The organism is Anabaenopsis tanganyikae CS-531 (genome assembly GCF_029891675.1).
GTDB classification, from domain to species: Bacteria; Cyanobacteriota; Cyanobacteriia; order Cyanobacteriales; family Nostocaceae; genus Anabaenopsis; species Anabaenopsis arnoldii.
Window position 1 is genome coordinate 1 of sequence record NZ_JANQDF010000105.1, and the last position, 53,760, is coordinate 53,760.

44 protein-coding genes and 1 tRNA gene are annotated in these 53,760 nt (G+C 41.8%); 22 read left to right on the forward strand and 23 right to left on the reverse strand.

Annotated features, from left to right (window positions below):
• Nucleotide 1 precedes the first annotated feature (1 nt).
• Nucleotides 2-1,510 carry an ATP-binding protein gene (locus tag NWP22_RS10730; RefSeq protein WP_280801863.1) on the forward strand — a complete coding sequence of 503 codons (1,509 nt, stop codon included), beginning with the start codon at nucleotides 2-4 and terminating at the stop codon, nucleotides 1,508-1,510.
• Here the strand turns inward: NWP22_RS10730 and NWP22_RS18365 are convergent.
• Both NWP22_RS18365 and NWP22_RS18370 read right to left on the reverse strand, forming a co-directional pair.
• A complete protein-coding gene (locus tag NWP22_RS18365; RefSeq protein WP_280801864.1) occupies nucleotides 1,497-3,662 on the reverse strand; it encodes a WD40 domain-containing protein in 2,166 nt (721 codons plus the stop codon). The genes NWP22_RS10730 and NWP22_RS18365 overlap by 14 nt on opposite strands.
• On the reverse strand, nucleotides 3,577-4,299 hold the full coding sequence (locus tag NWP22_RS18370; protein WP_280801865.1) for a protein kinase domain-containing protein: 723 nt from the start codon (nucleotides 4,297-4,299) through the stop codon (nucleotides 3,577-3,579). The genes NWP22_RS18365 and NWP22_RS18370 overlap by 86 nt, the downstream gene beginning before the upstream one ends.
• A gap of 375 nt (nucleotides 4,300-4,674) precedes the next feature.
• Here NWP22_RS18370 and NWP22_RS10745 point away from each other — a divergent pair, with 375 nt between their 5' ends.
• Both NWP22_RS10745 and NWP22_RS10750 read left to right on the forward strand, forming a co-directional pair.
• A complete protein-coding gene (locus tag NWP22_RS10745; RefSeq protein WP_271730694.1) occupies nucleotides 4,675-5,943 on the forward strand; it encodes an urease accessory protein UreH domain-containing protein in 1,269 nt (422 codons plus the stop codon).
• Nucleotides 5,921-6,541, forward strand: coding sequence for a hypothetical protein (locus NWP22_RS10750; protein WP_271730695.1), 621 nt, complete (start codon nucleotides 5,921-5,923; stop codon nucleotides 6,539-6,541). Before NWP22_RS10745 ends, NWP22_RS10750 begins: the two co-directional genes overlap by 23 nt.
• A 52-nt stretch (nucleotides 6,542-6,593) precedes the next feature.
• On the opposite strand, the gene galE is transcribed toward NWP22_RS10750, so the two are convergent.
• A complete protein-coding gene (gene galE, locus NWP22_RS10755) occupies nucleotides 6,594-7,598 on the reverse strand; it encodes a UDP-glucose 4-epimerase GalE (protein WP_271730696.1) in 1,005 nt (334 codons plus the stop codon).
• Nucleotides 7,599-7,892: 294 nt separating this feature from the next.
• Between galE and fraI the strand changes: the two genes are divergently transcribed.
• Together fraI and NWP22_RS10765 are read left to right on the forward strand one after the other, a co-directional pair.
• Nucleotides 7,893-8,633, forward strand: coding sequence for a septal nanopore formation protein FraI (fraI, locus tag NWP22_RS10760; RefSeq protein ID WP_271730697.1), 741 nt, complete (start codon nucleotides 7,893-7,895; stop codon nucleotides 8,631-8,633).
• 221 nt (nucleotides 8,634-8,854) lie between these two features.
• Nucleotides 8,855-10,606, forward strand: a complete 1,752-nt coding sequence (locus tag NWP22_RS10765; RefSeq protein ID WP_271730698.1) for an ABC transporter ATP-binding protein — start codon at nucleotides 8,855-8,857, stop codon at nucleotides 10,604-10,606.
• Between the two features lie 56 nt (nucleotides 10,607-10,662).
• Here NWP22_RS10765 and NWP22_RS10770 read toward each other — a convergent pair whose 3' ends face one another.
• Entirely contained in the window at nucleotides 10,663-11,397 is a 735-nt protein-coding gene (locus tag NWP22_RS10770; protein WP_271730699.1) for a DUF1995 family protein, read from the reverse strand.
• A 304-nt stretch (nucleotides 11,398-11,701) separates the two neighbouring features.
• On the opposite strand from NWP22_RS10770, the gene NWP22_RS10775 reads away from it, so the two are divergent.
• Nucleotides 11,702-12,916 (forward strand): succinate--CoA ligase subunit beta, encoded by a 1,215-nt coding sequence (locus NWP22_RS10775; RefSeq protein ID WP_271730700.1) that lies wholly within the window; start codon nucleotides 11,702-11,704, stop codon nucleotides 12,914-12,916.
• Between the two features lie 121 nt (nucleotides 12,917-13,037).
• On the forward strand, nucleotides 13,038-13,922 hold the full coding sequence (locus tag NWP22_RS10780) for a succinate--CoA ligase subunit alpha (protein ID WP_280801866.1): 885 nt from the start codon (nucleotides 13,038-13,040) through the stop codon (nucleotides 13,920-13,922).
• Between the two features lie 11 nt (nucleotides 13,923-13,933).
• Here the strand turns inward: NWP22_RS10780 and NWP22_RS10785 are convergent, their stop codons facing one another.
• A complete protein-coding gene (locus NWP22_RS10785; protein ID WP_280801867.1) occupies nucleotides 13,934-15,775 on the reverse strand; it encodes a tetratricopeptide repeat protein in 1,842 nt (613 codons plus the stop codon).
• Nucleotides 15,776-15,820: 45 nt separating this feature from the next.
• Nucleotides 15,821-16,606: an ABC transporter permease gene (locus NWP22_RS10790; protein WP_271730703.1), complete on the reverse strand. Its 786-nt coding sequence runs from the start codon at nucleotides 16,604-16,606 to the stop codon at nucleotides 15,821-15,823.
• A gap of 189 nt (nucleotides 16,607-16,795) precedes the next feature.
• On the opposite strand from NWP22_RS10790, the gene NWP22_RS10795 reads away from it, so the two are divergent.
• Complete coding sequence (locus tag NWP22_RS10795; RefSeq protein ID WP_280801868.1) at nucleotides 16,796-17,941, forward strand: DegT/DnrJ/EryC1/StrS family aminotransferase; 1,146 nt, start codon at nucleotides 16,796-16,798, stop codon at nucleotides 17,939-17,941.
• A gap of 174 nt (nucleotides 17,942-18,115) precedes the next feature.
• On the opposite strand, the gene NWP22_RS10800 is transcribed toward NWP22_RS10795, so the two are convergent.
• Genes NWP22_RS10800 through NWP22_RS10810 form a run of 3 tightly spaced genes read right to left on the reverse strand, consistent with a single transcriptional unit; the run spans nucleotide 18,116 to nucleotide 19,823 of the window.
• Nucleotides 18,116-18,517, reverse strand: a complete 402-nt coding sequence (locus tag NWP22_RS10800; protein WP_271730706.1) for a hypothetical protein — start codon at nucleotides 18,515-18,517, stop codon at nucleotides 18,116-18,118.
• Nucleotides 18,518-18,552: 35 nt separating this feature from the next.
• Nucleotides 18,553-18,960, reverse strand: coding sequence for a hypothetical protein (locus tag NWP22_RS10805; RefSeq protein ID WP_280801869.1), 408 nt, complete (start codon nucleotides 18,958-18,960; stop codon nucleotides 18,553-18,555).
• Complete coding sequence (locus tag NWP22_RS10810; RefSeq protein WP_271730708.1) at nucleotides 18,960-19,823, reverse strand: ATP-binding protein; 864 nt, start codon at nucleotides 19,821-19,823, stop codon at nucleotides 18,960-18,962. Before NWP22_RS10810 ends, NWP22_RS10805 begins: the two co-directional genes overlap by 1 nt.
• A gap of 185 nt (nucleotides 19,824-20,008) precedes the next feature.
• Here NWP22_RS10810 and NWP22_RS10815 point away from each other — a divergent pair, with 185 nt between their 5' ends.
• Nucleotides 20,009-21,397, forward strand: a complete 1,389-nt coding sequence (locus NWP22_RS10815; protein WP_271730710.1) for a helix-turn-helix domain-containing protein — start codon at nucleotides 20,009-20,011, stop codon at nucleotides 21,395-21,397.
• On the opposite strand, the gene NWP22_RS10820 is transcribed toward NWP22_RS10815, so the two are convergent.
• Complete coding sequence (locus NWP22_RS10820; RefSeq protein WP_271730711.1) at nucleotides 21,394-21,552, reverse strand: element excision factor XisI family protein; 159 nt, start codon at nucleotides 21,550-21,552, stop codon at nucleotides 21,394-21,396. The genes NWP22_RS10815 and NWP22_RS10820 overlap by 4 nt on opposite strands.
• Nucleotides 21,553-21,678: 126 nt before the next feature.
• Nucleotides 21,679-22,431: a DUF561 domain-containing protein gene (locus NWP22_RS10825; protein WP_271730739.1), complete on the reverse strand. Its 753-nt coding sequence runs from the start codon at nucleotides 22,429-22,431 to the stop codon at nucleotides 21,679-21,681.
• A gap of 125 nt (nucleotides 22,432-22,556) precedes the next feature.
• On the opposite strand from NWP22_RS10825, the gene NWP22_RS10830 reads away from it, so the two are divergent.
• The 6 genes from NWP22_RS10830 to NWP22_RS10855 all read left to right on the forward strand — a co-directional run bounded on the left by NWP22_RS10830 (nucleotide 22,557) and on the right by NWP22_RS10855 (nucleotide 29,556).
• Nucleotides 22,557-22,688: a hypothetical protein gene (locus NWP22_RS10830; RefSeq protein WP_271730712.1), complete on the forward strand. Its 132-nt coding sequence runs from the start codon at nucleotides 22,557-22,559 to the stop codon at nucleotides 22,686-22,688.
• 91 nt (nucleotides 22,689-22,779) lie between these two features.
• Nucleotides 22,780-23,643 carry a Tab2/Atab2 family RNA-binding protein gene (locus NWP22_RS10835; protein ID WP_271730713.1) on the forward strand — a complete coding sequence of 288 codons (864 nt, stop codon included), beginning with the start codon at nucleotides 22,780-22,782 and terminating at the stop codon, nucleotides 23,641-23,643.
• Nucleotides 23,644-23,842: 199 nt separating this feature from the next.
• Nucleotides 23,843-25,156, forward strand: a complete 1,314-nt coding sequence (locus NWP22_RS10840) for a TldD/PmbA family protein (protein WP_271730714.1) — start codon at nucleotides 23,843-23,845, stop codon at nucleotides 25,154-25,156.
• 192 nt (nucleotides 25,157-25,348) lie between these two features.
• Nucleotides 25,349-28,033: a chloride channel protein gene (locus NWP22_RS10845; protein WP_280801870.1), complete on the forward strand. Its 2,685-nt coding sequence runs from the start codon at nucleotides 25,349-25,351 to the stop codon at nucleotides 28,031-28,033.
• Nucleotides 28,034-28,922: 889 nt separating this feature from the next.
• Nucleotides 28,923-29,153, forward strand: coding sequence for a hypothetical protein (locus NWP22_RS10850; RefSeq protein WP_280801871.1), 231 nt, complete (start codon nucleotides 28,923-28,925; stop codon nucleotides 29,151-29,153).
• 193 nt (nucleotides 29,154-29,346) lie between these two features.
• A complete protein-coding gene (locus NWP22_RS10855) occupies nucleotides 29,347-29,556 on the forward strand; it encodes a hypothetical protein (RefSeq protein ID WP_280801872.1) in 210 nt (69 codons plus the stop codon).
• A gap of 145 nt (nucleotides 29,557-29,701) precedes the next feature.
• On the opposite strand, the gene NWP22_RS10860 is transcribed toward NWP22_RS10855, so the two are convergent.
• From NWP22_RS10860 to NWP22_RS10885, 6 genes are all read right to left on the reverse strand, one after another.
• On the reverse strand, nucleotides 29,702-30,430 hold the full coding sequence (locus NWP22_RS10860) for a foldase protein PrsA (protein ID WP_271730721.1): 729 nt from the start codon (nucleotides 30,428-30,430) through the stop codon (nucleotides 29,702-29,704).
• A gap of 39 nt (nucleotides 30,431-30,469) precedes the next feature.
• A complete protein-coding gene (locus NWP22_RS10865; protein WP_271730740.1) occupies nucleotides 30,470-31,939 on the reverse strand; it encodes a beta-barrel domain-containing protein in 1,470 nt (489 codons plus the stop codon).
• Between the two features lie 119 nt (nucleotides 31,940-32,058).
• Entirely contained in the window at nucleotides 32,059-34,752 is a 2,694-nt protein-coding gene (locus tag NWP22_RS10870) for a peptidase domain-containing ABC transporter (protein ID WP_280801873.1), read from the reverse strand.
• A gap of 168 nt (nucleotides 34,753-34,920) precedes the next feature.
• Entirely contained in the window at nucleotides 34,921-35,484 is a 564-nt protein-coding gene (locus NWP22_RS10875) for a helix-turn-helix domain-containing protein (protein ID WP_271730724.1), read from the reverse strand.
• 477 nt (nucleotides 35,485-35,961) lie between these two features.
• Nucleotides 35,962-38,031: a serine/threonine-protein kinase gene (locus NWP22_RS10880; protein ID WP_271730741.1), complete on the reverse strand. Its 2,070-nt coding sequence runs from the start codon at nucleotides 38,029-38,031 to the stop codon at nucleotides 35,962-35,964.
• A 372-nt stretch (nucleotides 38,032-38,403) separates the two neighbouring features.
• Complete coding sequence (locus NWP22_RS10885; protein WP_271730726.1) at nucleotides 38,404-38,760, reverse strand: hypothetical protein; 357 nt, start codon at nucleotides 38,758-38,760, stop codon at nucleotides 38,404-38,406.
• Between the two features lie 695 nt (nucleotides 38,761-39,455).
• Here NWP22_RS10885 and NWP22_RS10890 point away from each other — a divergent pair.
• Nucleotides 39,456-39,791, forward strand: a complete 336-nt coding sequence (locus NWP22_RS10890) for a ribbon-helix-helix domain-containing protein (RefSeq protein ID WP_271730742.1) — start codon at nucleotides 39,456-39,458, stop codon at nucleotides 39,789-39,791.
• Nucleotides 39,792-39,834: 43 nt separating this feature from the next.
• Here the strand turns inward: NWP22_RS10890 and NWP22_RS10895 are convergent, their stop codons facing one another.
• The gene (locus tag NWP22_RS10895; protein WP_271730727.1) at nucleotides 39,835-39,960 is read right to left on the reverse strand and encodes a hypothetical protein; all 126 of its coding nucleotides are present in this window, start codon (nucleotides 39,958-39,960) and stop codon (nucleotides 39,835-39,837) included.
• A 76-nt stretch (nucleotides 39,961-40,036) separates the two neighbouring features.
• Here NWP22_RS10895 and NWP22_RS10900 point away from each other — a divergent pair, with 76 nt between their 5' ends.
• The gene (locus tag NWP22_RS10900; protein WP_271730728.1) at nucleotides 40,037-40,636 is read left to right on the forward strand and encodes an SRPBCC family protein; all 600 of its coding nucleotides are present in this window, start codon (nucleotides 40,037-40,039) and stop codon (nucleotides 40,634-40,636) included.
• A 106-nt stretch (nucleotides 40,637-40,742) separates the two neighbouring features.
• Here NWP22_RS10900 and NWP22_RS10905 read toward each other — a convergent pair.
• A tRNA-Glu gene (locus NWP22_RS10905) sits at nucleotides 40,743-40,815 on the reverse strand.
• 367 nt (nucleotides 40,816-41,182) lie between these two features.
• Between NWP22_RS10905 and NWP22_RS10910 the strand changes: the two genes are divergently transcribed.
• Both NWP22_RS10910 and NWP22_RS10915 read left to right on the forward strand, forming a co-directional pair.
• Nucleotides 41,183-43,063: a cation:proton antiporter gene (locus NWP22_RS10910; RefSeq protein WP_271730729.1), complete on the forward strand. Its 1,881-nt coding sequence runs from the start codon at nucleotides 41,183-41,185 to the stop codon at nucleotides 43,061-43,063.
• Nucleotides 43,064-43,440: 377 nt separating this feature from the next.
• Nucleotides 43,441-44,820, forward strand: coding sequence for a hypothetical protein (locus NWP22_RS10915; protein WP_271730730.1), 1,380 nt, complete (start codon nucleotides 43,441-43,443; stop codon nucleotides 44,818-44,820).
• A 28-nt stretch (nucleotides 44,821-44,848) separates the two neighbouring features.
• Here the strand turns inward: NWP22_RS10915 and NWP22_RS10920 are convergent, their stop codons facing one another.
• The 4 genes from NWP22_RS10920 to NWP22_RS10935 form a co-directional block, all read right to left on the reverse strand.
• Nucleotides 44,849-46,243: a TldD/PmbA family protein gene (locus NWP22_RS10920; protein ID WP_271730731.1), complete on the reverse strand. Its 1,395-nt coding sequence runs from the start codon at nucleotides 46,241-46,243 to the stop codon at nucleotides 44,849-44,851.
• 72 nt (nucleotides 46,244-46,315) lie between these two features.
• Nucleotides 46,316-46,732 (reverse strand): hypothetical protein, encoded by a 417-nt coding sequence (locus NWP22_RS10925; RefSeq protein WP_271730732.1) that lies wholly within the window; start codon nucleotides 46,730-46,732, stop codon nucleotides 46,316-46,318.
• A complete protein-coding gene (locus NWP22_RS10930; RefSeq protein ID WP_280801874.1) occupies nucleotides 46,729-47,571 on the reverse strand; it encodes an FAD-binding domain-containing protein in 843 nt (280 codons plus the stop codon). Before NWP22_RS10930 ends, NWP22_RS10925 begins: the two co-directional genes overlap by 4 nt.
• 29 nt (nucleotides 47,572-47,600) lie before the next feature.
• Nucleotides 47,601-48,935 (reverse strand): aromatic ring-hydroxylating dioxygenase subunit alpha, encoded by a 1,335-nt coding sequence (locus NWP22_RS10935; RefSeq protein ID WP_271730734.1) that lies wholly within the window; start codon nucleotides 48,933-48,935, stop codon nucleotides 47,601-47,603.
• A gap of 172 nt (nucleotides 48,936-49,107) precedes the next feature.
• Between NWP22_RS10935 and bcp the strand changes: the two genes are divergently transcribed.
• From bcp to NWP22_RS10950, 3 genes are all read left to right on the forward strand, one after another.
• On the forward strand, nucleotides 49,108-49,584 hold the full coding sequence (gene bcp, locus NWP22_RS10940) for a thioredoxin-dependent thiol peroxidase (RefSeq protein ID WP_271730735.1): 477 nt from the start codon (nucleotides 49,108-49,110) through the stop codon (nucleotides 49,582-49,584).
• A gap of 229 nt (nucleotides 49,585-49,813) precedes the next feature.
• A complete protein-coding gene (locus NWP22_RS10945) occupies nucleotides 49,814-50,977 on the forward strand; it encodes a cysteine desulfurase family protein (RefSeq protein WP_280801875.1) in 1,164 nt (387 codons plus the stop codon).
• Nucleotides 50,978-51,041: 64 nt separating this feature from the next.
• The gene (locus tag NWP22_RS10950; RefSeq protein WP_280801876.1) at nucleotides 51,042-53,384 is read left to right on the forward strand and encodes a DNA methyltransferase; all 2,343 of its coding nucleotides are present in this window, start codon (nucleotides 51,042-51,044) and stop codon (nucleotides 53,382-53,384) included.
• Nucleotides 53,385-53,760: the final 376 nt, after the last annotated feature.

The window sequence follows — 53,760 nt, forward strand, 5'->3', positions numbered from 1 at the left end:
TATCCACTATACCCTACCCACCACTGAACGGTTACCAGAGTTAAAACGCCTGATTGAACAGCGCAATTACTTTGTCATCCATGCACCCAGACAAACCGGTAAAACCACTGCCATGCTCACCCTAGCACAGGAATTAACAGCCAGTGGTAAATATACTGCTGTCATGGTATCCGCAGAAGTAGGCTCACCCTTTCCCAATCAGCCAGAAATAGCAGAACAGGCAATTTTAGGTGCTTGGCGAGAGGCGGCAAGATTTTGGCTACCCAAGGAGCTAGAACCACCGGTGTGGCCAAATGCACTACCAGGACAACGGATAAATACTGCTTTAACTGCCTGGGCGGAGGCTTCTGTGCGCCCACTGGTGGTGTTTATTGATGAAATTGACTCCCTGCAAAATCAAACTTTAATTACTGTCTTAAGACAGTTAAGGGACGGTTTCCCCCGTCGTCCCCAAGGTTTCCCCCAATGTGTAGCCTTAATTGGGATGCGGGATGTACGTGATTATAAGGTAGCCTCCGGTGGTACTGATAGATTAAATACCTCTAGCCCCTTTAATATCAAGGTGCGGTCTCTGACTTTAAATAATTTCACTTTAGAAGATGTGAAAAGTCTGTATGAGCAACACACCCAAGCCACAGAACAAATATTTACCCCCGAAGCCATTAACCACGCCTACGATTTAACCCAGGGTCAACCTTGGTTAGTCAATGCTTTAGCTCAGGAAGTTACAGAGTATTTAGCAGAAGACGTAAATATCCCCATCACAGTAGACTTAATCAATCAAGCCAAAGATATACTAATTCAAAGGCAAGACACCCACTTAGACAGTTTAGCAGAGCGACTGCGGGAAGATAGGGTAAAAGCCATTATAGAACCTATTTTATCTGGGGAAGAATTACCCAACACCCCAGAAGACGATCGCCGTTATCTGTTAGATTTAGGTTTAGTGATTCGCAGTAAAGAAGGTGGGTTAAAGGTAGCTAACCCCATCTATCAAGAGGTCATCCCCAAGGTGTTATCCCAGGGTACTCAAGATAGTTTACCCATGATTCAACCTAGTTGGTTAACACCCACAGGGGAGTTAAACCCCCAAATCCTATTAGAAACCTTTTTAGACTTTTGGCGACAACACGGAGAACCATTATTTAAAAGTACCCCTTACCCAGAAATTGCGCCACATTTAGTATTAATGGCATTTTTACACCGCGTGGTTAATGGTGGTGGTAGCTTAGAGCGGGAATACGCCATTGGCTCCGGGAGGATGGATATATGTCTGCGTTATGGGGATGTAGTCTTAGGGATGGAATTAAAAGTATGGAAACAGGGTAAACCCGACCCCTTACAGCAAGGATTGGTACAATTAGATAAGTATTTATCAGGACTCAATCTAGATACGGGATGGTTAATCATATTTGACCGTCGCCCCGATTTACCCCCCATCAGCGATCGCACTACCACCGAAATAGCTCTAAGTCCCAAGGGGAGAAATATTACAGTCATTCGGGGGTAGGTTTAGATTTGTTGACGGTGGTCGGTGAGCGGAGTCGATAGCGATAGCGTGGCGTTAGCCATACCGTTGACGGTTGACGGTTGACGGTTGACGGTTGACGGTGAAAGACAAGAGCACGAATAGCGCGATTGTAGTAAGCATTAGCATAATTAGGATCAATCGCAATGGCTTTGTTATAATCAGCCAGCGCTAAATCCCATTTCTGCTGGTTATGGTAAACAAGACCGCGATTGTAGTGAGCATTAGCATAATTAGGATTAATTGCAATAGCTTTGGTGTAATCAGCCAGAGCTAAATCCCATTTTTTCTGGTCAAAGTAAACATTACCGCGACCAATATAAGCCTCAGCATAATTAGGATTAAGTCTAATAGCTTGGTTATAATCATCCAGCGCTAAATCCCATTTCTGCTGGTTATGGTAAACAAGACCGCGATTGTAGTAAGCCTCAGCATAATTAGGATTAATTGCAATAGCTTGGTTATAATCAGCCAGAGCTAAATCCCATTTCTGCTGGTTACGGTAAACAAGACCGCGATTGATATAAGCTTCAAAGGTCAAGGTTTCTTCTAGGTCATTGGGCGATCGCCACAGTTTGATAATGCTGTTGGGATTAGTGAGAAATAAACCATAACGCGTATAAGCATAAATCTGAGTTGCTATTAATCCCACTATGGCGCTAGTAGCTAATAATATTTTTACCCTATGGGGATTAGGTGCGGGAGTGGTTACAGGTTGGCTCTGGGGTGCAGTTGTCTTCACCGAAGTAGTAGAAAATGCCCCAAGCCACAGTTTGATAGTCTTGTCCTTACTCCCACTAGCCAGGGTTTGACCATCCGGGCTGAATGCTACAGACCAAACCGAGCTAGAATGACCGGTGAGGGTGTGGCGAACCTTACCTGTGGTCACATCCCACAGTTTGATAGTCTTGTCATTACTCCCACTAGCGAGGGTTTGACCATCCGGGCTGAATCCTACAGACCAAACCCAGTCAGAATGACCGGTGAGGGTGTGGCGAACCTTACCTGTGGTCACATCCCACAGTTTGATTGTGTTGTCATCACTCCCACTAGCCAGGGTTTGACCATCCTGGCTGAATCCTACAGAATTAACCGAGTTAGAATGACCGGTGAAGGTGTGGCGAACCTTACCTGTGGTCACATCCCAGAGTTTGATAGTGTTGTCATCACTCCCACTAGCCAGGGTTTGACCATCTGGGCTGAATCCTACAGACCTAACCAGGCTAGAATGACCGGTGAAGGTGTGGCGAACCTTACCTGTGTTCACATCCCACAGTTTGATAGTCTTGTCATCACTCCCACTAGCCAGGGTTTGACCATCCTGGCTGAATCCTACAGACCGAACCCAGTCAGAATGACCAGTGAAGGTGCGGCGAACCTTACCTGTCTGCACATCCCAGAGTTTGATAGTGTTGTCCCCACTCCCACTAGCCAGGGTTTGACCATCTGGGCTGAATGCTACAGACCTAACCCAGTTAGAATGACCAGTGAGGGTGTGTAGCTCTCTACCTGTCCTCACATCCCACAGTTTGATAGTCTTGTCATAACTCCCACTAGCTAGGGTTTGACCATCGGGGCTGAATCTTACAGAATAAACATAGCTAGAATGACCGGTGAGGGTTCTGGGTGAAAAGTTACCACTGGGTGAAGTTGTAACTTTTACTGATGGGGATGTTTGAGTCGTTCCACTGGTTACAGGTTGGCGCTGGGGTGCATAATTAGGAGGAGGGGGCTGGACTCTCACCCTCCCCGGAAAAATCTCAACGCCAATTTTACTAACGCGATCGCACCAATAGCAGCTACCATAACTTTGGCTATAGTAATGACTGTCAATCTGCTTACAGAGTATTAAACTTTGACTAGCAACTCTTAAGGCCTGGAACCATTCCTCGGCACTGGGGCGTAAATCAGGATTTTTATACCCATCATTAAAGCATCTGAGAAAACAACTTTTTACCTGTGGATGGAGAATTTCTAGGGGTATGGTTCTATCTACGGGTTCTAGTAACTGATGGTGAGAATATAGCCATATACCCCGACGGATATATTCACCGGGTTCTGGCGGTTCCCCTGCACCTTTCCACCTCCCTGCATACAGACTTTGACCACTGAATAATAACTGATATATAATCAATCATCCCCAAGCGAAATCGGTCATGGATTTCCGTTTGCTCAATGGTTGCAAAGTCCTGACCAATTAACTCCGGTGGTGTGTACTCAGGGGTTCCCACCAAACAACGGTAAACTTTACCAGTTTCAGGATGACGCACCTGAAAAGAATCTGTATCAATAATTGAAGGTAAAGCCTGATCATTGACTAAAATATTTTGCGGCTTAATATCACCTAATACATACCCTTTTTCGTGTAATGCCCCTATAATTGAGGCAATATTCCGGGCTGTGTAATGGAGAAACCGCCAATCAGCGGGTAGTTTACATATTTTGTTGCGACGTGTGGGGTTGTACACATCATAAATTTCTTTTCCCCCCCGAATTTCCCCCATTAAGAACCCCACCAAATCACCCTGAGCATTTTTGAGGACTGACCGAGGCCAAGCGAAAGAAATATGATTAATGTGGCGATTTGGATCAGGGGGTGGATAGTCGAGCATCACCGCTAACTTTTGCATTCGTTCCGGTGTGGAATGGTGATAAATTTTAGCTAAATAACCACTGTAATCAGTTCGCCAAACTTTGGCTTCACCACTATTAGCCAGTTCACTCAGGAGATTAATTGATTTACCGGTACTAGCACAAATTAGACGGGTCATAAGAGGAGTTACTTGGATGGCTGGGTTAATCAAGACAGCCACAAATACGGGATTCTTTACGAAAATCTCAGCCTAGCTTTTCTAGTTCCGTGAGCTTGTTGATATTCCAGGGAAGGATCTGCCTAATCGTCAACATAATCAAATACATGATCTTCGAGTCACACAGATCCCCGACTTCTGGACAAATTATATGAGATTATTCCAATTATGTAAGAAGTCGGGGATCTTACGCCCCCTCCAAAGATACCCCATAGCACCAACCAACCTAATATATTCTCTCACCCCGTCAGCCAAGTTTGACAGCTCGTCTTTTGACAAATCCCAGAACTTACGGTAAGTTTCCGCACTAGAAGAGTGCCTGCGGAATTTATCATAATGCTAGATTTGTCACTGATCACCATCCTGGGGTTACTGGGCAGTTTTGGGCATTGCTTTGGGATGTGTGGCCCTTTAACCGTGGCCTTTTCCCTCTCTCAGCAGCCAAGAACAGGAGCAACAGTTTCCCCCCAACTGACACCAGAAAAAAAAATACCCAATACCTGGCGACAACAATTAAAATTTCATTTCCTGTTAAACTTAGGGCGAATGTTCAGCTATGCCCTAGTTGGTGCTGGTATAGGGTCTCTGGGTTCTGTCTTACTCCAAGGTGGTCAGTTTGCCGGTGTAGGTAGTGATTTCCGGCGTTGGATGGCAATTATTACCGGATTAATGCTGATTTGGTTTGGTTTAGGACAAGTAACACCGGATTTACTACCGCGCATCCCCGTATTACATCCGTTACTCAAAGGAAGTTTACATGAGCGTCTGAGTCTAGGGATGCTGCAACTTTCCCATCAAAACAGATGGTGGACACCCATACTTTTAGGCATGACCTGGGGTTTAATGCCCTGTGGTTTCTTATATGCTGCTCAGATTAAAGCTGCGGAAACAGGCAATTTATGGATGGGTGCTGCCACCATGCTAGCTTTTGGCCTGGGAACCCTACCCACTATGCTAGGTGTGGGTGTTTCCACCTCCTTGGTAAATAAAGACCAGCGCAGTCAATTATTTCGCTTAGGCGGCTGGGTAACACTCACCATTGGCGTACTAACTTTGTTACGGACTGGCGACACCATGGTAGATTATACTGGACACGCCGCCTTACTCTGCTTAATCTTGGCACTAATTGCCCGTCCTATAAGCCGCCTGTGGGCTTCACCCTTGCGTTACCGTCGCGGTTTGGGTGTGGGTGCTTTTGTCCTGGCTGTGGTGCATACCACCCACATGATGGCACATTCATTGCAGTGGCAATTGGCAGCGTTCTGGTTCTTACCGCCGGATTTTCGCTGGGGTATGGCTGCGGGTGCTGCAGCTTTAGTGTTAATTACCCCCGCCGCCTTGACAAGTTTTGAATCACTGCAAAAATATTTGGGTAAACTTTGGCGACAGATTCATCTATTGAGTTTACCAGCTTTACTTTTAAGTTCTATTCATGCTGTATTGATTGGTTCCCATTATTTAGGTTCCTTGCAGTTAACATGGGGCAATCAATTAGCGGTAGTATTACTAGGAACTGTTACCGTGGGCGTGTTATTGGTGCGCTCAAGTTGGTTTTGGTCAAAGTTAAATATACAAAAGTTTTATGTACCCCCAAGCAAATCCTAGTTACTGGTATGGTAACAAACCAAGAATTATCTATTACTTGTTATTTTTGACTTGCTTAGTTATATCAATAATTACAGGTCATCCTCTGTTTGCTCATCAAGTGCAAATAGCTGAAGATGTGGGTGCTACTCTCCACATGGAACCAAATGACCAGCCTCGTGCTGGGGAACTTACCCAAGCTTGGTTTGCTTTGACTCGTAAAGGTGGTCAGGTGCTTCCTTTGACAGAGTGTGATTGTGAATTATTGATTTATGCTCAACCTTATGTACCCGGAGAACCAGCCCTCATAGCACCCGATTTAGAACCGGTGACGGCTGAACGTTATCAAGGTATTCCCGGTGCTGAAATTATGTTCCCTAAGCCAGGACGGTATCAGCTACAGCTAATCGGTAAACCTACCACTGAGGGCAGTTTTAAACCATTTAAATTTGAGTTTGACGTGACTGTAGCTAGGGGAACAGCTATAAATGCAGTCAAACAAACCAATAATACACCCACTCAAGATGTGAATGTCAGGTCACGGTTAAGTATTACCGTGCTAGGCCTGGTAATTGTTATGACTTTGGCTATTGGATTTATGATACTTCGGGTAAGGTAACCTCAAGAGGAGGTATTGCAATACCTCCTAGAATATTCCGAAAACCCTGTAATTACATATACATATGTCGCTGTTGATGCCACTGCCAAGCATGAGTGACAATATCTTTAATCCCAGGGTATTGAGGTTGCCAATTGAGCATTTTTCTGGCTTTCTCACCACTACCAATCAGAGAAGGGGGATCACCGGGGCGGCGATCGCATTCTGCCACTGGTATACTCATACCAGTAACTTCTGCTGCGGCTGCAATCACTTCTCTGACGGAGAAGCCATTACCATTACCCAAGTTAAAAACTTCGCTCTCCCCACCCTCTAAGAGATATTGCAAACCCAAAACATGGGCATCTGCCAAATCACTGACGTGAATATAATCACGAATACAAGTACCATCAGGGGTGGGGTAATCCGTGCCAAAAATAGAAATAGAATTTCTTTTACCCAAAGCTGTGAGCAGCACCAAGGGGATTAAGTGGGTTTCTGGTTGATGATCCTCCCCTAGTAAGCCACTCGGATGAGCACCAGCTGCATTAAAGTAGCGAAACCGTACTGACTTCAAACCATAAGCCACATCAAAGTCAGAAAGAATCCGCTCTACCATCAGCTTACTAGCCCCATAGGGGTTAATGGGGTTTTGGGGGTGGTTTTCCGGTATAGGTACGATTTCCGGGACTCCATAGGTCGCACAGGTGGAAGAGAAGACAAATTTTTTAACAGATGCAGCCAGCATCGCCTCTAACAGCGTCAAAGTACCCATAACATTGTTACGGTAATATTTAGCCGGGTCAGTCACAGACTCACCTACGTAGGCATAGGCGGAGAAGTGCATAACAGCAGTAATATTGCGGGTTTTAAATAAGGCATCCAACAAAGGGCGATCGCCTGTATCCCCCACTACGAGTTCTACCTGCAACACCTTTTCCACCAAATCTTGATGCCCATAAACCAGATTATCAAGTATGACAACTTCATAACCCGCTTGCTTAAGAGCCAATACAGTATGAGAACCAATATATCCAGCTCCCCCCGTTACTAAGATGCTCGGCCTTGCAGAAGACATAGTTTTTCCTTGGGAATTGACAACCATTCAATTAATTTAGTTTACTGATGCCACATTACCCATCCGAAAAATGACAAATAATAGAGGCAGTATGAAAAAATTGGACTAAAATCACTACGAGGTCTTAGGCTGGGTGTATTTGCTCTCAAGTAATAGTACGATTACAATTTGACGATAAAATACATCTTCTGTCGGTGAATCTCTAGACTGATCATTACGTGTATGTCAGTTACTCATGGGGGAAACTCCTATTTGAAACTGGCTTACAGCCCCAAAAAATTTGAGAGTTAATCTATGTTTCTATTACTAAGCCGAGTACTGCTATGGCTGCTGATTGGCACTGTTGTATACTCCTTGTTTCAGAGGTTTTATCCTTCGGGAACCTTTATCGGGAGATTAGTTTTAGTCGTTGTTTTGATTGTCATAGCCTTGTCGTTTATTAACCCTAACGAACCAGCTGTGGCATCTTTGTGGAAGGTAGTATCATTTCCCCTCAAGCCTTTGGGCGCTTCTATTTTACTAATGATGTTTGCCGCCCAGAAGATTAAGGGGGGCGGGATAGAAAAACCAGGCGGTTATTTGCTCGGTTGGTCGCTGACAATTTTACTGTTGGCAAGTACACCAGCGATCGCCTACTTTTTGGTCAGGGTACCCATAGCAACATTAGGATATACCAACTTAGCAACACAGGAATTTATTCAGGATTCTAGAGTAGTTTCATCCATGAGACCCAATACTAATTCTGTAGAGGCTCTGGTGGCATTGCGACCAGCAACTGCACCCCCGATAATTTCTGATGTGGTGGGGAATAATATCTTGTTCAATCAAGAACAAAGTCATACAAATATAGCCTTTAATTCTTTGGGTGTGAATGTTTCACCTTACCTAGCCCAAACTCGTCCAGACAGCACTCGCGGCTTGCGAATTGAGGACTTTGTACCCAGTGCGGAAACCCTGCAACTGACAACCCAAGTATGGGAAAGTTATCTCAACCAGATTTACTTTTTCTTGCGTGGTGACCAAGCACCTCGCTAAAGCTGAAAGTGCAAAAATAGGAATCACCGAATAATGAACCACAGATATTTGATCATATTTATCCGTCAGCATCTGTGGTTTAATCTGAAAAATATTGACTTGCTGCTTGATTGGCTTCTCTATTCGCTAAAGTAGGATAGGGCGGATTGCTGAAATTCCCATAACATCAGAGATTTATCAGCAGTTGATCCCCAGGATAATTAAGTTGCAATATCGCTTTAATGGCAGAATCTCGACGACTGGCTAAAATCGGTGCTTATTTACGTCCCCATTGGCGGGAAACTACATTAGGCATTCTTGCTTTATTATCTGTCAATGGGCTGGGTGTTTATATTCCCTGGTTGATTCGTTCAGCCATTGACCAACTTTCGGCTAGCTTTAATTTCAACCAAATATTATATTATGTAGTCCCAATTGTCTTGCTCACTTCCGCCATGTGGCTCATCCGTATGGCTTCGCGGATTTGGCTGTTTGGGGTGGGGCGACAGGTAGAATTTGACCTGAAACAACGCATTTTTGAACACCTACTCAAGCTGGAACCCGCTTATTTTGTCACTAATACTGCTGGAGATTTAATTAATCGGGCCACCAGTGATGTAGACAACGTGAGGAGGTTGGTGGGTTTTGCTGTACTGAGTTTAGCAAATACTATCTTTGCCTATGCTCTCACCCTACCAGTAATGTTAAGAATTAGTGTCAATCTTACACTGGCTTCTTTGGCTGTGTATCCTTTCATGTTCTGGTTAGTACATCTATTTAGCAATCGTCTCCGTAAGGAGCAAGCTGTAGTACAAGAAGAACTATCCGACATCAGTGAACTAATTCAAGAGGACATTAGCGGTATTGCTCTAATTAAAATCTACGCCCAAGAAGACAATGAGCGTCGAGCTTTTGGTCAAAAGAACCAGCAGCTATTGGCGGCTAACCTACAACTGGCTAAAAGCCGCAATATACTGTTTCCTTTAATTGGTGGTTTAGCTAATCTCAGTTCTCTGGTAATCATCTGGCTGGGAAGCTTACAAATCTCTACGGGAACTCTGGCTGTAGGAGATTTTTTGGCCCTGCTGATTTATGTAGAACGTTTAGTGTTTCCCACAGCTTTATTAGGTTTTACGATTACAGCTTATCAACGTGGTGAAGTGAGTATTGACCGCCTGGAGTCTATTCTGTCTGTAACACCGAAAATTCAAGACGCACCGGATACTGTACATTTGCCCAAGAATGAGATTAAAGGAGAAATCAGGGCCATTAATCTCAGCTATACCTACCCTGGTGCCAGTACTGCGGCTTTAGATAATATCAGCTTTACTATTTTTCCTGGGGAAACACTGGCCATTGTGGGGGCCATTGGTTCTGGTAAATCAACTTTAGCTAATGCCTTACCGCGTTTGTTAGATATTCCACCGGGGCAATTGTTCCTCGATGATGTCGATATTACTAAGATATCATTGGCGGATTTACGTCAGTCCATCGCCTATGTTCCTCAAGATAGTTTTTTGTTTAGCACTACAATTAAGAATAATATCCGCTACGGTGACCCAGTCGGTGAATTACAACTCATAGAGGATGTTGCTAAAATAGCCCAAATTGATGGCGAAATTAGGAATTTTCCCCAGGAATATGAAACCATTGTGGGGGAGCGGGGTATAACTCTTTCTGGAGGTCAACGACAACGTACCGCCTTAGCTAGGGCGATGTTGGTGGAGGCTCCAATCCTAATTTTAGATGATGCCCTTTCCAGTGTAGATAATCAAACTGCTACAAAAATTATACGTAATCTTACCAGTAAAGGCAGTCGCAAAACCATAATTTTCATCACTCATCAGCTATCGGCGGCGGCGACGGCTGACCGGATTTTTGTGATGGATAAGGGCAAAATTGTCCAAATAGGCAATCACTCAGAACTATTGCAAACAGATGGTCTTTACAAAAAATTGTGGCATCAGCACCAGGTAGAAGAGTTACTACATTGAATTTCAACCACAGATACAGACAATCTACATCTGTGGTTGATTTTTCTGATTTCAGATTAACTACTCAAAGCCTTCAAGAAGCGTTGTAAACTCTTCAACACACTCGGCTTTTTCGGCGGTACACCATCCTGAAGTGTTTGTGGTTGTCCTTGGATGACAATCATATCCAACTCATCACCTGTTGGTCTTTTGGGTAATTCCGCCACTTTTTCATACTCGCCATTTGTTTCTACCCAGACCTCCCATAGTCCAGGATAGCAGCGAAATACAGCAGTGGTATCATCCACAGGACGCAGGTAGTAACAAGATTCAATGGTACTAATAAAACGCTGGCGGGTTTGCCTAGCTGTATAACCAATACCCACAACCCCTGAATCTTCCAGGCGGGGATTTAACATCACAAAAGGTCGATCGCCTATCTCTTCGCATAACTTTTCCACCTGGGGAACTTCTACAGAGGAGGGGGAAATAAATAAGAAAATTTGATCATCTGGGTGAATTTTCGATTGTAGGGAGGCCGCCCTACCTGTACCGATATCCAAAATTGTAAATGGTGTATCCTGCCAATCACGGTTAGCCAGGGCCGCAGCACCAGCATCGGCAAAGAAAACTTTCAGACGGGAATCATATTTGGCAAACACCGGCAAAAATTCCGCCGCCACGGGCATCAGTTTTAGTTCTGGGAACAGAAAATCAACTTGTAAGCGAGTGTACCCGTCTGTAAGGGCGGCTTGGGTGGCCATGCGAGATTGAGCGATGGCTTCTTCCAGACTTTTGGGAAGTTCAGGCATAGTTTATATATGAATCTAGCTTCTACTTCCATTGTTTCAGTCTTTTTGGCAACGGCAACACCAGAGTTTTTTACTTACTTACTAAATTAATGAGTAAATAATAACTTTTTATAGTACAGTATTCATATTCCCATCTAAAAAAATACATTGGCATTCTGGATATAATCCGATAGAATTAATACATAATGAATAAATTACTTTAAATAACACGAAAGCAGCTTAATTATGTAATTCTAGTGCTATGAACAGTTAAAACCAGCACCGAGAAAATGCTTTTGGAAGTGTAAATATAGGGTGCAAGTATATGGAGCTATTGGAGTACCAAGTTAAAGAGTGGTTTGGGAAAATAGGCATTCCCGTATTGCCTTCCCAACGAATTGACCATCCTACAGATTTGAAAAGGTTAAAAATTCCCTACCCGATTGTACTGAAGTCCCAAGTATACACGGGAGAAAGGGCGAAAGCTGGTGGGGTGAGGTTTGTAGAAACAACAATTGACGCGATCGCAGCGGCACAGACTATATTTAATTTGCCAATTTGGGGCGAGTTACCGGAAGTTATACTAGGAGAATCCCAGTATATAGGGGAAAAAGAATTTTATCTAGCAGTAGTCTTAGATACTGCTGTGTGCCGACCAGTGCTTTTAGGCGGCACGGAAGCGGATATCGACTGGGAATCCCCAGGGCAAAAAATGCATCACGTTGTGGTTGAACAGGAATTTTCTGCTTTCTATGCGCGGCGACTGGCGTTAAAAATGGGTTTACGCGGAAAATTAATCCAGTCTGTCAGCTCTGTAGTTGACAAAATGTATCAGTTATTTATCCAAAAAGACTTGGATTTGGTGGAAATTAGTCCCTTAGCCGTAAATGCTTCAGGTGAAGTTATGGCTCTCAATGGTAAAGTCAGTATCAATGAACGGGCCATCGGCCGCCATCCAGATTTGGAGGAAATAGCCGTAAAAACAGCTAACCGTCATGGTAGAAGTACCATCAACCCTCAGTTAGGTAATTGGGATGGTTTAGAACTGCATGGTAAAATTGGCATTTTGGCTAATGGTACTGGTTCCATGATGGCTACCTTGGATTTAGTCACTAGTGCAGGTGGTAAACCTGGTAGTTGTCTGAACCTGCGCCATGCTTTGCTCACAGATGTTTCACCGACAACTTTCTGCGATCGCCTTGCTAAAGGCTTAAATTTTTTAGCCGCTGACAAGAGTGTTCAAGTTATACTACTAAACCTAATCGGTGGTGTAACTGAGACCAAGGAAGTAGCGCAAATCATTAGCAATTTTATGCAGCAGGACAACCGCGAAGTTCAATCAGCAAGTGTAGCTTGTAGCACCAAAACTCGCCGAGGACATCATTTTCCGCGTTTGGTTGTCCGCATTGCTGGATCTGAGTTCGCTGCGGCTCAAAAATTGTTAGGGCGATTAAATACTAAACCTGATGCTCTGATAGTACTGGAAAATTTAGATGAGGCAGTGGCAACATCTGTGAGTTTTACCAAACGTGATGGGTAAAGCCTTTGGTTTTTTCTGGTTTACTTACTCATGAGGTCAGAATTTTTTCACCACAGATGTAGAAGCTCCTGTAGGGTACACAGATGAACACAGATAATTGCTAAAGCTACTAAAATGTTTTATGAACTTAACACCAGATAGTAAGGTATTAATTGAGGGCTTTTCTGAATTTATTTCAGCAAATCATATTGCTCAAATGCAAGCTTATGGTACAAATTTGGTTGCTGGTGTCAATCCCGGATGTGGTGGACAGCAACTGTACAATCTGCCAATCTTCGATTTAGTGGAAGAGGTGGTGGAAGAATTCGGCGCAATTGATACAGCAATTATCTGCGTACATCCGTACCAAGTTTTAGATGCAGCCTTAGAAGCGATCGCCTCTCATATCAGTCAGATAATTATCATTTCAGGTGGGGTACCACCTTTGGATATGGTGCAATTACTCCGTCATTCAGAAGCGGGTGAAACCTTGATAGTAGGTCCCAACAGTCCGGGAATTATCGTACCGGGTAAAATTCTTTTGGGTACTCAACCCAGTGAATTATATAGACCAGGACCGGTTGGTATCGTTAGCCGCAGCAGTACCCTCACATACGAGGTTGCTTGGGAACTAACTAAAGCTGGTTTAGGGCAATCCATTAGTGTGAGTATTGGTAGTGATGCGATCGTCGGTTCATCCTTTCTGCAATGGCTGCAAATTCTCGATGAAGATGAAACCACACAAGCGATCGTTTTAGTCGGTCAACCCGGTGGCGATAGTGAAGAAGCAGCAGCAAAGTATATTGCTGAAGCCATTGATAAACCAGTCATTGCTTATATTGCAGGTAGACACGCACCAAGACCAAAAAATTGGCGACAAAGTGGCACCTTGGCTACAGTTATTGGACGTGAGCCTAATTTTGGCACCGCACAAAGTAAATTAGCTGCTTTTGAAGCCGCAAAAGTGACTGTTGCTGAACGTCTTTCTCAGATTCCAGAATTGGTTAAAAAGGCGATGAAGTCTTGATTGAGTAAATATCACATAGTTTCCTCGTACCTTCCTAACAATTGGGGGATGTAATCATATCCATCTACACCAATAATCGCAATCATTTTGGTGCGATTTTGCTGTAGTAGATGTTGGAAAGCTTCGTCTCCTATTTGACCCCGTAAAATTGCCAGTAACCCTGCTGGTTGTCTCCATTCACTAGAAGCAATTTGCTCTAACAGATACATTCCTAAGCTACCAGTATAAATAGCTTTTTCTGAGTTTTGTAAGTTATAATAAGCTTCAGATAAGTAAGCTAAATTCCGACCCTGGAGATATAAATCTCCAGCAACTTGGGCTGTCTTAAACCCATTTTCTAAATAGGGAATTGCCGCGGATGATTGACCGATAACTAAATAGGCAATACCTAAGCTACTAAAACATAGGGCTTTACTTTGAATATCGCCTAATTGTTCTGATAACTTTAACCCTTGTTCTAAATAATTAATAGCTGTTTCATAAACCTCTGTTTCTGTTTGTTCTAGCTGTTGCGCCTCCATAACTTGGCTGTAACCTAAATTTACCAGCGCATTGGCTTGTGCTGTCCTTTCCCCTCCTTGGCGACTCAGCATTAATGCTCGTTGACTGTAGTTAATGGCCTGAGCATAATTTTTCTGTTGTACATAGGTACGACTCAGGTGGTTGAGATTGGCCAGTTCACAGGGGAGGTCGCCGGCGTTTCTAGCGATCTCCAGTGCTTGCTGGTGAAACGCAATAGAACGCTCATATTGTCCTAAAGCCCGTTGTGAATAGCCTAAAAGGGTGATAATTCTAGCTTTTTGCTGATTTCCCTCTACTCGTCGCAGTGGTTCATCGAGATAATCCAAAGCATCCCGTAAGTAACCACCAGAAAAAGAGGCAAAAATGCCACCATACAGGGGAAAATAGGGACGCTGGGCAAAGTGGCGCAGGATCTGGAGCATAACCAGAGAGCAGCCATGACTGTATATGGGTTGATGATTAAAACCAGTTGCTAACTGGCTCCAAATGACTGCAAAGGTTAAAAATGTAGAAATCGATAACTTTGATCCTGCTTGGACATTGTAAGCCTGTTGGTCAAACCAGTTAACTAAACCTCGTTGCAGGTATTGTAAAATTAATCCTAGTTCTACCCAGTCACTCAGGCTGATACGCCCTTGCTGTTGTGCAAATTCCCACACAGATTGTTCCCTTGCTAGGGCGCGAAACAGTGCTTGACATACATTACTATTAACCTGCTTTGCCCAAGTTGCCCAAGGACCACTTTCTGTGGGAACCCCACCAAAACCTAATTGTTGATTGCTTTCATACATCCAGCTAACTAGGTGCTCTTGTAGTCGTTCCCAGTTAGCTAAACCGCGGGTAATTCCCTGGGAGATTTCCTGTAAGTCAGTATCTACCTGAGCAAATTGTTGTAAACCTGTGGCTAACTGCTTTGTTGACTGTATATTTAGTGGTTGCTTTTGATTGGGGTCGATAACACGTAAAAAAATCGTCAGACGTTCATCTGTAGCGGCCGTGGTAATTTCTTTAATTGCGCTTGCGATCGCTTCTGTGGTTTGATAGTGCTGGGAATATCTTTGCCATTGAGTTTGAATAGTTTTCACCGCTCTCAATTTACGGTTGGCTTTGGCTTTTTTCAGTTCATCTGTTTGAGAATCAACTTGGCTTTGAATGCTACTAAGGCGATCGCTCAATACCAGTTCAAATATTTCTCCGGTTCCCGCCTTTATTTTATTTTGCAATATTTGATATACCATTTCTACAGAGCTAATTTTGCCCTGGAGGGTAGATTCCACAATTTCATCAATTAAAGCGAGATAGCTATCCCGTATTGGCACAGATTCAGACACTTTAGCTCCTGGGGAAGGTAAACCCCTATTCTAACAAAATCGCCATCAATCCCCAGGGGTCACCAACTGGGCAGCAGAATTAAAGAACTGACGATATAATCCTCTGGTGACTAAAATACTTGTCAGCAAGTTAGCCATGGCCACCATAAAGATAATTACAATTTCGTAGTATACAGCATCAAGGGGACTAATTCCGGCGATTAACTGTCCCGTGGTGATTCCCGGAATAGCCACCATACCCATGAGCATCATTTGATTGAGAGTTGGTAAAAATGCGCTTCTGATGGCTTGTTTCCGGTATTGGCTAACTGCTTGGTGGGGAGTCGCACCTAAGCTCAAGTGTGTTTCTATTTCCACATACTGTGAGTTCAGAGTGCTAACAAGACGTTCCCCGGCGATCGCCGCTGCATTCATCGCATTACCTAATACTATCCCTGCTAGAGGAATTACATAACGGGGTTCATACCATCTGTCCGGTTGAATAATCAAGAAGTTAGTATAAATAACCGTCAAAGCTGTACTAATTAAAATTGCGCCCCATACCAAAGGTAAAACCAGGGGAATTTTCACACTGATGCGATTTCTGGCCACCATAGCTGTAATAGTCAAGATTACTGCTAAAATCGCCAAAACTCCCCAAACATTATCCAAAGCAAAGATGAAGTCTAAAACGTATCCTAATACGAGTAGTTGTAAGATAGTTCTACCGGTAGCCATGGCTAAGTTTAACTCTAGTCCTAACCTTTCCCAGGTAGATAAACCGATAGCTATAGCCATCAATCCCACCGCAATCACTAAATCAACCAAATCCAGCTTAATTAAATCCTGCATAGGTTATTCATCTCCCACAGCCTGACTGCTTAACAATGATATTCTCAACCATACAATAATTCCAGTAAAAACCCAGCTTTGATGGGTATCCGTGGCGACCTCTTGACCAAGTTGTTTGATAAAATTGAACAAGCGTAAAAATTGGCTGTCCCAGTGCATCCTTTGTATTTTCAGAGCAAATGAAAACTTATGATCCAGAGCCTAAATTCCGTCCCTGCCTTTGATATTCAGCACCAATACGCTACCATTGCAGCAGAAGTGAGTGCTGCGGTTTTAGAAGTTTTAACTTCTGGGCGTTATATTGGTGGCCCTGTAGTAGAAAGCTTTGAGCAACAGTTTGCTACCTATCATGGGACTAATCATTGTATAGCGTGCAACTCAGGTACTGATGCTCTCTACTTAGCTTTACGAGCTCTGGAAATTGGTACAGGTGATGAAGTGATTACCACACCTTTTACCTTTGTGGCCACGGCTGAAGTTATTAGCGCAGTGGGTGCAACACCAATTTTTGTGGATATTGACAGTAATACTTTAAATATTGACTTGCAGCAAGTAGCAGCAGCCATTACACCTAAAACCAAAGCCATTATCCCAGTGCACTTATTTGGTCAACCGGTAGATATGACAGCACTCATGGCCATCGCTAAGTCTCACAATTTAGCAGTGATTGAAGATTGCGCTCAAGCCACAGGTGCAACCTGGGATCATCAAAAAGTTGGTAGCATAGGAGATATTGGCTGCTTTAGTTTCTACCCTACTAAGAATCTTGGCGGGTGCGGTGACGGTGGAGCCATTACTACCAATGATCCTCAACTAGCAGCAAAATTGCGGATACTCAAAGAACATGGGCAGAAAAATCGCTATTACTACGAAGAAATTGGTATAAATAGTCGCTTAGATAGTCTGCAAGCGGCTATTTTGCAAATTAAACTCCGTTATCTTGATACTTGGAATCACCAACGACGGGCGATCGCCGCTTATTACCAGCAGTTTCTCAGTCAAATTCCAGGCGTTATTGTCCCCCAAGAATTACCCGGGGGGTTGAGTGTATGGAATCAGTATACTATTCGCATTTCCAGCACTGGGGGAATAGTGCGCCCCAACTACCGAGACTGGGTGCGGGGTCAACTCCAAGAACGGGGGGTAAATTCCATGGTTTATTATCCCCATCCCTTACATTTACAGCCAGTATATCAATATTTAGGCTATCAGCCGGGACAATTACCAGTAGCTGAGTTAGTTTGTCATCAGGTGTTATCTTTACCCATGTTCCCAGAACTCACCCAGTTACAGCAAGACCAGGTGATTTATGCTCTGAAAGACAGCTTGGGGTAGAGAAGTATTACTCAGAGGTTGTTTGATAAGTTTTCAACAGGTAATTTTTATCTTAGGAAACAGGGAACAGGGAACAGGGAACACACCGACCACACAAGAAACAATAAAATCCAGTCACCTTTCCCTTATCAAGGGAAAGGTGAGGGTGGGGTCAAACAATAGTTGATACACTAATCATGACTTGACAAACATCCTCAGTTCAACACGCCCTTCCTTTTGTAGTTCTTCTAAAATGTCAGAGGGAATATTAATTACTCGTTTAACTTTTGCATCAATTGTGTTGAAAAAAGTCTTATCATCTTTCTCAGTATATGTCCGAATTTCCATTAAGTTACGTTCATCATCCAAGATAAGACGACTGCCAAGAACTTTATCACCCCTGGATTTCATATCTCTGTGTATCTGTTTTACATCTTCTTCAATTAATTCAAAATTTAACAATCCGTTTTTAACACAGACTAAGCTAAAAGTTTCGTTTGATCCTTCCTTAACTGCGTCTGCAAGTTGCTTAAGGATGCTTGTAATATTGTTGCATAGCTTACTAAACTTCTCTTGAAGAATTTCTTGTTTATCCATGATTAACTATCTCCTAAGTTTGCTGTTGCATAAGTTTAAGTCTCATCTTTAGTTTGCTGTTGCATAAGTTTAAGTCTCATCTTTTCGTCAAGTTGATTATCCAGGTCAGAAGGAATTTGATCACGAGTAATTTCTTGCCGTTTGACATGACGAGTTGTAGCACCAGTGTAAATATTTCGAGACAAAACTTCTATTTCCCTATAAATAAGAGTTTCTTCTTTTACAAGATAAACAACTGCATCTGATGTAACTTCAATTGCATAATTTATGGCATCAAGGATATAGCCTAGCATTCGACTAGCCCATTCCTTTATTTCATCCCAAAAATAACCAACAGTTGATCGAGCCAAAAAGCTTCCTATAATGATTCCCCAAGTAATTGGACCAATTGGCATAAAATTTTTTCTCCATGATTTTCTAATTTTGATACAAGCAACTAACATTAATTAGCTTCGCGTAACAATACTTTTCTCTTGTGCCTATTTTTTATTTCATTGTAAGTTTCAATCTCTTCTCTTACTAAAGCCTCATCAATGCTTTTTACCTTTCCAGTCAGTAGTTTCAAGCCTAATTTAATAGTGATATTTTTGATATCACCACCACAAAGACCATCACTAATATTTGCGAGATCCTCATAACTTACTTCTTTGGGTACTTTTTGCGATAGATGAAATCTCCATAACTGTTCTCTCATTGCTAAATCTGGAGCTAAAAACTGTATATTGAAAAGTATCCTTCTCAAAAAAGCCTCATCATAGTTATCAAAAAGATTTGTTGCAAACACAATAATCCCATTGAATTTATCAAGGAGAGTAAGCAAGGTACTTTTGGCTGAGTTCACACCATGATCAGCAGCTTGTGATAGATTAGAGATTCTTCTACTGAGAACAGCATCAGCTTCATCAAAAAATAGTAAGCTTTTTGTTTCTTCTGCCAGTTTGAAAACTGATGCTAAGTTATCAGATGTTCCTCCTACAAAAGAAGATTCCAGTTCACCATAGTTAACTTTAATGATTGGCATTTCAAGTTTACGAGCAATTGCCTCGGCAGTTATACTTTTACCTGTACCTGGTATGCCAAAAAAGTTAATGCTCAAAGCACTTCCTGTTTTCAGAAACCGATTAAACTCCCAATCATTCAAAAGTTTATCTCTGTTTTTTATGTAAGCAACCATCTGGTCTATTTGCTCAAGGGTGCTTTTGGATAGTGCCACTTCTTCAAGTGTCCACTTCGGCTGCTCTACTAAAGTCTGCGCTTTTTCTTGCTTCTTTGACTTGTCGCTCTGTTTGACAATTTCATACTTCATATTCAAACTTATTGCATTTGACTAAAATACACAATGCCAGAATTTAAGTATTTTCAACAATCTGATAAAATCTGATTTAATCGGTATTTCTATTACAAAATACTAAGAAAAAAACCGGAATAGTTCGGAAAAAAGGGGATCACATTTAGCTATAATGGTTAAAAACCATACCATGTATAGCTTTTATGACTGTAAACGAAGTTGTAAAATTTGTTGATCAGATAGTCTTTGATAAAACTGGAAAGCATCTAGATGATATTCAAACTGCTGTAATTGCAGGAACATGGGAAAGACAAACCTATGATGATATTGCACAAAAACACAATGTTACTAAAAATCATATAGGTGATGTAGGTTCTGAACTATGGCAACTTTTATCTAAAGCATTAGGTGAAGATATTAAAAAAAATAATTTTCGTTCTACATTAGAAAGAGTATATATTAAATCATCTGAAAATTCTAATATCTATAATATAAATGGTAGTAATAATTATTTTTATCATCCACAAACACTAACTCATCCTAATAGACAAAATCAAGAACCTAATACAAATAATCAACCTAAATTATCTTACCATGATCTCACCCTAGCACCCCAAATCATCAAATTTCACAACCGAGAAACCGAACTGCAAACCCTAACCCAATGGATATTAAACCAAAACACCCGCTTAACCTCCATCTTAGGAACATCAGGAATAGGTAAAACCACCCTAGTAAAAAGATTCATAGATTTAAACATCGATAAATTTGAAATCATTATCTGGAAAAGTTTAAAATATCCCAAATCTCTAAATTTACTGATTGATGATTTATTGCAAGTCTGTAAACAAGAACCTGAAAAAAATCTAGACGATAAAATCAAACAACTATTTAATATTCTCACCAACAACAAATGTTTAATCATCCTTGATGATATCCAAAACCTCTTTATTCCTGGTAAACTTGCGGGAAAATATCAACCAGAATATCAAGATTATCAAACCCTATTCAAACTTGTTACAGAAACCCAACATCAAAGTAATATTATATTAATTAGTCAAGAACAATGTCCAGAAATGGAATCTTTAGATCCAGAATTATATCCCATAAAATCTTTAGAACTTTCAGGTTTATATCATCCCGATATTCTCCAAAATACGGGATTAAAAAATCAGGATATTTGGTTAAATTTAATCAAATTATATGCAGGTAATCTAATGCTTTTAAAAAGTATTACCGTCTTAATCGCTAAAAATTATGATGGTGAAGTAGCTGAATTTTTAGCAGAGAATACTTTACATATTACCCAACAAATGCAGTCTTATTTTCAAGAGACTTTTAACCGTTTATCACCTATAGAACAACAAATAGTATTACAACTGAGTAAATTTGAAAAACCTATTTCCCGAGAAGAATTAAGACAAAGTTTAATACAAAAAAGTTTAACGCAAAACTTAAATTTATCCTCAGTTGATTTTAATAACGGTTTACAATCTTTACAACAACGGTATTTAGTACGTAAACAGAAAGAAGATAAAGTCATGTTTTCATTATCTTCCGTTTTTCGGGAATATGTGAGAAATTTAAACTAGATCCCCGACTTCTTTCCTGTATAAACAACCTGATAATGATCCCGTTCCTTGTCAAAAATCAGTTGCGTTTCTACCTCATGATCCGATGGACTTCCCTGAGCATATTCAGTTAATAAAGTTTGGATATATGTACGATATTGTTCTATTTTTTCCATGTTACAATCACCTCGGTGAATTGTAGAACTTATTTGAGTCCTACCTAGTCCATGGCCTCAGCGCTGCTGCTTTAGCAGCAACGCATGGGTACAGATGCAATTATTCCCTGAGAATCAGATCTGAAATTAAATAATTGCTCTGGTGTTAGCACTAGCTAAAGCTTCAACTAAACCCCGCACCGCAGCAATCATCGCCACTTCACTGTTAAGTTGATTAATTGCAGAACCAACACCAACCCCAGCAGCACCAGAAGCTATAGCTAAAGGTGCGGTGACGCTGGAAATACCGGAAGCACACAGTACAGGTACACAAACAGCGCGGGAAATTTCATAAGCTGCGGCTAAAGTGGGGGCGGCTTTTTCAATTAACCCCAAAGTTCCAGGGTGTGTAGGTTGACTGCTGGTACCGCCTTCGGTTTGGATAATATCTGCGCCCGCCTTGACTAGTTCCTCTGCTAGATGTACTTGTTGATCTAGTTCTAGGATGTGGGGAACTGTCACAGATAGGGTAATTTCTGGTAACAGGGCGCGGGTTTGGTGAGTCAGTGCTAAAACTTCCTCAGCGGTAAATTTCCGTCCTTGGGCGTAAAAACTATCAAAATTACCAATTTCAATTAAATCAGCACCAGCGTTGACCGCTAAGACAAATTTTTCTGGTTCAACTGCTGATACACAAACCGGTAAATTAATCAAGTTTTTAGCCATCTGGACTAAATCAGCATCGGCGGCGATATCGACAAAAGTCGCACCACCCAGTTCAGCTGCTTTGATAGTAGCAGCTACGCGATCGCGATCAAAGTTATTCAAGCCGCTAATAACTTTGAGTACACGGCGGTCAGCAAAGGCACTTTGGAGAGTAGAATGGGGATAGATTGTCATAGTTTTTCTATTCACGAATAAATCAGACCTATTTTAACGTTACTGAGTTACTAGTAATCGGAGATCCGGGAAAATCCCCTGTTTGCCCAACAAAAAACTTTACCGAGGTTTTAGAGATCGGGGTCATGACTGACATTAGCGCGATCGCAGTTTCTTCGGGAACCATTGGTAAACTCCAAGAGTGGTTAGTTTCAAGTTTTGCAGCCCAGGTATTGCGTCAAAGCAGGTATCCTGTAAAGTTTTTCCCTTGGACGTGATCACTAATTACTCGACTGGTTTGCACCCCATTCCCTCTTAAGATAAAAATATCAAAAAATATCAAGTCGCCAGAATTTTACGGAACCAAACATGAGTAGTATTTGGGAAATTGATTTTTACTCTCGTCCAATTTTAGATGAAAAGCAGAAAAAAGTTTGGGAAGTCTTAATATGCGAAAGTCCGTCGGATATTCGCACCAAACCGGAATCTTTATTTCGTTATGCCAAGTATTGTCCCAGTACTCAGGTAAATTCGGTTTGGTTGCGGACTGCGTTACAGGAGGCCATTGACAAGGCTGGGGAAGCACCAATCAAAATCCGCTTCTTTCGCCGTCAAATGAACAATATGATCACTAAAGCTTGTCAGGATGCGGGTATCCCCGCTCAAGCTAGCCGCCGGATTTTAGTTCTCAATCAATGGTTGAAACAGCGAATGGAGGAGGTTTATCCTCAAGAACCCGGATATCAACAGGGAACCAATGCATCGGTGCGTTTAGACAGCCCTTTACCCCAACGGTTACCCGATGCTTTAGAGGGCGAACAATGGGCATTTGTTAGCCTACAAGCTGCTGAATTTGCTGATATGCCAGAGTGGGATATTGGTTTTGGTGAGGCTTTTCCCTTAGAACTGGCCAATGTCTCCCCAGAAACTCGCATTCCCGGTGTGTTAATTTTTTCACCCAGAGCCTTACCTATAGCGGGGTGGATGTCCGGTTTAGAGCTGGCTTGCTTGAACTTTGACACTAAACAAGGGCAAAGATTAATTTTAGAAACTGGTGCTACTGAAAGTTGGATTTTGGCTAATATCAACAACCCCCAAACTTTAGCAGAAGCCAAAGGTTACGAAAAAGCCAAACAAGAAGCTAATGGAGTGCATTTTATTGGTGTCCAGTCTGATCCTCAAGCAGAATCTTTTACCGGATTTTGGCTGCTGCAAAATTTAAATTTGGGCTAATTTAAATCTGGGCTAATTGGGGGGGGGATTTTTGACCAACGAAAAAACATAATATCAGTATATATTCATACAACCAGATAATTTTAGCAAAATTTTCTCGGTGCAGACAACGCGGATAGGTACCAATGATTTGGGATAATTATCTGCGTTGATTCATTTGCTCGCTGACAAATCCAAACACGACAATTGATCGAGGGTCATGGGTTCTGAAAATTTCTCACAAGACACCCTAGCAGAACATCTGCTAGAACTAGCTATTAAATCGGGAGCGGAAGCAGCAGAGGTCTATCAGTCGCGATCGCTTTCTCGTCCTGTCTTTTTTGAAGCTAACCGTCTCAAACAGGTAGAAACCAGCGAATCTGAAGGTACAGCACTACGACTATGGCGCGATGGGCGACCGGGACTAACCGTAGCTTATGGTTGTGTCTCTCCACAAGCAATGGTAGAACGCGCTCTAGCCTTAAGTCGTATCAGTATACCGGAACCAGTAGATTTAGTCAATAATTATCGGCCAAATTACCCAGATATAGGTCACTCTGTATCCTTAGAAGTATTAGTAAATTGGGGGAGAGAGGCGATCGCTCTCATCCGTGATGTCTATCCCGATGTGCTTTGCAACAGTGACTGGGAATGTGATGTGGAAACTACCAGACTTTGTAATAGTGCAGGTTTAGATTGTTACTACACTGACACTACTCTCAGCTCCTACATGGCTGCGGAATGGGTCAAGGGCGATGATTTTTTGAGTGTGGCTGATGGAGAAACCCAGAGGGATATTCTGCACCCGCAAAAATTAGCTGATCAAATTTTACAAAGATTAGATTGGTCTATAAACAACGTCCCACCCCCCATGGGTAGGGTTCCCGTCTTGTTTACCTCTAAGGCTGCTGATATGCTTTGGGGAACCGTACAAGCGGCTTTGAATGGTAAGCGGATTTTAGAATTAGCTTCCCCCTGGGTAGAACGCCTAGGTCAACAAGTCATCTCCCCTAGTCTCACCCTCTACCAAGATCCCCAAGCAGGTCCCTATAGTTGTCCTTTTGATGATGAGGGTATTCCCACTAGTACTGTAGTTTTTATCCAAAACGGAATTTTACAGAATTTCTATTGCGATCGCACCACAGCCAACAAACTGGGTATTAATACCACCGGTAATGGGTTTCGTCCTAGTTTTGGCAGTTATCCTAGTCCTGGCTTATTTAATTTCTTGATTCAACCTGGTTCGGCATCGCTACAAGAACTAATTCATCAAATGGATGAGGGATTAATTGTAGATCAAATGCTCGGTGGTGGCAACGGTATTTCTGGTGACTTTTCCATTAATGTTGATTTGGGCTATCGGGTCAAAAACGGTGAGATCATTGGGCGTGTTAAGGATACCATGGTGGCAGGTAACGTTTACACAGTTCTCAAACAACTAGTAGCATTAGGTAGTGACGCAGATTGGAATGGGTCTTGTTATACCCCATCCTTGATAGTAGAAGGATTATCTACAATTGGTAAAGTGTATTGAAAAACCATGATTAGATTTAGCCAGGAGAGTCGAACCCCTGGCTAGGAGAAACCACCGATTCTCAACCTGAATAGGTTTATCAGTGTTTATCAGTCCATAATAGAAAAACAAGTCCACAATATTTGATTAGAGACTAGATTTTCTGCGTCTAGTGTCTAATGACTAAGCATCTGCTGATATTGATATTTTCATATGGGCCTTTCTATTCTGACTCAGCGCCTTCGTATCTGGTTGCAACCCACAAGAGGTTTAGCGATCGCGGAGGCTTGTATTATTGGTCTTGTAGCGGCCTTTGGTGCGGTATGCTTGAAAATGGGAGCGGGATGGTTGGGTACTTGGCGGGTACAGACCACTCAAATTGTGCCACCATGGTTGTTCTTACCTACCATTGGTATGAGCTTTGGGTTGATAGCCGGGTATTTAGTCAATAGATTTGCGCCAGAAGCTTCAGGTAGCGGTATCCCGCAAGTTAAAGCCACCCTTGCTAATGTACCAATTAGACTATCCTGGCAAGTCGCAATTATCAAGTTAGTTACTGCCATCATTACCCTTGGTTCCGGGTTGAGTTTAGGGCGACAAGGGCCCACAGTTCACGTAGGCGCGGGTTTAGCAGCAGGGATGAGTAACTGGGTTCCCACTTCCCCAGACCATCGCCGCCAGATGATTGCAGCTGGTGCGGGTGCTGGTTTAGCTGCGGCTTTTAATGCCCCCATTGCTGGTGTATTATTTATTGTCGAGGAATTACTCCAGGATTTATCAGGGCTGACTTTAGGAACCGCCATTATTGCTTCCTTTATTGGTGGTGTAGTCTCCCGGTTGTTGGGTGGGGGGAGTTTACAACTCAACCTAGAATTGCTGCAATACTCTAGTAACTTCTCCTTACCAGAAATTCCCTTTTTTTTGGTATTGGGAATTTTAGCCGGGTTACTGGGTGCATTATTTAACCGTGGCATTATCACTAGTATTAGAATTTATCAAAATCTCCATCTCAGCTTACCGTTGAAAATGGCTATAGCTGGTTTTATTTCCGGTTTAGTAGTGGCAATACTTCCAGAATCTTTCCGTAATTATGCGGGTTTAAGGGAGTATATGATTATTAGCGAACCTAATATACCTTTTGCCGCGATCGCCTTTTTATCTCAATTTCTCCTCACTCTCATTGCGTTCGGTTCCGGTGCGCCTGGGGGGTTATTTGCGCCTAGTCTGATTTTGGGTTCTTGTTTAGGACATCTGGTAGGTGTATCCGCCTCTTATTTCTTAGCCGTGGACTCACCCACCACCTACGCTTTAGCCGGTATGGGAGGGTTTTTTTGTGCAGTTTCTAAAGTACCCATTACAGCCATTGTCATTGTGTTTGAAATGACTACAGATTTCAATCTGGTATTACCCTTAATGATTGTCTCTGTAGCTGCTTACTTGGTTTCCGACAAAGTAATTCCGGGGTCACTCTACGACAAACTATTACGGCTAAAAGGGATCACTATTACCAAAGCAGTTTCCAACGAGGGGATATTAGGGAAATTAACAGCCAATGATGTCATGCAGCATCGAGTAGAAACCCTGGATGCAGACATGACATTAGAAGCAACAATGCAAGTATTTTCTCGTTCCCATCATCGCGGTTTTCCAGTGGTAGAGGAGGGTAAACTGGTAGGAATGATTACACAATCGGATTTAGTGACTAAGCGCGATAGTGACTCCTACATCCTAGACCAGAGCCAACCCCCACAGAAGGTACTATTAAAGTCTATTATGCAGCCCTCCCCCATGACAGTACAACCCAAGGATAACCTCAGTCATGTGTTGTATTTGCTGGATAGGTATCAAATTAGCCGCCTACCAGTAGTAGAAGGGAGAAAGTTAATTGGAATTATTACCCGTGCAGATATTATCCGCGCCCAAGCTGAACACCTCAACCATGGGAACGTGAGTAAAGCACATACGGAACCTTCTTACTTAGTTTATCAAACGCGATCGCCCAATATTGGCAGAGGTAGATTATTGATACCAATAGCCAATCCCCACACCGCCGCTATCCTCTTAGAAATGGCCGCCGCTATTGCCCGCGATCGCCACTATGAAATAGAATGTGTACAAATCATTTTAGTATCCCGTCACACTTCGCCATCAGAAACACCAGTCAGAACAGTTCACAGTCGCCGCCTACTACGCCAAGCGGAAGTTTTAGCCAAAAAGTGGAAAATTCCCCTACACACCCAAATTAGAGTCGCCCACGACCCCGCCCAAGCTATATTAGAAACCATCAACGAACGACACATCAACCTGATTTTAATGGGGTGGAAAGGTGAAACCTCCACCCCAGGGCGAATTTTTGGCAATGTTGTAGATACCATCATTCGCCAGGCCACCTGCGATGTGATGTTAGTCAAACTGGGTAAAATTTCCCCTTCCCCATTTCCCCCATCTGTTGAACTCCTGAGCGAACCACAATTAATCCCCTCTACCTCTCCTCAATTTAACCGTTGGTTGGTGACAATGGCTGGCGGTCCCAATGCGACAGCGGCGATTAAACTCTTACCCGCTTTAGCCACCTTGGGGGAACATCCATATATTCGCCTCACCCAAGTGTTTAAACCCTCCCAGTTACAACCAGATATGACGGTTTTAGAACAAGCCATCCGCGTCTTAATGGGTCGTCGTCAGTTATCCAGTCATGTGGTTGCTATCCCCCTACAAGCTGACTCCGTGGCCGAAGGAGTGATTAACCTGGTAAAAGACGACGATTATGATGTAGTGGTTTTAGGAGCTTCCCGTGAGGGGTTATTACAGCAAGCAGTACAAGGTAATATCCCCGAAGCGATCGCCTCTGGGGTAGACTGTACAGTAATTTTAGTCAGAGGCGCTATTAGTAGCTAAAGTCTGAAAAGTTATGATTTCGGTGTTCCCCATTCCCCAATCCTTCGGTGTTCCCTGTTCCCTGTTCCCTGTTCCCTATTCCCCGTTCCCTATTCCCTGTTCCCTGTTCCCTGTTCCCTGTTCCCTATTCCCTGTTCCCTATTCCCTATTCCCTGTTCCCTGTTCCGGTGTTCCCTGTTCCCTAAGATAAAAATTACCTGTTGAAAACTTATCAAACAACCTCTTAACAGCAATAATTATGAGCCGAAATCATGGCTTGATAGTATCAGTTAGTTCTTAGTAGTGCATTAAACCAGGGATTACAATCATCATAAATAGCATGATTTATGTCCGTTATTCATGTTTCATCGTCTGGAAAATCATCAATAAATCAGAGATGATAGTTACAGAAACAGGTAAACACCTGATTCCGCTACCATACCGCATTTACTCACCTCAATTATTAATTGGCTAATATAGACAGTAACTAAAAATCATCGATGTTCTCCAAACAGCAGGGTGTAGAAATTACACCCTGCTTTTATTTATTGATATTCATCCCACCAGACCTTAATAATGATTAGTGCAATCTCCACTCATGGGGGTTGACAGTTAACTGTTAGCAGTCAATCTAGGGATTTTTCCCTGCTTATATACAAAAAGTATCTTAATAGCAATAATTATGAACCGAAATAATAGCTTGATGCTATCATTTAGTTATTAGTATTAGCTTAAACCTTGATTATTCCGTTATTAAAATGATGATAAATAGCATTATTTATGTACGTTATTCATGTTTCATAAGCTTGAAAAGCCTAAATAAATCAGGGATTATAGTTACAGAAACAGGCAAGAGCCTGATTCCAAAAACAAACACAAAAACATAGCATTTACTAGGAGAAAGTAAATCATGGCTAACATCACAATTCAAAACCTAGAAGTTGAATCTACTGCATTGAATCAAGTTTCCCCCGGCGAAATGGAAAAAGTTATCGGTGGTAATAATTCTTGTCAGGGTAATCCTAATGCTCCTATGGGCGGTGCATTTTTCGATATTGGTGAGTTCAATACAAGCGTAGCATTATTCTTTGGAATAAGTGGTTATTTGGCTTTCTTAGAACTAATTGATACTCTAGTTTAATCTTGTACACCCTTGTATTTGTACGAGAGATGCTTAGTAAAAATTAGCTAATTTTCCTACAAAAAAACAGGGTGTAATTTTTACACCCTGTATTATTTATTAACTAGACATTTTACTTTTGAACGTGGGTAAATCCAGGACAAACATAACTGACCAAAACCAAAACACACCATTTACTAAAAATAATTAAATCATGGCTAACATCACCATTAAAAACTTAGAAATCGCCTCTACTCAATTGCAGCAACTTTCTCCAGAGGAAATGGAGAAAATCATGGGCGGATTTATGTTACTCGGACAATTCTCCCAGATGATAAATAGACTTATGGCTATAACTTTTATGGTGATTTTTATTAACACGATCTTCTCTTTATTATCTACAGGGTGGGGCGAAGAAGCCTGAGTGAGGTAAACTAGGGCGGGCAGGATGCCCACCCCACAATAGTTTTACAATTAATATCTGTATTTTATCTAGGTAGAAACTGCTGTAAATAATGGGTGGGTTAGAAATTCCTAACCCACCCTAATTTAAAGATTAAATCTGAGTGTTATATTTGAAAATCCGTCTGCTCAACCTGCTGCTTTAACCACTCAGCAAATAAATGGCCGATGATCTGATAACTTAGCTGCTCATCTAATCGGGGTCGAATCATCTCCTCCACAAAAATTAAATGTATACCTTTAGCTGTCACAATCGGTTTCAGCAGCTGTGGTGGTTTAGCTGCAAATACAGCAGCAGAAATATCTGGATGTAAATTTTGACGACCCATCACCCCTCGATATCCACATTGGCGACGTAGTTCTACATCTTGAATATATTGATGAGCGACATCATAAAAACTTTTCTCCCCTTCTTTAACTGCATAAAACAATTCCCAGGCTAAATCCTCATCATCTAAAATAACTTCATACATGATCACCTGTAGGTAATCTACTTGATGGTTATAAAAGTATGGTTCAACTTCAGCAGCAAACAAATGATGACTTAATTTAGCGTTTAGGAGGGTTATATAGATAATTTCCTCAAAATCCTCTAAAGATAAACCATGTTTTTTTAACCATCTCCAAGTTTCATCAGTGGTAGTGAGTTGGTTAACTAACCGCATTTGGTCTGCTGTTTGTTGTAATTCTGCAACTTCTACCTTTATCCCCACTTCATCCGCCCTATTTTTAATGATTTTGCGCTGAATAATCTGCTCAACTGTTTCAGGAATTTTTCCAGATAGTTTGATTTGACGTAAAATATCTTCTTGAGTGACTACCATGGGGTATGACATAATCTTGTCCTGCTTAATTGGTAATTGTGGAATTGACTGCTATAACTTAAAATCCCCTGCTTGTAATTGCTTAAAGGGGTCAATGATAAAATCAATAATTCGCCGCTGACGTAAAATCACTTCCGCTGTAGCAGTATCTCCCGGACGTAGGGGAATACATTGATTTCTGTGTGGGATACAGTTGTCTGGTAAACTGATTTCTAAGTTATAAGCTGATACCTTCCCCTGGGGTGTATCTATATCTATAGTTGTGGGAGAAATACTCATTAACTCTCCTTCTATAACTCCATAATCTTGGAAAGGATAAGCATCAAATTTCAGCTTGACTGGTAATTTCTCATTGAGAGAACCACTTTGTGCGGTTGCTATTTGCGCTCTCATCACTAAAGGTGAATTAAGCGGCGCAATTTCTGCGACCATTGTTCCCGCTTGAACCACAGCGCCAGCTTTTTGAATGGGTAATTGAAATATAGTCCCAGTCATGGGTGCTGTGACTTCCCTTTGTGCTAGTTGAATATTCAGAGATTCAATCTGTTTTTGAGTTTGAGCGATTTCTGCTGCTAGTGCGGTGATTTCTGTGGCTAAATTGTTTTGTTGTTCTTGAATACGTAGTAAAGCTAATTCACCGGAACGCTTGAGGGTTTCATAACTGCGTTCTTGTTCCCTCGCTCTGAGTTCTGCTTGGGTAATATCAGCTTTTCCCTGTTTGATCACTCGTTCATAACTGCTTTGCTGTTCTGCTAAACGTAATTCAGCTTGTTGAATATCTGACTGACTTTGTTCATATAGCTGTTGTCTTTGTTTTGTTTGTTCTTGCTTTTCTACAAGGTTAATTTCAGGGATGACCCCTTCTTGATATAATTCCCTGTATCTGGTTTCTTCTCGTTGGGCGATCGCCATGCTGCTTGCAGTTAACTTATGAGCAGTGATACTATGGGCTAAATTTTGTTTAGCCTGGTTGACTTGAGATAATTTTTCCGACTTCTGTAACTCCCAGTTATTTGTTAATGCTATTAATTGTTGTCTAGCTTGGTCGATTTGCGATTGTTTTTCTAACTGCTGGGATTGATTTTGTTGTTGTTGAGTGCTGAAAGTCACTACTAACTGATTTTGCAGAGTAGTTAATTGCGATCGCCTATTTAATTGTCCTTCTAACCTCTCCTTCACCTGAGCTAATTCAGCAGTCACTAAATCTGAATCTAACAGTAATAGAGGTTGTCCATCTTTGACTTCCTGGCCTTCCTGAATCAGAATTTCTCTGACAGTTCCAGATACCGGACTATCTAACCTCATAGTTTTACCTTCCGGTTCAATTTTCCCCCTAGCTGTACCTGTTTCATCCACCTTAGACAACATCGCCCAAGGTAAAATAATTGCCACAAATATGACTAAAAAGTACAGTAATCCCCTAGTCCACACTTGGGGTAAAGCATCTAATAATTCTTGAGTTGCAAAAGACCAATGAGCGTGAGATTTTACCTGTACTGGAACCTGCGGAGATTTCCCCATAGTCTCAGGAGTTATAGATAAAATCTCTTCCGTTGTGACTTTTCCATTTTCATTGATTGTATATGACATAAATTTACCTTAATTTACCTCAGAAAATATCGCCCAACCATCTCCTATATTTAGGAATAATCCTTGTTACCTAATTGCTGTTGATTGAGGTAGAAATAGTGTCCACGTTTGTCGATTAATTGCTCATGACTACCACATTCAATCAACATACCTTGATCTAAAACCAAAATTAAATCAGCATTCTTGATAGTAGACAGACGATGAGCAATAATTAAAGCAGTTCTCCCCTTGAGAATTGTCTGCAAATTCTGCTGAATTATCCGTTCTGATTCCGTATCAAGGTGAGAAGTAGCTTCATCAAAAATCAAGAGTTTGGGGTTACCTAATAAAGCGCGGGCGATCGCAATTCTTTGTCTTTGTCCCCCAGATAATAAACCGCCCCCTTCACCAATTTGAGTTTCATAACCCATAGGTAATTTTTGGATAAACTCATCAGCACCTGCTAATTGAGCAGCGGTGATAATTTCCTCTAAACTTGCATCAGGATGTGCTAAACAGATATTTTCCCGGATAGTATTACCAAACAAAAAAGTATCCTGATCAACCACACCCACTTGTTGGCGCAGAGAATCTAAACAGATGGTAGTAATATCATGTCCATCAATTAAGATTTTACCGTTAGTAGGTGGATACAAACCTAAAACCAGCTTAGAAATTGTAGTTTTACCAGACCCACTACGCCCCACTAAAGCCACTGTTTGTCCTGATTTAATTGAAAAATTGACATTTTGCAGAATATTAACATTAGCATCCTCATGATAACGAAAGGTCACCTGTTGAAAATCAATATTACCCTGAATTTCCGGTAAATTTTGCCGTTGTTGCTCTTGTATATCCTCCTCCGGTTTAGCATCTAACACATCATTAATCCTTTCCACAGCAATGATTACCTCTTGTAACTGGTTCCACAGCACAGCTAATCTTTTAAAAGGGTTAATAATATTGCCTAAAAGCATATTAAATGCCACCAACTGCCCAATAGATAATTGATTTTCAATTACCAAATATGCCCCATACCACAATAAAGCCGTAGATACACCAGCCTCAATTGTATTACTAAAAATCTGTAACCGATTGCCAATTACTTGCCCAGAAAAGTTAGTCTTTATCTCCTTGTTTAATAACTCTTCCCAATGCCAACGGACTGTTTGTTCTACCGCCGTTGATTTGATAGTTCTGATACCAGTTAAAGCCTCAATAATATAACTATTTTCCTGAACTGAAGCCTTAAATATTTGTCGGGAAATTCGCTGTAAAAAAGGTGTAGCAATCAAAGCCAGACCCAAAAATGGCGGCACAATTACTAAAGATATCAAAGCCATTTGCCAACTGTACCAAAACATCAAACCCAGATAAATAAATACAGTCAGAAAATCTAGAACGATTGATAATGCTTCCCCAGAAATAAAGCTTTTAATTTTGCTATTTTCCTGTAACCGAGAGACAATATCACCCACATAACGATTTTCAAAATAGCTTAAAGGTAATCGGAAAGTGTGACGAATAAACGCCACCACCAAAGCCACATTAATCTTATTACCCGTGTGGTCAATCAGATATTGCCTTAAACCTGTCATGGCCACACGGAACAGGCTAAACATCATCAAACCCAACCCCACAGCCATTAAGGTTAAATGAGACCGTTGTACTATCACACGGTCTAAAATCAGTTGTGTAAATAAGGGTGTAATCAGTCCAAATATTTGAATAAAGATGGAAGCAATAAATACTTCCCCTATGACCACACCATGAGGCTTGACCAGTTCAAAAAATTGCCAAAAAGGGGTTGTACTTTCTTGTGCATTCTTAAATAAAGCCGTTGGTTCTAGCAGGAGTGTATACCCAGTCCAACCAGCCTGGAATTCAGCGTAAGAAAGAGTCAGTTGACCAACCCCAGGGTCAGCAACTATCACATTTTGAGGGGTAATTTCATAGACAACAATATAGTGTTTTCCTTCCCAATGGACAATCGCCGGTAGTTTCTGTTGTCCTAACTGCTGGATATTAGCTTTCACCGGACGGGTATTAAAACCCAGGCTTTCCGCGCTGGTGGTTAACCCACGCAACGATACACCATTACGATCAACATTAGCCATCTCCCTTAACCGGTTGAGGTTAAATTGTTTCCCCCAATAGAGAGAAACCATCACTAAACAAGCAGCACCGCAATCAGAAGCGCTGTGTTGAGCAAAAAAGGGATAACGCCGAGTAATTCTTTGTAATAGATGACGAACTTTTTGGGTAGGAGTGGGAAGGTAAGCTTGACTAATTTTTTCTCTGGTTTGGTGGTGATTTTCCCCGGTAGTGACTCTTGGTAATGGCTGCTGAGATGGAGAATGGAGAATATGGGTTTTTGTTTTCAGGTGCTCTTGAATTTGTGGATATTTATCCATTAAGTTTTTGAGCAGTTCACCAGGGAAAAAACACAAACGCAGACTTTCACTGGCTCGCGCACCATAAACCTGACAGTTAAGATTAGGAAACAATGTATGATGTCCGAAGGACTCACCTTTTCTGACCGTGGTAATTACTTCTCCACTGTCATCAATTAACCTCACTTTGCTGCTAAGTACAACATAAATACCGGGTTCAACTCCTGTACCTGACCAAAATTTCCCTATTTTCGGTTCTCTGTATTTTAGTTGCTGTCCATAGATTTGAAATTCTGCGACAGAAAAGGAATATCCTAGGGTTTGATTGAATAATTCCTGGGAAATTTGTGTTTTAACTGATTCTTGGACCATAAATTTAGAGAATTTAGAAGATGATGATCTGATTTTCTGCAATTGCGTAAGTACTTGATAGGTTCCCCCTTGTAACACCGGACACAATCATCTGTTACCCCTGGGTTGATGAGGAGCATCGTCTTAACTCACCCCCCAAGGGTTTCTAAATTAGGGGATGATAGCTATTTAATTTTTATGAAATTTCAGCAATTGAATCGGTACAAATGCATTAGTATTTCCCCTAGATTTTCCTGTGATATCAGTAATAGATATTTGGCAAGTCACACCTTCATGGGTATTTTCTGATGCAGTTTCAGATTTACCTTTAGTGGATAGTCCCATTTGTTTGAGTAAGCGTTTGATATGACATTCACTCAATTGCAGTCCAAACTCTTTAGCTAAGTGTTTACTTAACCAGTTAGCTGTCCAACGCCGAAAACCATAACCATAGTCGTGGGGATGATGGTTGACAAGTTCTTCAAGGCGTGCTATATATTCCTCATTGATAGCCTTCGGACGACCAACTGGTGATGTTTCCCATTCGTGGGCTTTCCCACTACGGGCTATATGTATCCAGTGTCTGGCGGTAGCTGAACAGCATCCTAAAGTACGACATATTTCCCTTTGTGATTTTCCTTCATCTGCCAACAGCATAATTGAAATCCGTTGGCGGTATAATTCTGGTATATCTTCTGCCAACTTTTTGAGTAATAATTGGCGTTGAAATGGTGTCAATAATTTACCATTCATCTTCCGTAACCTAATATTTGATTGCTGGCTTTTATACCATAACCGTCGCAATTAACAGTAAAATACTTTGTTGTCAGGTATGGCTGGTATCTCCCAATCTCAATAGGTTATAGATCATTCTTTCCATGATAGCGACATCGAACCAAAGTAATAGTGTTAGTGTCTAATTATACAATTAACTGCAAAATAGACATCCTCAGCCCATCAGGTCTAATTTTGATGGATACCCATATCAAGCGAGCCATATACTTGCAACTCAAGGTATATAGAAAGGGTCTTTTCTAAAACTAAGAAAGTCTGCTACAACTGCTAAAGGCAGATGGTTTTGATATATGGGAACTTATGACTGGGCAAAAATGTACAAAGTCAATCTAGCCAGTTGTTTTCCACAGTTTACTATCTCGTCGGTGTTGGGTGTTTCTTGGAACTCATATTAAGCAAACGAGATACTCAATTGCAAGCTATATGCAACATCTCTTACTGAGGGACTCGCCAAAGGATGATAGTATTGTCTTCACCACCAGTGACCAGAGTCTGACCATCAGGACTGATAGCCAAGGCGGTGACAGTATCCGCGTGTCCCACAAGTGTACGCATTTGTTGACCTGTGGCTAAATCCCAAAGTCTAATTGTGCGACCTGCTTCCAGCTGCGCTTCGCGATCGCGCCCACCACTAACAAGAGTGGTATTATCGGGACTAAAAGCAATGGATGTTACAGTTTCGATATTCTCTGCTAGTGTCTGGGTTTTCCCTTCTGTCCCTAAATCCCCAAGTGTCATCGTGCGTAGCTTACCGCCGGAGTCATCGCGACTAGCAATAGCTAGGGTCTGACCATCTGGACTCAAAGCCACACCTGTAACTATTTCCCCATCTTGCTCAACTGTGCGGAGCAAAACTGCTCTGTGCAGATCCCAAATTTTAATAGTTTTGTCAAAACTACCACTGACTAGAGTTACACCATCTGCACTCATAGCTAGTGAACGCACCCAAGATGTATGACCTCTGAGCGTACCTCTTAACCTTCCCGTGGCCATATTCCACAGTTTAATAGTACCATCATCACTACCACTAACTAAAGTGCTGGCATCTGGGCTAAAGGCTAAGGCGTGAATTGAATCGGAATGTCCCCTGAGGGTGCGAAGTAACTCACCAGTAGGAAGATTCCAAATTTTGATAGTTTGATCATCGCCACCACTAACTAAAGTACTTCCATCCGGGCTGATAGCTACGACATTCACCCTTTGTCGGCTATTGACCGTCGTAATTACCTCGCCTGTAACTAAATTCCAAACTTTAATACTCCCTTCCCCACTGCTGGCAAAAATCTGGCTATCGGGACTAATAGCCACAGATAAAACCACATCTTCATGACCTTCCAGAGCTTTAGCTAAGGTAATATTCTTGAAACTTGAATTGGGAGACCCTTCGGTAACTGACCCGCCACCACTACTATGATCTTGAGTCAATGTAGACAATAACACAGTCTGAAAGCGCTGATATTGCTGATACCAAGAATCTTCAATCCCAAATAACATCATCAAGGCACTGACTAAAACTATATTTTTCAGTAAGCTATATTGGATTGGTAAAGATGAAATCTGAGTTACCGGTATTTTTTCCGAAGATTTACTTACTTTTGCTAGTGCTAGTGGTTGTTTTGGGTTCAAGTCTTTCATGACTTCATCGGCTGATTGGTAACGCTGCTCGATATCTTTTCTCAACAGCTTATCGAGAACATAATCCAATTCAGTACTCAATGGACTTCGCAAATATTGTCGCCAATTAGTCACCCAACCATAGCCATATTCCAGCCACAACTGAAAGGGAGCAATTCCAGTTAGTAAATGAAAGCAGGTAGCCCCCAAACCAAACAAATCACTAGCAGGGTAAGCCTTACCATCTCTAATTTGCTCCAATGGCGAATAACCATGGGAACCAATTGATGTCCCCATGTTCTTCGGTGCTCTGGTGGTTAACTGCTTCGAGGAACCAAAATCTATGAGGCTTAATCTTCCGTCACCATGTCGTCGAATAATATTTTCTGGTTTGATGTCCCGGTGAATCACACCACGGTCATGGATAAACTTGAGGACAGGCAATAAATGCAGCAAAATTGCTTTAATTTCCGCCGGTCTATATAGTTTTCGCCGTTGCAACTCGGTTAACAAATTTTGCCCATTGACAAACTGCTGTACTAAATACAAACAGTCGTCTTGCTCAAAATAAGCTAAAAGAGTTGGTATTTGTGGGTGTTCTCCTAGCTCTTGCAGACGCTTTGCTTCCTGAGCAAATAATTCTACTGCTTTGTTTTGCGACCAAGTTCCTTGAAACTTCGGCGCTAATTGCTTGACCACACAACGTTCATTTAGTTTATCTGTATCCTCGGATAAATAGGTTCTGCCAAATCCCCCCTGATCGGAAAGCAACCGAATCACACGGAAGCGATTTCGCAAAAGTGGCACCAAGGGGGTACTACAACTTTGGCATAACTTCTGTGTGTCAGGATTGAGGGGATTTGGGCAATCGGGATTTAAGCAGCAGATCATCATCTGACAGGCGCGACTGCACAATAAATAATGTTAAGTTAGCCCCGAAACTTCCCTTAATTAACATTGGCTCTCGCTCAATCATGGTAGAAAACACTGAATTGGGATTGGGGATTTACTTATATAGTAAGTCTTGGTAAATGCTCACCCATTTTTCCGTTTGCACCGAAAACTACAAGAGCCAGAAAATTCCTGATTTTATATTGATTATATTATAATATAATCTCACTGTGTACAAGTCCCACAAAACTCTATTTTGCTATTTTGCTCACTTGTATCTTCTCTACATGGTAAGTAGACAAACAGATAAAAAATTCATATTTAAAACCCCCGATTAATTCAAACAACCGGGGTACAAACGCTAATGTATTTCTAATTACCTGTCACTTTTTCCAGAAGGTTCTTAACATTCTGTTCTACTGAAGTTGAACTCTGTGAATTTTCAGGGGTCTTCATCTTGTCTATGTCAGCGTCTCCCTGAACTTCATTGAGTCCTTTGATTGACTTTTCTTGAGTTTCTTTGAGTCCCAATGGTTTGGATTTAGCTACCTCGTCAGTTTGGCGTTGCGTTTCCAGAAGCTGTGTCGGGCCTTCTTGAGGATCACTTTGATAACTACTGATGGCAAAAGCAGCTGAGGCGCTGGAGAAAAATAGCAGGACACAGGCAGAAGCCACAATTATAAAACGCACTGGGTGTAAAATGGATAAAATCACATGATAATTCTTCATCTTCAATCCTCAATAACAGCTTTAACACCGTGATGGTTGCACATACTAATGAGCAATGAATACCTTTAGTAGTAAAGAATGGGTGTGAAATTATTTATAGCATTTCCCATGCTCGTGAGGTACAATTTTTTTAGTTTGAGGGAACAGGGAATAGGGAATAGGGAATTGGTGTGTACTTCATGAGCCTGAAAAAGGCTTTATTTATTAATATGTGCTCTTTGATTGGTTACGTTATGAAATAGCTTGACTTACTTAGTAAATTCTCCTTTTTTATGTCTCAGTACTATTTTATGAGTAAATCACTCACACTTGTATCAACCCGGAGAATGAAATTTATTTGAATTTATTTGAATTTATTTGATTTATATTGGTCTATATTTGTCCGTTAATCAATCTTGAGGTAGACGAACTTCAAACCAATTTAGCTGTGTTTTGGTTGCAGGTATGATCTGGAAAATTCAATATATTATCTCACCTGTATCTTCCTAAAGTAGACGCTCAAGATCCCCCTGTCAGTGTCCCTAAATCCAGCTTGTGATGTATTATTACTGACTCATTAATGTTGATTGGTTGTGACAAGGGAGTGGTGTGAAAGATAAGTACACTACTTTAACAGCTTTTATCTATTTTAACATTTCTCTAAAGATACTACACTTGTATTACTAGACTGTCCACAAATGGAAGGAGCAAAAGTTATGCATGCGATCGCTCGCACTCCCACTACTGAAATGGAAGTTACCAGTATCCGCCTAGAAAGGGAACTCAAAGATAAACTTAAAGAAATAGCCCATAACCAGGGATATCAAGCCTTGATTAGAGAGATCCTCTGGAACTATGTACAACAAAAATCAGGTGAGTGGAAACCAGGATTTTCCCGCTCCGATATTCGAGCTAGTGTACCTGCTACAGCTGAGAAAGAAGAACATTGTGTACTGACGGGTCAATTAATTCATCCCCAAGAATCGATGTTTTTAGGACTAACTAGAAATGGTGATATGGTTCCCTTGAGTGTAGAAAGTTTAGCCACTTAGTGGGAAATTTCCGTGGATGCAGCCCATTTCCGGGAGGCTGCATTCAGAATAAGAGCATAAATTTCATGGGCACATATTTTGTTAAAATTGTCTTATCCTTAAAGCTGGTGAGTCCCATGACTTTGTGTGGAATGGGGCGATCGCCGTTGAGAGTGTCTTCCCAGATCAAATTTCCCTCTTGTGGGAAATTTGTTTCATCCTGAATGTGGCCAAATTTCCCGATCAAAGCCAACCAAATTCCGAAAGTGACTGAAAAATCAAAAATCCGAGAAAACCTTGCTCTGTGCCCTGCTGGAGATGAAACAGGTCTAGAAAACAATTTGGCTGTTGAGCCAGTTACTTTACCAGAGGTGGCAGTTAAAATTGAGAAAATAGCCGAAAGAAAGCGAAAAATTGCGGCTAAGATCCAAATTCCTCACCCTGTTGAACGGATTTGGAAAGTGCTAACAGACTATGAAGCCTTGTCTGAATTCATTCCCAATCTGGCTCAAAGTTGCTTGTTAGAGCATCCTCACGGTGGTATTCGACTAGAACAAATCGGCTCTGTGCGCTTACTCAAGTTCAATTTTTGCGCCCGTGTGGTTTTGGATTTGGAAGAACAGTTCCCTAAACAGATTAATTTCTCGATGGTAGAGGGAGATTTTAAGGACTTTTCTGGTATCTGGTGTTTAGAGCCTGATTCCCGGGGTGAGGAATTTGGAACTACCTTGTGTTATACCATTCAAGTTTGCCCCAAACTAACGATGCCAATCACAATCCTGGAACGTCGCCTCAGCGATGATTTGCGGTTAAATCTTTTAGCTATTCACCAGCGTGTAGAGGAGTTATGGCAAACTGCTGAATAGACCCTGAGCATTCATTCAGTATTTTTCTGCCTCAAAAATAATCAGCCTTTTCGCAGAAAAGGCTGATTAAATATCAACAAGATTATTTTGGTTTATATTTGTGGAATACCCCCAGGGGAATTCGAATCCCCGTCGCCTCCGTGAAAGGGAGGTGTCCTAGGCCTCTAGACGATGGGGGCTTAAGACTCAGACTTTATATATACTAATTACTTTTCTAGTGGATGTCAATAGGTTTTGCAAAAAAAATTTTCCCGGCTAAGATGGACGACAATACATAGCTGATATTGGAGTTTGTGCATCCAGAACACAAAGCCATAGGATGAGCAGCGATGAATGTAGCTGTTGATTTTTCACCAGTGTTTGATACTAACTAGAGGACTGTGGAATTTTTGCCCTAGCAGTCAGCCATTCAAGTCAGATAGACGACTAAGTATGAAAAAACTCTGGATTTCGCTGGGGACAAAGGATGGGATGTTGTACGCTGTAGAAGTAATATTTACCATTCTTTACAAAAGATTTTGAAATACATAGCTCAAAATCTACAACATGGAAGCATCTTTTGAAATCACCCTACAAATGGTCAGCGTGGTTGTTGCAGGCATTACCGCCCAGGTCTTGGCTGCATACTTCCGCTTACCGAGTATTGTCTTGTTATTACTACTAGGCATTCTGCTAGGCTCCGATGGGCTGGGATTGTTGCATCCTCATGTCCTTGGTGCTGGTCTGGAAGTGATTGTTGCCCTAGCAACGGCAATAATTTTATTTGAAGGCGGACTCAATTTGGATATAGAGGAACTGGGGAGAGTGTCAGTTAGCCTACAATTGCTGGTCACCCTGGGAACACTGATTACATTAATTGGCGGTAGTATGGCAGCCCACTGGCTGGGGGAATTTCCTTGGAATATAGCCTTTCTCTACGGCTCCATCATTGTAGTCACAGGGCCAACTGTCATCAGTCCCCTGCTCAAACAAATCAACGTAGATCGTCAAGTGGCAACTATTTTAGAAGGAGAAGGAGTTTTAATCGACCCTGTAGGGGCTATTCTGGCATTCGTCGTCCTCGACACCATTACTAACGGCGATGCTGACCCCATAAATGCCATCATCGGCTTACTGATGCGTCTGGGAATTGGTGCGGCAATTGGTGGAGCCGGGGGCTACTTGATGAGCTTGATTTTCAAACGCGCTAATTTTCTCTCATCAGAGTTAAAAAACCTAGTGGTGCTGGCGATTCTGTGGGGTCTATTTACCTTGGCACAGACGATTAGGAGTGAATCAGGAATTATGACTACGGTCATCGCTGGTGCGGTATTTGCTAACTCCTCAGTGCCAGAAGAGCGTCTATTACGCAGCTTTAAAGGTCAGCTGACAATTCTGGGGGTGTCGGTGCTATTTATTCTCCTGGCGGCAGACCTTTCCATTGCCAGTGTGTTTGCTTTGGGTTGGGGCAGTGTATTGACTGTTTTAGTGCTTATGTTCGTGGTTCGCCCCGTTAACATTCTTTGCTGTACTTGGAACAGTAACCTGAATTGGCGACAGAAAGTATTTTTAAGTTGGGTGGCTCCTAGGGGTATTGTCAGTGCTTCTGTGGCGTCTTTGTTTGCCATTGCGTTGACACAGCGGGGTATTAATGGTGGTGATGCTATCAAAGCTCTGGTGTTCTTGACAATTATCATGACGGTGGTTTGCCAAGGGTTAACAGCCGGAACAATTGCTAAATGGCTGCGTATCACCTCTAAGGATGCCACAGGGGCGGTGATTGTGGGTTGTAATCCCTTGAGCTTGTTGGTTGCGCGTTTCTTTCATGAACGGGGAGAAAAAGTAGTCATGATTGATACTGACCAAGAACGTTGTGCCAAAGCAGCGGCGGAAGATATTCCGGTGATTTCTAGCAGTGGATTGGATGTTTCTGTTTTGGAGGAAGCTGGACTGGCTTCTGTGGGAACTTTCCTGGCTATGACCAATAATGGTGAGGTGAACTTTGTCTTGGCTCAACGGGCGGCTGAAGAATTTAGCCCGCCGCGTGTTTTGGCAGTGTTTCCCCGGAAACCCCAAGCTAATTCTAGTTCTAGTCACAAGGTTAACCAAGCTTTTAGCACGGAGTTAGCCATTAAGACTTGGAATGAGTATCTCAACGATGGCAGAGTGAAGTTGGGGACAACTACACTCAATGCTCCCGAATTTACCAAACAACAAGAGCGTATCCAAGACAAGATTAAGAGCGGAGATTTGATTCCGTTGTTGCTGGAAAGAGAAAACCGTCTACAGGTAGTGCCAGCTAGTCAAGAATGGTTAGTAGGCGATCGCATTATATACTTGTTACACGACCCCAGACCCAACTTATTAAAGCGTTTATCCGGTGGTAGCCCTTCAACTCGCCTGTCTCTGGAAACTTTACCGGAGGTGGAGGAAGTACCCTTGGCTTAATGTGGTATAATGACAAAGCCTAGGCGTAATTTATAAATTCCCCTGCCAAAAGAACGTAAATCAAGCTAAGATAGTTGGCTAATCAGAGCAGCAACTGCAATAGATATAGTTATATATTTAGCCTGATGCCATAGCGACCAGTGGCAACTACCTTAGATTCAGTGTCCATATTGTGCAACTCCTCATAAAAATTGCAGTTCAATAATGGTGATTGTCCCCGGTCTCATGGAAAAGTTAGAAACTTGAAAACCACCCTATTGCGACATTTTGAGTCCCGGCATAGGAAGTCATGATTTTGAGCAGGATGCATCTCTTGTAGTTAAGATAAAATTGCTTTGCTAGTCAACCGCAACCCAGCCGAGTGAACGATAACAGCTATGTCCTACGTCTCCCTGCTAAAAAATATACCGGAAATTCTCAGCCGACCAACTGGGATAGCAGTAATAGCCTCTCTTGGCATCCACGGTGCTATTGCGTTGATTGTACCATTGATGCCTGTAGATTCTAATTCATCTCAACCATCAGAAGTAGCCAAATCAGTTGGTATCTTGGAATTAAGCCAAGCTGATCAAGCGCGTCTGCCAGAAAATCCCAAAATACCGCCTGAAACATCCCTACCGTCACTACCTGCAGAATGGTCACTACCTCCAAGACCGCCACTTCCGCCTCCGAATCTGGATATGCCTAGAAGTAGACCGCCGTTACCATCATCTGCTTATACCCAACCTGTCTTGCCGCCAATGAGGACAACACTGAATTATCAGGTTGTTCCTCCTCCTAATCGGAATGTTTCCTCGCCCCAGAGGACTGCTACACCTATACCAGCCCCTAGGGTTGAATCTGAGGTTCCTGGAGAGCAATATCGATTTACCTCTAATTTTAATGCTGCCGCTCAAAAATTCACCCCTTCTACGCGAACTTTTAATCACAGCGAAATACAAGTGGCAGTGAAACCAATACCTGTAGAAGGATTGCCAAAACTAACTCCATCTCCAGTACCAGGGGATTTACCAAATACCCGCCCTACCACCGCAGCAGTGAATAATGCCGGTGAAAGTCGTCGAAATCAAGCCCTCATAGCTCGTCTTCAGGAAAGCCGACAACAACCTGAGCAACCGAGTCATCAAAGCACTCCCTTGCAGTCGGAATCTAGGGACACAAAACCAGAGACCCCTGTCGAGAAAGTAAATGCAGCCCGGGGAACGATGGACTCCGGCACTGCGCGAGGCGCGATCGCCCACTTGAACTCACATCAGGATATCAGAGAGGAAATTCAGCAAGACTACCCCAATTCCCAACAAAAACCAGTTATCCGCGACACCATTGCCGTCAATCAGCCCCGGCTTGAAGGCAGAGTGTGGGGTTTCTTAGTGGTGGGTACTGAAGGGCAGGTTTTAGATATTAAATTCCCCAAGGGATTAGTTTCTACTGAGTTGCAATCAAAGGCCAGAGAATATTTTGCTACTAAGTCTCCTCGAGGAGATCAACAAGTCAGCATTTATCCATTCAATCTCAGTTTCAAAAAAGACGGTAACACTGCTGCAACTACCGTCAAACCATTACCGGAACTGCGAGTCCCCAATGAGCAGTCAGCACCTGCACAGGCTGTTACTGCCAAGACTACACCCGAACCTAATAATAGTTCGCTGTCTTCCACTCTAGAATCTAGTGAAAAATTAATACAACAGTTGCGCCAAGTGCGAGAGGAAAGAACGAACTCTAATTTAGAAGAATCAAATTTAGAAGAATCAAATTAACAGTGGCGAGTTTAGCGGAGGTGGAGCTTCAGGTTTCCCCTCCAACTACCACATCACGAATTCGCAGACTCGGACCACCACAACCAACAGGTAAGCCATTCTGTCCACCTTTACCGCAACCACCAGACTCATCCCAATAAAAGTCATCACCCACGGATTCAATATCCGCCAGGGTTTGGAAAACGTTACCCGAAAGTGTCACATCCCTGACGGGTTCGGCTAGTTTACCGTTTCTAATCATCCACGCTTCTCCGGCAGTAAAGGTGAACATTTCCCCGTTGGTCATACCACCTAGCCAGTTACGGGCATATACACCTTGTTTGAGATCAGTAAATAAATCTGCAACTGGGGTTTTTCCCCGGGCAATCCAGGTGTTAGTCATCCGCACAATGGGGTTAAACTGATAATTAAGACAACGAGCATTACCGGTGGGGGCTTCTTCTAACTTGCCGGCGGTTTCACGAGAATGTAAACGTCCTACCAAAATACCATCTTGAATCAGTTGCGTAGTTGTACTAGGTGTACCTTCATCATCATACAAATAGCTACCACGATGCCCTAGGGGAGCGGCACCATCAAAAATTTGTAGTTCTTCTGGCCCAAACCGCCGTCCCATGCTCATGACTTCCAATAGGTCTGGGTTTTCGTAAGCCATATCGGCTTCAGAAAGATGTCCAAAGGCTTCGTGAACAAATAAACCTGTCAGCACTGGGTCAATGACCACTGTGTAGGTATTGGCTTTTACTGATGGTAGAGTTAAGGCAGCAACAGCTCTTTGGGCGGCACTTTTAACTTGTTCATCGAAAGCAGTTAAATCTTCGTAAGCCTGGCGAGAACCGGTAGTTTCCCTGCCTGTTTGCACGGTAGCGCCGTTTCTGGCTGTGGCGGAAAACCGCATTTCCATATCTACCCAAGATTGCTCGATCAGAGTTCCTTCAGAGGTAGCAATAATCACTTTTTGCGCGCTGTCAGCATAGCGGACTGAAGTGTTGGTAATGCGATGATCAAAGCTTTTTAATACATCAGTATAGCGATCGCACAGTTCTTTTTTCTGCCCAATGGGAATTTGACGGGGGTCACTCCCGGTCAGGGGTAGCTGGTATACTGCTTGTACTGCTTCAATGGGGGCTAGTATAGTTTGTTCATCACCTATCATCTGAGCCGCTGCGATCGCTTCTTCCATGCGTTCTTTAATTGTCCCTAACTCATTAAAACTACTGAAGCCCCAGCCACCTTTATAACAAGCTCGAATATGTCCGCCTATAGAAATGCTTTCGCTGAGGGTTTCTATTTTGTCTCCGCGCAACAAAATGTCGGTTCCTTCTGCTTGCTCTAGGCGAATCAGTAAATAGTCTACTCGGTATGAGTAGCGGGTGATGAGGTCGGAAAGTAGATTTTGAGCTTCAGCAAGTGTTTTTGGCATTTTTTCTGAGGGGGCAAATATTTAAACGCAAAGGGGCGCAAAGTCCGGCGCAAAGGGGCGCAAAGGCTAAGTTCACTCAAAAAGCTGTTGTTCTGCTACTTTCCAATACCGGGAGAATCTTTTCAGGTCTATATAGCCATCGTATTCTAAGAATGGTTCGGTTTCCCAGACTTCTAAATTTAATGATGTTTCTATTTGGTGGCAAATATGCTTAAATCTGGGGCTGGGACTGGCTGCTGTGGCTACTACATCGGCATGATGTTCTTGGGCAAATGCTACAATTTCTTGGGCTACGTTACCACGGCGAATGGTGACTGGGAGCTCTAATAGGCATTCATAAATAAATGTGATCCGTTTGAGGCTGATTTGCCATTCTTCAATTAAGGCATCATCCCATACCCAGATGGCTGGAGCATGGGGGTATTGTTGTAATGCTCCGGTTTGTGAACTCAGTGAGTCCCCATGTACCCAAACTATTGTTTGACTCATTTTTTACTTCTTTTGCCTTGTTGCCAACTTTGACTATTGGGGTTTTTGGTAAATTTACTCCGGGGAAACAGTCTCTTTTCTAATTGTTCATAGCTACCTTCCAAGTCACAATGACCATGAAGGTTACACTGGCGACAATAAACACCTTTGGTATAGCGTTCTAAGTTTTCACGGTTGAAAAAATAGGGTTTATGGCTAAAGGTGCTGGCTACCCATTGCCATGACATATTATTACTAGCTGGGTCACCATCTAACAAGTGTTGTAAAAACCATTCGGCTCCGGCTTGCCAACGAATGCGCCGCCAATGGACAATATAAGCGGCTAGCCACATCCGCATATGGTTGTGTAAGTAGCCGGTTGAGCGTAATTCCTGGCTAAAGCTATCTATACACACCATTCCTGTTTGGCTTTGGGTGATGTCTGCTGGTAAGTTGGGCGCGTAGTCTGTTGGGGTGTACCCAGTTTTATATTCTTCTTGGTCTTCCCATATGCGATCGCCTAGTTTCATATACAATCTCTGCCAATAGTCACGCCAAGCCAATTCATTAATTAGCTTAGTCGCATCTTTGGGGTCTTGTACTTTTGCTAACACATAATCCCGCACCTCGCCCAAGCTTAACACTCCATAACGAATATAGGGTGAAAGTCTGGTGACAGCCCCATTTAAAAAATTACGTGTTTTCGCGTAGGTTACCGGGTTTACTTGTTTTAGTAATTTCTGTGCAGCTTTACGCCCTCCCACGGTTTCACTCACATGACCATCCCTTTGGGCTGCATGGGGGAATTGTTCCCCCAGGTAGGCTATTAACTCATCGCGGTTACTAAAATCACGTCGCATATGTTAAGTTTATATATAATTACGGTCAACTATTGCTTTTGGGGATGGATATAGTCTACAAAGTAGAACTGAGGCACTAACTGGAATTTCAGCCAGGAGTAAGCTCCCATACTTAATGCTGCTGTGATTACTAAGGGCAAACCTAACTTAATTCTCAAAGCATCAGGAAGTAAAGCAACTCCAGCAATAGTAGTTATACTATATACTAATAATCCCACTTGTAAGCGTTGTATAACCTTAAGAGCGTTACGACAACTGCGACAATGCCGAGTGTGTTGTGAATAGCGATCAAGTAATACAGCACGCTGATCATTAATGGGGGTAGGTGCGATCCTAATTCCTACTTCTTCCCAAGGTAGCTGACCGCCACAATACTGATCAAACCAATTACGAAACTCAATTACCAAACGGTCTGCACCTGTAGCTAGTTTATAGATACTCTTCCAGCTTGCAGATGCTTGTTTGTCTTGCAGAAACTTTTCTTGCTGGTGTAAAATAATCATATCTCCATCCAGTACCAGATTACGGGTGTTGACATGAGTCCACCACCGCGGTATAATATGGTGGAGTGTTTTGGCAAAGTTGCGGGTAAATTGGGCGACAACTCTGGACTTACCCGGAGATACAGGAATGCAGTAGGTGACAAGTCCCAGTTTTTTCTCCCCAGAGTCCCCTAAAGTAATGGCATACTCCAAACGACAAGGAGGTACAAAGGTGATTGTAGTTTTCATACCTCTATTAATCACTGTTTCAATTAACTTTGAAGTGGATTGTACAACCTCCATAGATATGGGTACGGCATTTTCTCTTTTACCCTGTACCCCATGATGAGTAAAAGGGACATGACTAGGATCTGCGACATTTTCCACTAAAGTTTGCCAATCATATTCTAAATCCCGCACATAAGACGACCACACAAACCCTTTATTAGCATCTATTTGAGGTGACAGGGGTAAGGGCGTATTGGCTGCTTGTGCTGCTGAGTTCCCATCAGGCCAAACCCAAAGTAAATCATTAGCCTGGCGAACTGGTAGTGAAATTACACAGTAATTATTTTGATTTTTAGTCACAATTTCTGGGTTTTCCGCTTGGGGAATGTGAGTACACACCCCTTGAGAATCAAATTCCCAACCATGATAACTACACATTAAATTACCAGTTTTCTCCTCAACACGTCCTTCACTCAAAGGAGCGAGGCGGTGGGGACATTGGTCTAAAAATACCCGGTAAGTCTCAGATGACTTAGGCTTCCAGATAACTAAACGAATTCCTAACAGAGTGACTGGTGTTGGTCGTTGAGGGTCAATATCTTCTACTGGTGAGAGGGGATACCACTGTTGGAAAAAGTTAAATTCAGATGGCATTGTTGATGATGGTGGTGTTTAAGTTGGGTGGAAAATCTGACGCTCAGGCGCTCTTTTCGCCAAAGCCACTTACTAAGATATTGTCACAGAAGATGAAAAAATTCCCTGTGGCTATTTCTCACCTCCCCTCATACAGGTAAAATTTTGATCAGATGGCTATCTAAAATACATAATGAGTGACATTCCCCAAACCGGACAACTCGCGCCTAATTTCTCCATCCCTGACCAAGATAATCATACCGTTAGCCTGGGTGATTTTCCCGGTCAATGGGTTATATTATATTTTTACCCCAAAGATGATACCCCTGGCTGTACCACCGAAGCCAAGGACTTTACGGAATTGTCTGCCGAGTTCAGCCAACTGGGAGGTAAAATATTAGGTGTAAGTCCAGATTCCACAAAAGCTCATTGTAAGTTTATTGACAAACATAATTTAGCTATTACCTTGTTAAGTGACCCTGAACACCAGGCCATAGAAGCCTATGGCGCTTGGCGGTTAAAGAAATTCATGGGTAAAGAATATATGGGTGTAGCCCGGTCAACATTTCTCATCTCACCAGATGGGATAATTGCTTATACTTGGCCCAATGTTAAAACTAAAGGTCATGGACAAGCAGTATTAACTAAGTTACGGGAATTAGCGCTTTGAGATCCCCGACTTCTTTGATCAACTCCCAACTCAGCGAGCGTATACACCAGAAGTCGGGGATCTTGGGATTAACCAAGGAGGAAATCTTGTTTGAGATCCCCGACTTCTTTGATCAACTCCCAACTCAGCGAGCGTATACATCAGAAGTCGGGGATCTTGGGATTAACCAAGGAGGAGGAGATGACAAAATTATAACTATTGAAAAAAACTCAGTCAAAGCAGTTAGTTTATGTCTATCCGTCCTATATATCTTGATTGTCACGCTACTACACCTGTAGATGAACGGGTATTAGCAGCCATGATGCCCTATTTTACAGAACACTTTGGCAATCCATCTAGTATTAGTCATGTTTACGGTTGGGAAGCGCAAGCAGCTGTCAAACAAGCACGGGAAATTTTAGCCACAGCTATTAATGCTACACCCGAAGAAATCGTATTTACCAGTGGTGCTACAGAAGCCAATAATTTAGCCATTAAAGGTGTAGCTGAGGCTTACTTTCAACAGGGTCAGCATATTGTCACCGTAGCGACAGAACATAGTGCGGTGCTTGACCCTTGTAATTATTTAAAATCTTTGGGATTTGATATTACCATTCTCCCTGTGCAGCCAGATGGTTTAATTGATTTAACTGAGTTAGAAAAGGCCTTGCGTCCTGATACAATTTTAGTATCAGTCATGGCGGCTAATAACGAAATAGGCGTATTACAACCCTTGGCAGAAATTGGGGAAATTTGTAGGGAAAGAAATATCATTTTTCATACAGATGCAGCCCAAGCTATTGGTAAAATTCCCTTGGATGTCCAGGGGATGAAAGTTGATTTGATGTCCCTGACCGCACATAAAGTATATGGACCCAAGGGGATTGGGGCTTTATATGTCCGCAGACGTAACCCTAGAGTTAAACTCGCACCGCAACTACATGGCGGTGGACATGAGCGGGGGATGCGTTCGGGAACTTTATATACACCGCAAATTGTCGGTTTTAGTAAAGCTGTGGAAATAGCGATCGCCTCCCAAGCAACAGAAAATCAACGCCTAGGGGAACTCAGACAAAGGTTATGGGAACAGCTCTCACAGTTATCGGGAATTCACCTCAACGGACATCCCACCCAGCGACTAGCGGGAAATTTGAATATTAGTATTGATGCGGTAGATGGTGCGGCGTTATTGTTAGGGTTACAACCGGTGATGGCGGTTTCTTCTGGTTCTGCTTGTTCCTCCACCAGTACAGCACCCTCCCATGTGCTGACAGCTTTGGGACACTCGGAAAAATTAGCTTATGCTTCCCTGCGGTTTGGGATGGGACGATTTAATACTGCTGAACAGATGGATATAGTCGCACAGCAGGTTATTTCTACTGTGGAAAGTTTACGCTCTCTCAAGTTCGCTTAATTGGTTAGGGTCATTGGACCCCACCCCCTCCGCTGCGAGCCAGGAGGGGAGTTCAAATTAGAAATTGAATGCTGCTAAAATCCAGCATAACTTCTATTTAAATTTTAGAAGTATAGCAATCCAAAATTTCATCTACCCTGATAGAGGAGGAAACATCAAAATGCAGAATCTTTTTGCGGAATTGAACTTTCATCGTCTCAAATCCGACCCAGATTTTAAAGAAGATAGTGTTAGGGAAGTAATTATTTTGCCGATTTTAAAAGCACTTGGTTATAGGGAAATAAATATAGTTCGTAGTAAAACATTACAACATCCTTTTTTAAAAATTGGTAGTAAAAAACGCCCGGTAAATCTTATTCCTGATTATGTTTTGAAGTTAGAAAATAAATTTGCTTGGGTGCTTGATGCAAAATCACCCAATCAAAATATCAAATCATGTGAGCATATAGAGCAAGTTTATAGTTATGCTATCCACCCGGAAATTAGGACTAATTATTTTGCTCTTTGTAATGGCGTAGAATTTTCTCTATTTAAAACTCCCGAAACTGACATACCTATTCTATTTTTTGCCCTTGATGAAATTGAATTTTATTGGGAAAAATTAAATCAATATCTTTCACATAATAGCTTTCAATCTGGCAAAAACTTTAGTTATGAAAATACTACAGCTACAGTTAAACATCAAGGTAATTTTAATTATAACACCCGTCCTTTATTAGCAGAAATTCCCGTAACCAAACGAGCTGCAAGAAGACATTTTGGCGTTCATGGATATTTTACTAAACAAGCTTGGAATGTAGTAGCTGAATATATAAAAAATTTTAGTCAACCTGGAGATTTAATTCTTGATCCTTTTGGGGGTAGTGGTGTAACAGCAATTGAAGCTTTAATGAATAACAGAAAAGCCATTAGCATAGATATTAATCCTATGGCGGTCTTTATCGTTAATTCCTTAATTGCTCCTGTAGATTTTAATGAACTTTCAGCAGCTTTTGAAAGAGTTAAAAAAGAATATCAAAAAAAAGAACCCACTACAGAAACTGAAATAAAGAAAGCATTGATAAAATACCCCTATCCTCAAGGTTTAAAATTACCTAAAGGTTCAGATGTCGAAACAGTAGAACAGTTATTTAGTGATAAACACTTAGCACAGCTAGGTTTATTAAAGTCAATTATTCAAAAAGAGAAAGACAAAAACATTAAAGATTCATTGATGTTAATGTTTTCTGGACTCATAACTAGACTAAATCTCACATATCATACTTCAAATCGTCTTGTTCGTCCCGGTGGTAATTGTTCTCTGTTTGTTTATTATCGCTATAGAATTGCACCTAAACCCTTAGACCTTGATATTATCAAATATTTTGAACTGCGATTTCAAAAAATAGTATCAGCTAAAAAAGAGATGGAATATTACATTAATGAAAAAACCATTTCTCATGCAAAAATTATTAAACATTCAGCCACAGATTTAAGTTTTATTGCTTCTGAAAGTGTAGATTATATATACACTGACCCTCCCTATGGTAAAAAAATACCCTATTTAGACTTATCGGTCATGTGGAATGGGTGGCTAGATTTAAAAGTCACAGAAAAAGACTATGAACAAGAAGCAATTGAAGGAGGAGAACATAAAAAAACTAAAGATGAATATAATAACCTGATAGCCGCTAGCATTAAAGAAATGTATAGAGTGTTAAAATTTGACCGTTGGTTATCATTTGTATTCGCCCATAAAGATCCTGAATTTTGGCATTTAATTATTGATACTGCGGAAAAGTGCGGATTTGAATATATTGGAGCAGTACCGCAAAAAAATGGACAGACAAGTTTTAAGAAAAGACAAAATCCTTTTACAGTTTTGTCAGGACAATTAATAATTAATTTCCGCAAAGTTCGTAGTCCTAGAACTATCATGAAAGCTAATTTAGGAATGGATATTGCAGAAATTGTCATTGAAACTATTGAAGGAATTATTGCTAAAAATGATGGGGCTTCATTGGAGCAAATTAACGATGAACTAATTATTAAAGGTTTAGAGTTAGGTTTCTTAGATTTGTTAAAAAAAGAGTATTCAGATTTAACGCCGATTTTAATAGGTAATTTTGACTATGACGAAAAACCTGAACTATTTACTTTGAAGAAAGATACAAAATTCCAGTCACATATTGATGTAAAACTGAGAATTAAATACTATTTAATTAGTTATCTAAGAAGAATGGAACGAGAAAATAATCATCCAGGTTTTGATACAATAGTTCTGCATCTGTTACCATTGTTGAAAAACGGAAATACACCGGAAAATCAAACTATTTTAAGTGTATTGGAAGATATCGCCGAACGTATAGGGGAAGACAGTTGGAGACTCAAAAAACAGGGTCAACTTTCGCTATTTGACACACCTTAATGATTAGAAATACAGCAGGTTTGATCAGGGTTGCAACCAGCATAAGGTAGGATCATGGAAAAAGGTGGGATGATTGGCCTTGAGTGCCAAAACATAATCTGCTTTTTTATGGTAATAATTCTTCCAACCAACATCGCTTAGAGGATGTTTGATAAGTCATGATTAGTGTATCAACTATTGTTTCACCCCACCCCCTTCCTTACAAGGGTAGGTTTTTAATATGATCTGTGAAGGCAAGACTACCGAAGACAAGGAAGGAAAGTGGACAAGGAAGATTTTATACGGACAATGGTCTTTTAATGGGCTATTTTTCTTACTAAGAATACAGACTTTGTACTGTTTTTCTCCGGTGGTCACCTTGTCCACCTTGTCCACC

Excerpts from the sequence above, each read along its gene's own strand:
- NWP22_RS18370 (WP_280801865.1), bottom strand. The coding sequence starts at position 4,299 with ATGACCCGTCTAATTTGTGCTAGTACCGGTAAATCAATTAATCTCCTG.
- NWP22_RS10745 (WP_271730694.1), top strand. The coding sequence starts at position 4,675 with ATGCTAGATTTGTCACTGATCACCATCCTGGGGTTACTGGGCAGTTTT.
- NWP22_RS10750 (WP_271730695.1), top strand. The coding sequence starts at position 5,921 with ATGTACCCCCAAGCAAATCCTAGTTACTGGTATGGTAACAAACCAAGA.
- galE (WP_271730696.1), bottom strand. The coding sequence starts at position 7,598 with ATGTCTTCTGCAAGGCCGAGCATCTTAGTAACGGGGGGAGCTGGATAT.
- fraI (WP_271730697.1), top strand. The coding sequence starts at position 7,893 with ATGTTTCTATTACTAAGCCGAGTACTGCTATGGCTGCTGATTGGCACT.
- NWP22_RS10765 (WP_271730698.1), top strand. The coding sequence starts at position 8,855 with ATGGCAGAATCTCGACGACTGGCTAAAATCGGTGCTTATTTACGTCCC.
- NWP22_RS10770 (WP_271730699.1), bottom strand. The coding sequence starts at position 11,397 with ATGCCTGAACTTCCCAAAAGTCTGGAAGAAGCCATCGCTCAATCTCGC.
- NWP22_RS10775 (WP_271730700.1), top strand. The coding sequence starts at position 11,702 with ATGGAGCTATTGGAGTACCAAGTTAAAGAGTGGTTTGGGAAAATAGGC.
- NWP22_RS10780 (WP_280801866.1), top strand. The coding sequence starts at position 13,038 with ATGAACTTAACACCAGATAGTAAGGTATTAATTGAGGGCTTTTCTGAA.
- NWP22_RS10790 (WP_271730703.1), bottom strand. The coding sequence starts at position 16,606 with ATGCAGGATTTAATTAAGCTGGATTTGGTTGATTTAGTGATTGCGGTG.
- NWP22_RS10795 (WP_280801868.1), top strand. The coding sequence starts at position 16,796 with ATGATCCAGAGCCTAAATTCCGTCCCTGCCTTTGATATTCAGCACCAA.
- NWP22_RS10800 (WP_271730706.1), bottom strand. The coding sequence starts at position 18,517 with ATGGATAAACAAGAAATTCTTCAAGAGAAGTTTAGTAAGCTATGCAAC.
- NWP22_RS10805 (WP_280801869.1), bottom strand. The coding sequence starts at position 18,960 with ATGTTAGTTGCTTGTATCAAAATTAGAAAATCATGGAGAAAAAATTTT.
- NWP22_RS10810 (WP_271730708.1), bottom strand. The coding sequence starts at position 19,823 with ATGAAGTATGAAATTGTCAAACAGAGCGACAAGTCAAAGAAGCAAGAA.
- NWP22_RS10815 (WP_271730710.1), top strand. The coding sequence starts at position 20,009 with ATGACTGTAAACGAAGTTGTAAAATTTGTTGATCAGATAGTCTTTGAT.
- NWP22_RS10820 (WP_271730711.1), bottom strand. The coding sequence starts at position 21,552 with ATGGAAAAAATAGAACAATATCGTACATATATCCAAACTTTATTAACT.
- NWP22_RS10825 (WP_271730739.1), bottom strand. The coding sequence starts at position 22,431 with ATGACAATCTATCCCCATTCTACTCTCCAAAGTGCCTTTGCTGACCGC.
- NWP22_RS10830 (WP_271730712.1), top strand. The coding sequence starts at position 22,557 with ATGACTGACATTAGCGCGATCGCAGTTTCTTCGGGAACCATTGGTAAA.
- NWP22_RS10835 (WP_271730713.1), top strand. The coding sequence starts at position 22,780 with ATGAGTAGTATTTGGGAAATTGATTTTTACTCTCGTCCAATTTTAGAT.
- NWP22_RS10840 (WP_271730714.1), top strand. The coding sequence starts at position 23,843 with ATGGGTTCTGAAAATTTCTCACAAGACACCCTAGCAGAACATCTGCTA.
- NWP22_RS10845 (WP_280801870.1), top strand. The coding sequence starts at position 25,349 with ATGGGCCTTTCTATTCTGACTCAGCGCCTTCGTATCTGGTTGCAACCC.
- NWP22_RS10850 (WP_280801871.1), top strand. The coding sequence starts at position 28,923 with ATGGCTAACATCACAATTCAAAACCTAGAAGTTGAATCTACTGCATTG.
- NWP22_RS10855 (WP_280801872.1), top strand. The coding sequence starts at position 29,347 with ATGGCTAACATCACCATTAAAAACTTAGAAATCGCCTCTACTCAATTG.
- NWP22_RS10860 (WP_271730721.1), bottom strand. The coding sequence starts at position 30,430 with ATGTCATACCCCATGGTAGTCACTCAAGAAGATATTTTACGTCAAATC.
- NWP22_RS10865 (WP_271730740.1), bottom strand. The coding sequence starts at position 31,939 with ATGGGGAAATCTCCGCAGGTTCCAGTACAGGTAAAATCTCACGCTCAT.
- NWP22_RS10870 (WP_280801873.1), bottom strand. The coding sequence starts at position 34,752 with ATGGTCCAAGAATCAGTTAAAACACAAATTTCCCAGGAATTATTCAAT.
- NWP22_RS10875 (WP_271730724.1), bottom strand. The coding sequence starts at position 35,484 with ATGAATGGTAAATTATTGACACCATTTCAACGCCAATTATTACTCAAA.
- NWP22_RS10880 (WP_271730741.1), bottom strand. The coding sequence starts at position 38,031 with ATGATCTGCTGCTTAAATCCCGATTGCCCAAATCCCCTCAATCCTGAC.
- NWP22_RS10885 (WP_271730726.1), bottom strand. The coding sequence starts at position 38,760 with ATGAAGAATTATCATGTGATTTTATCCATTTTACACCCAGTGCGTTTT.
- NWP22_RS10890 (WP_271730742.1), top strand. The coding sequence starts at position 39,456 with ATGCATGCGATCGCTCGCACTCCCACTACTGAAATGGAAGTTACCAGT.
- NWP22_RS10910 (WP_271730729.1), top strand. The coding sequence starts at position 41,183 with ATGGAAGCATCTTTTGAAATCACCCTACAAATGGTCAGCGTGGTTGTT.
- NWP22_RS10915 (WP_271730730.1), top strand. The coding sequence starts at position 43,441 with ATGTCCTACGTCTCCCTGCTAAAAAATATACCGGAAATTCTCAGCCGA.
- NWP22_RS10920 (WP_271730731.1), bottom strand. The coding sequence starts at position 46,243 with ATGCCAAAAACACTTGCTGAAGCTCAAAATCTACTTTCCGACCTCATC.
- NWP22_RS10925 (WP_271730732.1), bottom strand. The coding sequence starts at position 46,732 with ATGAGTCAAACAATAGTTTGGGTACATGGGGACTCACTGAGTTCACAA.
- NWP22_RS10930 (WP_280801874.1), bottom strand. The coding sequence starts at position 47,571 with ATGCGACGTGATTTTAGTAACCGCGATGAGTTAATAGCCTACCTGGGG.
- NWP22_RS10935 (WP_271730734.1), bottom strand. The coding sequence starts at position 48,935 with ATGCCATCTGAATTTAACTTTTTCCAACAGTGGTATCCCCTCTCACCA.
- bcp (WP_271730735.1), top strand. The coding sequence starts at position 49,108 with ATGAGTGACATTCCCCAAACCGGACAACTCGCGCCTAATTTCTCCATC.
- NWP22_RS10945 (WP_280801875.1), top strand. The coding sequence starts at position 49,814 with ATGTCTATCCGTCCTATATATCTTGATTGTCACGCTACTACACCTGTA.